Source organism: Rhizobium sp. UFLA01-1127 (genome assembly GCF_059803845.1).
Genome location: NZ_JAUQTZ010000006.1, coordinates 1 through 56250 on the forward strand (window position 1 = coordinate 1; position 56250 = coordinate 56250).

The window sequence follows — 56250 nt, forward strand, 5'->3', positions numbered from 1 at the left end:
TCAGCACGTCGTCGGCGAACGATATCGCTCGACCTCAGCCAGCTCAAAAGTCTGCGGATCCCTTCCAATATTGCAGCGAAGTCAGCGAAGACCTCGGCAAACCGCCCTTGAAAGCCTCATCCCCGGCTCAGTGTCGCCCGCAAAGCAGTCGGGACGAGATCGGTCGCCCTTCATCTCCGGCAGGTTGGCTCTCAATTCCCCATAACGGCGTCAAACAACCCGCGTCTTAGTTCAATCCGGCTTACATGAGGTCGCCCGAAGTCGCCGCACCGCCCATGCGACCTCAAATAACCCTCCAGATTCCCAAATCGGTGGAATTGTGATTCCTGATGGATGCTGGAATGGAGGCCAGCATCCATGACGCGACCCTATTCGAATGATCTTCGTGAGCGCGTTGTTGCTGCGGTGACAGCCGGGCAGAGCTGCCGGATGGTGGCGGAGCGATTTGATATTGCCGTCTCATCCGTAGTGAAGTGGTCACAACGTTATCGGGCGACCGGCAGCGTGTCGCCTGGCAAGATGGGCGGCCATCGCCGACGGGTGCTGGAGCCGCACCGCGCCTTTATCGTCGAGCAGATCGAACAGACATCCCATCTGACACTGCATCGGCTGAAGGATGAGTTGGCCGCCCGCGGCGTGACCGTCTCCCATAATGCCATCTGGCAGTTCATGCGCCGCGAAGGCCTGAGCTTTAAAAAAAACGCTGTTCGCCCTTGAGCAGGGCCGCGCCGACATTGCTCGGCGCAGAGCCCGCTGGAAGGCCTGGCAAAACCGCTTCGATCCGAAGCGGCTCGTCTTTATTGACGAAACCTGGATCCGCACCAACATGGCGCCGCTACGTGGCTGGGGGCCAAGGGGCAAGAGGCTGCGCGGCTTTGCCCCGCACGGTCGCTGGCGCACCCTGACCTTCCTCGGCGCCTTGCGGTGCGATCGGCTGACCGCACCCTGCGTCTTCGATGGCCCGATCAATGGCGAATGCTTCCGCGCCTATGTCTGCCAGCAGTTGATCCCCACCCTGAAGCCCGGCGACATCGTCATCCTCGACAATCTCGGCTCTCACAAAGCCAAGGCCATCCGCGATGCCATCAAGGCAGCCGGCGCCAGACTATGGTTCCTGCCGAAATATTCTCCTGACCTCAATCCGATCGAGCAAGCCTTCGCCAAGATCAAGCATTGGATGCGCCAAGCTCAAAAGCGAACCATCGATGACACCTGGCGCCATCTCGGATACCTCGCCGACGCCATCAAACCAGATGAATGCGCCAACTACTTCGCAAACTCAGGCTACGTTTCCGTCAAAACATGATTTGCTCTAAAGCTTTTCCGCTTCTCTTCGAATCGCGAAAACGCTCCATCCCTTTGTTTTGCGCAATTCCGGACGGAAAACCGCTTCGCACTTTTCCTGGAATTGCCCTAGATCAGCGGCAGAATCGTCTGCTTGCCATCGGCGATTTTGAGAATCGTGAGCGTTCCGCCCATGGAAACCGCCGTATCGATGCCGATGCGGCTCAGACCGAAAATCGGATGGGAACTCGGCGTGTGACCGTGGATCACCAGCAGCGGCAATTGCGGTCCGCCCGACAGAAACGGTTCGCGAATCCACATCAGATCCTCGTCCGTCTGCTCGCTCAACGCAATGCCCGGCTGGATGCCGGCATGGACGAAAAGCGTCGAGCCGAAAATGACGGCTACGGCGAGTGAACGCAACAGATCGATATGCGCTGCCGGCATCGCCTCCAGCACCGTGTCGCGCAGCTTTTCAATGCTGTAGCCGAGGTCGAAAAGCATATGTCTGGCATCGATGCCATAGGAGGCGAGCGTCGGCAGCGCGCCGAATTCCAGCCAATGGATATTGGCATCGGGATCGTCCAGAAAGTGCAGGAAGACATCGTCGTGATTGCCGCAGAGCGCATGGCGGTCGAAACTTTCGGGCGGCGGTGCGCAGAGATGGGTAAGGACGTCGCCGGAGCGCGGGCCGCGATCGACATAATCGCCGAGATACATCAGCAGCTTCCGGCCGGCAAGGCTGCGGGCATCTTCGACGATGCGCCTTTCAGCCTCGACCATCTCGTCGTAGCAGCCGTGGATATCGCTCAGCGCATAGATCGCCGTGTAGTCACGTCCGGTGAGGTCGATACGGTTCCGTTGCTGCTGCATGAAATCGACCGTTCCTGCCGAGTCGTGCCTGAACAGCCGCGGCAGTCCCATTGCTTGACATGGCGTCGGGAAACCCGCCTTCGGCGAGCCCATATGGGACGGTATTCCAAGCATCGATCCGCCGCAAGTCTTACGGGTGCGGGCATTGGTCTGAACCGTTGAAATCGCAGCGAAATTTAGCGCCGTCTTCGGGCGGCGTGCATTGCACCGCCGCCCGAATGATGAGGATGTTCAACCGTGATAGGCGGCTTCCAGGCGGCAATATCGAGCTTGACCATCTGCATCAAGGCCTGCATGACGCGAGCCGCCTTGGCCGGGTCCGGATCGGCGATGTATTTGCTGAGTACGGCTGGCACGACCTGCCAGGAGACGCCGTAGCGGTCCGTTACCCAGCCGCATTCCACCGGCGCTCCGCCATCGGTAAGGCCATCCCAGAGGCGGTCGACCTCCGCTTGATCGACGCAATCCACCTCCAGCGAGATCGCGTGGTTGAACTCGATGCGGTTGCCGCCGTTCAGCGCCATGAAGCGCTGGCCGGCAAGCGTGAACGTCACGACCAGGACCTCGTCGGGCTTGCCGGCGGGCGTGTCGATAATATTCTTCTGCACATGATCGATACGGGAATTCGGGAAGAGCGAAACATAAAAATTTGCTGCTTCCTCCGCTTCTCGCGCAAACCACAGGCATGGGGCGATCTTGGACATTGGTGCTCCTCTTTCAGATGGCTTCTCTTCGCAGCCAGGACATGATGCCGAAAGGCGTGAGCGGCCTTCCGACGACATCATGCTCTACCTCGTTGATTCTGGAGCGGATTCAGATTTCAGGTCGAACAGACCTGAAATCATCCGGCTCCAGGCAACCAGAGAACGTTTGAAAGAGCGAGATTCCGACAATGAGGATTTGAAAAATGCTTTCAAGGCTGTGCAGGCAAGCAGAGTTGTTTGCTCGGCTTGCGATGTTCACGGAAGGCGGCAGTGATGGCGCGCAGGCTGTCCCTGGATTTCGGATCGGACAAAGAGGAATGCAGCACGAGCGACAAGGATGGAAGCGGCGGCAGGCCAAGCATGTCGCCGACATCGATCACATCGCTCGGAGCAAGGCGACGCGGAAACGGCGAAACCGCTAGCCCGGCCGATAGGGCAGCCGCGATCGCCGCCGTCCCGCCGACGAAGACCTCGGTCCACGGAATAGAGGATCGGTCGAGCAGCCGGATTGCCATATCGCGCACGGCGCAGGTCGGAGACAGGGCGGCCAGTGGCAGGGGCTCTCCCGCCCGATGCTCGAAATCCGGTGAGGCAAACCAGCCGAAATGCTCAGGCCCGAGGATCTCCCCATCCCGCCTGTCGTCGTCGCTGCGAATGATAACCGCATCGAGCTTGCCCTCTTCGAAAGCCTCGAGCAGCGGTCGGGAGACGTCCAGCCGCACTTCTATGGTGAGCGCCGGATCAACCGCTTTCAGACGCGCCAGCAAGGTCGGTACTTCAGGCCCCATGACATGGCTGGCAATTCCCAGCCTGAAGCGCCTGCGTGCGACGGAAAGCCCTGCGACGGCACGTTCGTGGGCGGCGAGAAACTCCCGTGCGGAGGGAAGGAATGTTTCGCCCTGGGCCGACAGACGGACATGGCGCGGCGTTCGCTCGATCAGCTTCCCGCCGATGCGCTCCTCCAGCCGTTTCAGCTTCACGCTGACTGTGGCCTGCGTAGTGCCGAGCGCCTCCGCCGCGCGCGTGAAGCTTTGGAAATCGGCAATGGCTACAAAGACCTGAACGGCATCGACATCGAGCGACATCATATGAATCCAAATTTGTTATCACTGATATAGTTAGTCATAGCATTCAAACATGATCAAGTGCCGGATACAGTTTGACGATCGACGGCGCTTCGTGTTGCGGAATGCACGAGCAGCGGCACGGATGCCCTGGGCGGGCCATCGCCGATCGACGAAGATTTCATGTCGAAAGGCGAAATTATGAGAAATATCCGGCACGGAAACACAGCGCTTGCGTTGGCTGCCGTCTGTCTTTCATCGATGATGTTCGGTCTCGAAATCTCCAGCGTCCCGGCAATACTGCCGACGCTGGAGCGGACGTTGCATGCCGACTTCCAGCAGCTTCAATGGACCATGAATGCCTATACGCTGGCGGTTGCGACCGTGCTGATGGCAGCCGGCACGCTCGCCGACCGTTATGGCCGCAAGCGGCTCTTCGTCGCGAGCACGATTGCCTTCGGCGTCAGCTCGCTCGTCTGCGGTATCGCACCGAACATCACGATCCTCATCGCAGGACGCGCGCTGCAAGGTGCGACCGGCGGCGCAATGCTAATCTCCCAGATTGCCGTATTATCTCAGCAATATGGCGATGCCGGCGAGCGTGCAAGGGCTTTTGGCTGGTGGGGGATCGTCTTCGGCTTCGGCCTCGGCTTCGGACCAGTCATCGGGAACGGCATCACCACGTTCATGGGCTGGGAATGGGTGTTTCTCGTGCACGTCCTGATCACGATCCTGACGGTTTTGCTGGCAATTTTCGGCGTACGGGAAACACGAGATCCCAACGCTCGGCATCTCGATATTGCCGGCATCGTTTCGCTATCGGCCGCGGTCTTTTGCCTGGTCTTTTACATTACGCAAGGCTCGCAGCTCGGATTTATCAATGCTGTTTCGCTCATCGTCACTGTTATTGCCGTCGTCAGCTTCACGGTCTTCATCGTCACCGAGCTTTCCAGAAGCCACCCCATGTTCGATTTTACGGTCTTCAGGATCAGGCGCTTCTCGGGCGCGATCTTCGGGTCTATGGGGATGAATTTCAGCTTCTGGCCCTTCATGATCTACATTCCCATCTGGTTTGAAGCAGGTCTTGGCTTGGAGGGGGTGGCCGCCGGTATTGCCTTGCTCGCCTATACGCTGCCGACATTGATCGTGCCGCCGTTTGCCGAACGGCTTCTGCTTCGCCGCGGCCCCGGCCTTGTCATTCCCGCCGGCCTGTTCACGATCGGGTTCGGCTTCCTGGTCATGAAGCTCGGCGCGGCCGCAGGTGAGGCAAGCCTGCCGGTAACATTGCTCGGGGCACTCGCCGCGGGCATCGGCCTTGGAGTGACGAACACCACCGTCACGAACACGACGACGGGCTCCGTTTCGAGCGACCGGGCCGGCATGGCTTCGGGCATCGACATGAGCGCGCGAATGATTTCGCTTGCCATCAACATAGCCGTGATGGGGTTCGTTCTCGTGAGCGGAGTTCTCGCAAACCTGCAGACCGCGCTTCCGGCTTTGCCCGACGCGACTTCGCTGCCTCGATTGGCAGAGCTCATAGCAGCCGGCAACACCAGTGTCGTGGACAAGCCCATAACGAAACTTTCGAGCGAGATCGCGCGCGCGGCGCTTACCCAAGGCTTTGATTGGGTAATGCTCTACGGTGCCCTGAGCGTTTGGGCACTCGCTTTGCTGAGCCTGCTCGCCTTCGGGACGAGGGCGCATGCCAATGCAGTCGGATCGGAATAGCCGGCTGCCGGGTGGCTAGGCCAAACGCCCGCCGCCATCGATATGCAAGACTTCTCCTGTCACGAAGCGATTTGCCATCAGGAAGAGAATTGCCTGGGCGATATCTTCGGGCCTGCCAATATTGCGGCTGGGCAGGGTCGAGGCGGTTTGTTCGAGGACTTGCCGCTTGGCCTCGCCCATCAATCCGTCGAGCAGCGGCGTATCCACCCATCCCGGCGATACCGGCGAGATCGGCAGTGGCAATTTCATCGCCCGCCGGCTGGGAACGATGCGCCGGCTCATGCTGGCTGCTCCCGGCTACGTCGAACGATACGGGCAGCCGCGGGAACCAGCAGAACTTGCGGCACACCCATTCATCCGGGTCGCCGGTTTCGCGGCGGATGAGCGATTGCAACTGATCGGCGCCGACGGCGCGACGGTGGAAGCGCCGATCCGCACCTCATGGCGCGTCAATCACTGGCGGCCGCTCATGGAGGCAGTGCTGGCGGAAAGAGGGATAGGCGCATTGTTCGCTGCTGTCTGTAGTAGGGAGATCGCCGAAGGGAGGCTGGTACTCGTGCTGCCTTCCCATGAATTCAGGCAAGTGGATGTCCATGCGATCTATCCACCGGGATTGCGCCCCGCGGCGAGGACGAAGGCCTTCCTTGCGCTGCTTGCCGAGCGCACCGATCTGCTCTTTGGCGAGACATCGGCGGTTTAAGGCTCTTATCGGCCGGCCGCCAGCCTCTCCGCGAATTCGATCGCTTCGATCAGGCTGCGCTCATTGGCAATGCCCTGGCCGGCGATGTCGAAGGCCGTGCCGTGATCGACCGAGGTGCGCACGATCGGCAGGCCGAGGGTGATGTTGACGCCGGAAAGATCCATCCATTTGCCCGTCGCCGGGTCGATCTCGAAACCCAGCAGCTTGACCGGGATATGCCCCTGATCGTGATACATGGCGATGACGGCGTCATACTGTCCGGCGCGCAGCTTGACGAAGACGGTGTCGCCGGGGACGGGGCCAACGATATCGAGCCCGTCGGACACGGCCTTGGCGATGGTCGGCGCGGAGATATCGATGTCCTGCCGGCCGAAGAGCCCGCCTTCGCCCGCATGCGGATTGAGCGCCGCCACCGCGATCTTCGGACTGGCGATGCCGAGGTTCTTGAGAGCCTTATGCGTGAGGTCGATGACGAGCCGCAGCCGCTCTGGCGTCAGGCGCTTCGGCACATCCTCCAGTGCGACGTGGGTTGTCACATGGCTGACGCGCATATTACCATGGGCGAGCATCATCACCGAGCCGCGTGCGCCGGTGAGCTCCGCCAGCAGTTCGGTATGGCCGGCATAATGGAAGCCGGCCTTGTTCAGCGCTTCCTTGTTGAGTGGCGCGGTGACAATGCCGCCGACCTTGCCCGATAGCGCCAGCTGAACGCCCTTCTCGATCGCCTTGAACGCCATGCGTCCACCGTCTGCAGAAAGCCGGCCCGGCAGGATCGGTTCTCCCTCTGCATCGGCCTGGATGAAGCAGAGGTTCGGCCAGCCGCCCTCCATCTCAGCCGCAGGGATTTCGATGTCGAGGCCGAGCTGCCTTTCGGCGAGACGCAGGGCCGGACCGCTGCCAATAATTGTAAGCTTCAACTTACCTTGATCAAGCCGATCCTTTAGCCGCGCCGCAGCCTTGACGATGATTTCCGGGCCGATGCCGGCGGGATCTCCCATGGTGATCGCCAGATGCCGAATCATGGTTCTTCTCCGCCGGCAATCAACCCGTTTTCACTCAGGAGATCGCGCCACAGCGTCGGGCCGCCGAAGGCGCCTGATTTGGAGATGACGGTCGTTCCTCCCCAAGGACCGCCGACGATCGTCGAGCGGGGCAGGCCGGGCGCTGCCTGGCCGGTGATGCTGAGGGCTGACACATCGAGCGCCGAACAGAGATTGCGCAGGGTCTCGCCGCCGGCGACGATCAAGGTGCCTGGGGCTGGCAGGGCCTTGGCCATGCCGCCGAAGGTCGCCGCGATGCGCCTTGCCGCGTCGTCACGATCAAGCCCCGCCGGCAAATCGAGGCTGACCATGGCGACGCCGCCCTGATGGATCAGGCGATCGACGGCATCGGCATCCGCCCCTTCCGCAAGTTTCAGCCAATAGGGGCCGCAGGCCTGGAGTTGCGCCAGCGTGATCGGCTGATCCGAGCCGAACAGGCCGAGCACCGGTCTTTGCAGGTTGCGCGAGATAGGGACGGCGGATGCGGGCGGTCTTTCACCCGCGCTTTCTTGGGCGCGGGGCAGGTGATGCGTTGCCCGGTCGATATTGCGCGCCAGAGCGTGGGCCAGCCCGCCCGTGCCGCTCCAGAGGACCGGCCCCTTCAGCTGCGACGATACCCACGCGATGATGGCATCCAGATCCTCGTCCGTATGCGCATCGAAAACATGGATGCCATCCGGAACGGGCAGCTTTTCAACACCGTCGACGGAGGTCTGCTCGAGCGTCGTGTTGAAGGCCGCCAATCCCTCGGCGCGCAAATGAGCGACGAGATCCCCGCTGACATCGCGCCATGCGTCCTTGCCGGCATAAAGCACCTGCCGTCCGCCCCGCGTGTGCCGCCCGTGATGCGGAAAGGCCGGCGCCAGAATGCAGTGTCGCCAGTGGCCGAGCCGGAAGCAAGCCGCAAGCTCCACCGCCCAAGGGCCGCGAAACAGGCTATCCACCTTCTTGAAGGCGAGATCGGCACCCTCCAGCAGCGGCGCAATGCCGCCGACGATCGCCTCCGCCTCGGCGGCGGTCTTCTCGCGCGTGCCGCTGTCGATCGCGAGGCAATCCGGCAGGTTCTCCGAAAGCGCGTCGCTGCGCTCAACGTCGATTGGCCCGTAGACGCCGACGAATTCGACGGCGGTATCGAGCGCGCCGGTCAAGTCATCGGCAATGAGGCGGAGGGTGGGCATGAACTCAACGAGCCTTGCGGGTATCGGATATGGAAGCAAGGCCTTACGGCTGCTTGGACAAAGTGCAATTTTCAGCCTTCGATGGGGCTTGTCAACGGTTGCTTTGTCACAGTTTCATTGATCGGCGCCGCGACATTCGGCTTGGTGCCTCAGCAGCCGATAACCGGGCATCGCCAACAAGGAGTTTGCTATACCCTAGCGTCAGCTTCTCCGAGAATCAGGGAAGTCGGCGCTGACAGTAATATCCTTCCAGGCATCGAAATTCGCCTTGAGCGCTTCGAGACGCTTGTAGGCGATATCGAGTGCCGGAGCGCCCAGCAGCAAGCGAAGCGGTGGCAGCTCAGCCTCGACCGCCTTTATGATTGCGGCTGCGGCACGCGCGGGATCGCCTGGCTGGTTGCCGGAAGAGGCCTTCGTGGATTGGCGTCGCTTTCCGGCCGTTTCGGCATAGTCGTCGATCCTGATCGGCGACTCGACCATCGAGCTCCCGGCCCAGTTGGTGCGAAATGCACCCGGCTCGACGATCGTCACCTTCAAGCCAAGTGGAGCAACCTCATGGGACAAGGATTCCGAGATCGCTTCCACGGCAAACTTCGTCGCATGGTAATAGCCCGTCGCGGCGAATGCGACCAGGCCGCCCAACGACGAGATGTTGACGATGTGGCCCTTTCTGCGGGCGCGCATGCCGGGCAATACTTCCTTGGTGACATCGATCAGGCCGAACAGATTCGTTTCAAACTGCTTGCGCACGCCCATCGCCTTCTTCGATGGCTGCGAGATAACCATAGCCTGCATTGTTGACGAGCACGTCGATCCTGCCAAAGGCAGCAATGGAATCGGCTACTGCCGTCTGGATTGTGGACTTGTCGGTGACATCGACGCGGAGCGCCAGGGTACGTCCCTCGTGCTCGGCGACAAGGGCTTGCAGCTCTTCGGGCCGCCTTGCCGTCACAACGGCACGCCAGCCTCGCTCGAGTACGGATTTTGCAAGCTCATATCCCAGGCCCGTGGACGATCCGGTGATAAACCATACGGGTGTGTCGTTCATGTTCAGCTCTCTTGTTTGAATGTTTTGGCGCCCTTCCTATCGAGGGATCGCATGCAGCAAATCTAGGAGCGGTCAGCGCCCAGGCGTTAGGGCAGAAGGACCAGACTTTCATACGATCCTTCCAATTTTGCCTGTTGGCGATATCATGCGCGGGAAATGCCGCCATCATCGAAAGCCGGATTTATGGAACCATCGACGCAGCTCCGAGAGCTGATCAGCCGTCACGCTGCCGCGCAAAAGCAGGCGACCGAGGTGCAAGGGCTGATGCTTTACAGGGTTGATCAGCCGACACTGCCGACGGACGCCGTCTATAGCCCAAGGATTTGCATGGTATTGCAGGGAACGAAGGAGATCCGGCTCGGAGAGCGGGTTTTCAGCGTCGATTCCTCGCAATATTTCATCGCGACAGTCAATCTGCCGGTGTCTGCGCGTATCGAACGGGCTGATCCCGCCACGCCGCACCTGGCCCTGTCCTTCGAGCTAGACAGGGAGGAGATCGCAACGCTTCTTGCGGAAACTCCGCTGAGCCATATGACGGAGCCTCACGATCACGCCGGAATTGCGGTGTCGCAGCAGACGCCGGAAATCGTGAGCGCCGCATTGCGTCTCGTTTCCTGCCTGAACATGCCAGATGACATCGACATGATGTCAAAGCTTGCAAGACTTGAACTCTACTACCGGCTGCTTCGCGGCGAACTCGGATCGATGCTGCGGCAGCTTGCGACGCACGGAACGAATCTGGCGCAGATCGGCCGCGTCACCGACTGGATCAAACACCACTTCGCCGAGGCCATGAGCATCGGCAAGCTGGCTGACATGGCGGGAATGAGCCCCACATCGCTGCATCGGCATTTCAAGGCCGTGACGTTGATGACGCCGTTGCAGTATCGGGCGCTCATCCGGCTGCAGGAAGCGCGTCGCCGGCTGCTTCTCCGCGAGGAGAGCGCACGGGAGATCGGATTTGAGGTCGGCTATGACAGCCAGACGCAGTTCACGCGCGAATACCGCAAATTGTTCGGCAGGCCGCCGGCGGCGGACGCGGCCTTTCTCAGCGGCCGATAAATTTGACTCGTCGGATGATTTGTTCTGGAGAGTGAAGTGCAGCGGGTTTGCCGAGATATGGCCATGTTCCTGTCCTAGCGGCAGGGTCAGATGTTTCGTCGCTTCAAGGAGGGCAGGGTGAGCTACGATTTCCATGTGGGCCAGAAGGTCGTCTGCATCGACGACAAATTCAAGCATGTCAGCATCGACCAGCTGATCCGCAAGGGGACGATCTACACCATCCGCTGGGTCGGCGAATACACGCATTATGTCGACGGCACCTTCATCGGCGTCAAGCTGGAGGAGATCCATCGCGGCAATGACGACGGCCCGGAAGGTTATGGCGCCGCCGACATGCCTTATCGCGCCAGCCGCTTCCGCCCGCTGGTCAAGGACAAGATCGCTTCGCTTAGAAAGCTTTTGGCGCCGGCGCCGGATGCGCCTGTCGAGCCGAAGGTGAGGACAAGGAAAAAGGAAAAGGTCTGATGTCAGGCGGGCGGGATGGCCTCGATCAGTCCTGCCGCGCCCGCGCCAGCCCGTGCTCGATCAGGCGGCTGATAAGCTCCGGATAGGAAATGCCCGAGGCGTCCATGGCCTTGGGATACATGCTGATATTGGTGAAGCCGGGCATGGTGTTGATCTCGTTGATGACCACGCTCTGATCCGGCGCCAAGAAGAAATCGACGCGCGCCAGCCCTTCGCAACCGAGTGCGCGAAAACCCTCCGCCGCCATGCGCTTCATCATCTCTGCCGTCTCGGCCGGAATATCCGCCGGCACGGTGACGACGGCGCCATGCTGATCGAGATATTTCGCCTCGTAGGAATAGAAGCCGTGAGTCGCGGCCGTGGCGATCTCGCCCGGCACGGAAACGAAGAGCGTACCGTCCGGCTGCTCCAGCACCGCATATTCGATCTCGCGGGCGCGCACGAATTCCTCCACCAGCACCTTGCGGTCATGCCGGAAGGCTTCGGCCAGCGCTGTCTCGAAGGCTTCGGCATCCTGCACCTTGCTGACCCCGACCGAGGAGCCTTGGCGTGTGGGCTTGACGAAGACGGGCGAGCCGAGCGCGCTCACGATCTCATCGAAATCAGGCTTGCCGCCGCGTACAAGCGTCACGGAGCGGGCCACCGGCAGGCCGGCCTCGCGCAGCAGGCGCTTTGCCATGTCTTTGTCGATCGCGTTTGCCGAGCCGAGAATGCCGCAGCCGACGAGGGGCAGCCCGACGATCTGGGCAAGGCCCTGAATGGAGCCATCCTCGCCGTTCAGCCCATGCAGCACCGGAAAGAGCACATCGACCGCGGGCAGCTCGCGTGCGCCAGCCCCTTCCAGCGCCAGGAGCCGGCCCTTGCCGCCCGGAACCAGGCAGACTTCCGTGCCCTCATAGGCAATCGGCTCCGGCAGCACGCCGCCCTTTTCCTCCACCAGCAGCCAGCGCCCGCCGCGGCCGATCAGGATCGGCACGATCTCATATCGCCCGCCATCGATCGCCTTGACGACATTGCGGGCCGACATGACGGAAACCTCATGCTCGGTGGACTGACCGCCAAACAGAACGGCGACGCGTAGTTTCGACATTGAGGCTTTTCTCCCGGGCCAGGATGGATGTGATGGGAGAAGGGTTTAAACGGGGGATTGCAGCTAAATTGGGGAGGGGTATGGGCGGGCTTTTGAAATCGGCTTCAAAGTCGGGATGGCATTGAGACTACGATCTAAAACTCTCTTATTACGCTTTATTCCGAGATCTTCGAAGATCGGGATAACTTTGCTTTTGGTTATCTCGACGGAAGATGGTGGGCAGCCCCTCCAGCCGCGCGCCGTCACGATACACCACTTGTCCGGTAATCAAATCAACAAATGACCGCGCCGTGCGGCTATCTCTTCCAGGTTTATACTTGTCCTCAACCGTGTCGGGTCCCAATGCAACCGCCATGCAATTGTTCCCAGCAAGTTTAAGGGTAGAGGTCGGCAGCTCTTGTCGCTGCCGTGTTTGCGGATGGCCGCGCGGCGTGCGGTTAGAGTGTGCGTGTTCGCCCGAATGACCGCAGAAGGAGGTTGATGGAAACGGCTACCTTGTCGATGTCGGGAACGTCTTGCGAATAGCGGCCGGTATAAAGCTTGATGATCATGTTATCACGGGCGGAGCCTTGGAGCTGGAAGTGGAGATGCAGGTAATAGTCTTGCCTGTCGCCGCCACGGGCCATGCTGCGGCCTCGTTGGGTCACTTGCTTCAGTTCCGCCTCAATCGGCGCAAAGCCGTCAAGCCGGAGCGTGACCCATCGGGATTGAAAACGCGTTTCGACCGGGACCGCGACGACCGCCTTGTCCAGGGCTAGACTGACGACACGGCCCGCCACACCGTCCACGCTGGCAGCTTCATTGAGTTTGAAGGCATGGAACAGCCGCCGGGGTTTCTCAAAGCAGATAAGGGATGCGATTACCAGGACGACGATATTGATGCCCGACCAACAGGCCGCAATCGGCGAAAACTGGCCCTGAACATGGCTGGTCTCCGGCACGATATTGACCAACGTGCCCAAGGCGGTGATCGCAATCAGTGCGGCGATCCAGGCGAAACTATAGCCGTCGAACTTGTTCGCTTCGTTACCGGTGCCTTTGGGCGTTACCCGAAACGGTTTGCCGAACGGCCGCACCAGGCTTGAGACGACGGTCGGCAGCATGCGGAAGGTGGCAAAGGTGCCGACCGCGCTCGAAATCACCGGCAAATAACGGGTCGGCGTAATCCACAGCATGAGAAGGAAATAGGCGGCCAACAGCGGCATCTGATAAGAAACGTAGTCGGCTATATTGGTGAAATAAAGCGGCAGCATGCCGAACCAGAGATAAACGATCGGGACGAGCAATATCATGAAGCGGACGAGATATTGCACCAGCCATGACATTGGCAGGAACATGATCCGTTGGAAGAGCGACAATCCGGGGCCGCGCAATGGTCCATTGTGCAGATAAAGGGTTTGAATGCCGCCCTGACACCAACGCTCGCGCTGCACGAAATATCCGGTCAGGTTCTCGGCGGCCAGCCCCATCGACAGGCGCTCATTCAAATAGCGCGTCTTGTAGCCCCTGTTGAGCATCGAAAGCGTGGTCAGCAGGTCTTCCGTAATGGATTCGGTTGGAAAACCGCCAATTGCGTCGACCGCCTTGCGGCGGGCAATCGAACACGAGCCGCAGCAAAAGCTAACATCCCAAACGTCTCTGCTGGGCGCGATCTCGTCAAAAAACAATCGCTGCTCGTCCGGCCAGATATTTTCCAGACCGAGGTTCGACTGCACGGGATCGACATTGAAGAAATGTTGCGGCGTCTGGACGATGCCAATGCTCTCATCCGAAAAGAAGGGCAGCGTTCGGCGCAGAAAATGCCTATAGGGCACGAAATCCGCGTCGAAAATCGCCACGAAATCGCCCGAGCTGACTTTAAGCCCGTTGTTCATGTTGCCTGCCTTGGCATGCGTATTGTCAGGGCGCGTGACGTGGATTGCATTCTTTTCGTCGCAAAAGGCCTTGAGCCAATCCCGGCGCTGATCGTCGAGCACATAGACCTTCAGCTTGCCGGCGGGGTAGTCGAGCGATAGCGCCCCGATGATGGTCCGCTCAAGCACGTCGAGGGGCTCGTTGTAGGTGGGGATGAAAACATCCACCGTCGGCAGTTCTGACTTGTCGCGCGCAAAGAAGATATGGGCCAGCCTGTCTGCTTCGGCACTGCGGTCGACGTACCGGCTCATCAGCACAAGGAAAATCACGACCTCTATGAAAGCCAGCGTTTCGACGATGAACAGAAGCCAGACCCAATAAAAATTGAGGCCGTCGTTGGGATAGGGAAGAACGGTTTGCGTCAGCCGCCAAAGCATATAGCGCAAAGCAATCGCCCCAACGAACGCGCAGGTCACCGTCCGTGTCCAGGTATGTTGACGCGACCAATTGAATGGCCCGAGGAAAAAGAAGGCCAAGACGAGAAAGGTCGGTGTCAGCGCTAGAAGATACTGAACCACAGGTTCTTAACCCATCTCACTAAGCCGATGCGATGCTTTGAGAACCGCACCTGCACGGTGCGCCCCACCTGACAGAAATTGGCAAAATCATCATTCATGAAGGACGGATCGAGACGGACGCGAATGCGGGCGTCGCGCTGTGTTGTTGTCGGCAGAGTGGCGACATAAGAATCCGTCTCGACGGCTGCGGAGCTGCCCTTCAGGGAAACGACCGTACCGGTGAATACATCACTGCGGCCGAGTAGTCGCACCTCCGCGGGAAGTCCTGTGTGAATTTCATCATAGTCAACCTCCGGAACAAGAATGTCGACGTACAGTTCCCGGCAGTCGAGGAGGCGCATCAGCTCATTGTTGAGTACGACGTTGGAGCCATTGACGACGGTCCTGCTCCAAACCACACCATCGAACGGCGCGGTCGCAGTTGCTGTTTCAAGGCTGCTAACGCGTTTGCCTTCTTCGACGAGCTGCCTTTCAACCTCCGTGACCCGCGTTTCATTTTCCGCTATCCGTGAGTTCAAGTCGTTGATATGTATAACAACCTCGTCCTCGCGTTGCCGTGAATAGGGGACGTCGTTTTGACCATCGCCGAAGACGAAAATCCCTTGCCGGACCGCATTCAATCTTTTCTGCAACTGATCGACCGTCAGATTGCTGATCTCGACCTCGCCACCGGTCGCCGCTCCAGCCGCGCGTGCCGCGTCAACCATCTTCTGCGTCAGAATACCTTTTGATTCGAGTTCCATCCGGCGATTCAGATCGACTTGTGCGGCAAGGTCCTGGGCTTGCGATACTTGCACCCGCTTCTGCAGGATATCGACCTCGCGTTCCAGGTTCGAGATCGTGGCTTGTTTGAAGATCTCCAAGCGCTTAGCCAATTCTTGGCGAAGCTGACTGAGTTCGTCTCGTTCCTTCTGCAAAGCCACGACTCGATCGCGAGCCGTGTTGCGATCCGCCTCCAAAGAAGCGAAGATCGCACGGTTCACACGCGAATTGCTGATCTCCGCGAGCGTCTGCCCCTCCTTTACCGGAGCGCCCACCTTGACGGGTTCTCCCGTTATCACTCCATCAATGGGGGCGTTCACCACAGCGAAGCGTGCGTTGACAGCGCCATCAAGACTCGTGAAGCCGGTCAATCCGGGCAGCCAAACGATGATCGCCACCATGAGAAGCAAAAGTCCTACGGTCACACGGGTAACGCGATGATTCAAAATCATGTTAAATCGGAAAATCGCCCCCTCAGCTACCGGCACTGACGAATCGAGGTGCCGATTGATGCAACTAAGTCTTGCGTAAATTAGCGCTTTAAAAATTAGCATGCAAGAGACGGTCGTCAGCCCGACAGCTCTATCGTGTGGATCGGAGTGATTGAACTGAACGAATTCCCAATCGATCGCTGATGCGATCCAATCTTTTACTGGAGCGGAGGTCAGCTCCGACGACTGCAATGCTTTGCAACAACCCTGATGACGGGATTGTTCGAGCCATAGCGTCACTGCCCAAATCTCGCGGGGCTTCAGCCCCTGGCGCGGCCCTTGGCCTTGCACCAACGTTCACTGACACCAAGGGCTAGTCTGGACAGGGAGTTGCGGCCCTTGGCCTTCTGTACCGCTCTGGTGTACCAAAAAAGCGGTTACAAAAGCCATAAAGCTCGATAAATGAACGATTTCTGGGGGATAGGCTGGTGCTGCTAGAGAGATTTGAACTCTCGGCCTCTCCCTTACCAAGGGAGTGCTCTACCCCTGAGCTATAGCAGCATTCCGTGGCGCAGTGTGATGCGCCGTATTGGGCGAGGCGGCTATTGCCATAGGTCGGGGCGGAGTGCAAGCCGCAAATTGCAAGTTCTTTGAAAGATAGCTGGAAAAAATGTGTCGGTCTTTTGACACTCAAGGTTTTCCGCTATGAGGAAGATATGGGTGCGGACAAGACGAAAATCGATGATGAGCGGGCTTTGCAGGGAGGTTCGGCGCCCAGTGGGGTCGGTGACGGGGCCGGCGAGCCCGTGGGAAGCAAACAGGTTACGGAAGCGGATCGGCGCCGCGAGCGCGCGGCGCAGAAGCTGCGCGAGAATCTCTCTCGGCGCAAGCAGCAGGTGCGGGCGCGGCGGGCAGGCCAGGCCGACGAAACCGATGGATTGCCGGCCGCAAAGCCTGTGGATAGCGCGGATGCCGCCGCAAAAAGGGACGAATCGCGATGATTGATGTCGCCCATCATCAAACGAATTGATGCGTTAATCTATTTCGTCTAAAGAGCGCCTTTTACCAAGTGCCCGAAATCAGGCGCGTAAAACTTGGGCGTTCGGAACTTCAGGAAAGGCGGGCCTCGCCCGTATTGCTTATATGGATCGTATCAGGATTGTCGGCGGCAATGAGCTCAACGGTATCATTCCGATCTCCGGCGCCAAGAATGCCGCCCTGCCGCTGATGATCGCCTCGCTTCTGACCAGCGATACCCTGACGCTTGAAAACGTGCCGCATCTGGCCGATGTCGAGCTGCTCATGCGCATTCTCGGCAATCACGGCGTCGATGTCGCCGTCAACGGCCGGCGCGAGCGCCAGGAAGACGGCTATTCCCGCACCATCCATTTCACCTGCCGCACCATCGTCGATACCACAGCACCTTATGAGCTGGTCGCCAAGATGCGCGCGAGCTTCTGGGTCATCGGGCCGCTGCTCGCCCGCGAGGGTCAGGCGCGCGTCTCGCTGCCGGGCGGCTGCGCCATCGGCACGCGGCCGGTCGATCTCTTCATCGAAGGCCTGCAGGCGCTCGGCGCCACAATGGAAATCGACGCCGGCTATATCAACGCCACCGCGCCGAAGGGCGGGCTCATCGGCGCCCGCTATGTCTTCCCCAAGGTTTCCGTCGGCGCGACGCATGTGCTGATGATGGCCGCCACGCTTGCCCGCGGCACCACCGTCATCGGCAATGCCGCTCGCGAGCCCGAGATCGTCGATCTTGCCAACTGCCTGATCGCCATGGGCGCCAAGATTTCCGGCGCCGGTACCAGCACGATCACCATCGAGGGTGTCACCTCCCTCTCCGGCGCGCGCCATCGCGTGCTGCCCGACCGTATCGAGACCGGCACCTATGCCATGGCGGTCGCCATGGCCGGCGGCGATGTCACGCTGGAAAATACCGATGTCGCGCTGCTCGACACCGCGCTCGAGAGCCTGCGCCGTGCCGGCGCTGTGGTTTCGCCGACCAATAACGGCATCCGCGTCATGCGCAATGGCGGCGGCATCCAGCCGGTCGACGTCGTCACGGATCCGTTCCCCGGCTTCCCGACCGACCTGCAGGCGCAGTTCATGGCGCTGATGACCCGTTCTTCGGGCGTCTCGCACATCACCGAGACCATTTTCGAAAACCGCTTCATGCATGTGCAGGAGCTGGCCCGCCTCGGCGCCAAGATTTCGCTTTCCGGCCAGACGGCCCGCATCGAAGGCGTCGAGAAGCTGAAGGGGGCGCCTGTCATGGCGACCGACCTTCGCGCTTCCGTCTCGCTCGTCATTGCCGGCCTTGCCGCAGAAGGCGAGACGGTGGTGTCTCGCATCTATCATCTGGATCGTGGCTTCGAGCGGCTGGAAGACAAGCTGACACGCTGCGGCGCCGTGGTCGAGCGCATCAGTGACTGAGGCCTGCCTCTGTCGCAAAACCGCGACAGAGTTTGCCCGACATGTCCTAATTCCGTCCGATGACGCGGAGAGAGCGGGCAAGCCCGCTTTCTCCAGTTGCGTCTTTTGCGCCCGCATCCTATGTCCACAATGAAGAAACGTCGGCAATGATGTTTTGCCGCGGCGTTTGACCGGCGCAATCGGGGACAAAGGACGAATGAGCGATCTCAAGCTAATGGCACTCGACACCGAGGACCTGGATGTCATCTCCGCTTACATGCAGGATAGCGTCTTCAAGGTCGGCGACATGTCCTTTGCCCCGAAGCAGGAGCAGTTTTCGCTTGCGGCCAATCGCTTTGTCTGGGAGCGGTCCGATCGGCGCCGCAAGCCTTACGAACGCCATCGTTCCGCGCTGGTGTTCAAGCGCGTCAAGGCCGTGCGCTCCAACGGCATCGACCGGCGCAAGCGCGACGAGGTGCTGTCGCTGCTCGCGATCCGCTTCGAACGGAAGGGCGAGGGGCCGGACGGCACGGTCGAGCTTGCCCTTGCCGCCAACGCCACGATCGTGCTCGATGTCGAATGCATCGAGGCCCAGCTCGCGGATATCGGCGGTGCATGGGAAACGACGCACAAGCCTCGTCATCCCGACGCCGGCGAGTAGGCTTATAAGGGTTTTGGATACGGCCGCTGCAGGCGGTCTCGATGGAAGGGAATATCAGTTTGGCTATCTGGCTGGATCAGGCGTCGGAAGGGTTCGAGCAGCAGTTCGCCGCATTCCTGACGACCAAGCGGGAAGTGTCCGAGGATGTGAATACCGTCGTGCGCGGCATCATCGAGGATGTGCGGGCGCGCGGCGATGCCGCCCTTGCGGACTATTCCAAAAAGTTCGACGGCGTCGATTTCGCCACGACACCGATGCGCGTCGGCGAAGCCGAGATCGATGCGGCGATCGAGGCTGTTCCGGCCGAAGTGCTTGGCGCGCTGAAGGTCGCCGCCACCCGCATCGAATCGCATCACCGCCGGCAGCTGCCGAAGGACGACATCTATGAAGACGATCTGGGCGTCGGCCTGGGGTCTCGCTGGACGGCCATCGAGGCCGTCGGCCTCTATGTGCCCGGCGGCACGGCGAGTTATCCGAGTTCGGTGCTGATGAATGCCGTTCCGGCCAAGGTCGCCGGCGTCGAGCGTATCGTCATCGTCGTGCCGGCAACGGGCGGCGCCGTCAATCCGGCCGTGCTTGCGGCGGCGCGCATGGCCGGCGTCGAGGAAATCTACCGCATCGGCGGCGCGCAGGCGATCGCCGCACTCGCCTATGGCACGGCGACGATCGAACCGGTCTACAAGATCACCGGTCCCGGCAATGCCTATGTGGCGGCAGCCAAGCGCCAGGTTTTCGGTACGGTCGGTATCGACATGATCGCCGGTCCATCGGAAGTGCTCGTCATCGCCGACAAGAACAACGATCCGGACTGGATCGCCGCCGATCTTCTTGCGCAGGCCGAGCATGACGAAAGTGCGCAATCGATCTTGATCACCGACGATGCCGAATTCGGCAAGGCGGTGGAAGCCGCGGTCGAGCGGCAGCTGAAGCGGCTCAGCCGCTCGCAGACCGCGGCAACGAGCTGGCGGGATTTCGGGGCCATCATCCTGGTCTCCGATCTGAAGCAGGCGATACCGCTTGCCAACCGCATCGCCGCCGAGCATCTGGAGCTTGCGGTCGACGATCCCGACCCGCTTTTGGCCGGTGTCCGCAATGCGGGCGCGATCTTCGTCGGCCGTCATACGCCGGAGGTGATCGGCGACTATGTCGGCGGCTCGAACCATGTGCTGCCGACGGCGCGCTCGGCGCGTTTCTCCTCCGGCCTTTCCGTGCTCGATTTCGTCAAGCGCACCTCGATCCTGCGGCTTGGGCCGGAGCAGCTTCGCGCCCTCGGGCCGGCGGCGATCGCGCTTGCCAATTCCGAGGGGCTGGACGCACATGCGCGATCGGTCGCGATCCGCCTCAATCTCGAGGGGTAAGGCATGGCCAAGGGCGTCTTCCGGCTGAGCGATGTGGTCCTGGACGACACGATCGGCCGCTCGACGCCCGATGTCGAGCATGAGCGCGCCGTCGCCATTTTCGACCTGATCGAGGAAAACAGCTTCGCGCCCGTCGGACATCCGGGCGGGCCTTATCTGCTCAATCTTTCGCTGGTCGACCAGAAGCTGGTCTTCGACATCCGCATGGAAGATGGCAGCGTTGTCGCCACCCATATCCTGTCGCTGACGCCGTTCCGCCGGATCGTGAAGGATTACTTCATGATCTGCGAGAGCTATTACGAGGCGATCCGCTCCGCCACGCCAAGCCGCATCGAAGCGATCGACATGGGCCGGCGCGGCATCCACAACGAAGGCTCGCAGACGCTGATGGACCGGCTGAACGGCAAGATCACGGTGGATTTCGACACGGCGCGCCGGCTTTTCACGCTCGTCTGCGTGCTCTATTGGCGCGGGTGACCGATATGGGCGAGCCGCAGGCGATCGCGCACAATGGCAGGTCGCCCGGGGGCAAATCCCCCGGCGCCATCCTCTTCATGTGCGGCCTCAATGCCATCCGCTCGCCCATGGCCGAGGCGATGGCGCGCAGCATGCTGCCGCAGGGCACCTATATCGCCTCGGCGGGGGTGCGTGCCGGCGAGCGCAATCCCTTCGTCGATATCGTGCTGGGCGAGATCGGGCTTTCGCTCGGCCGCCGCCAGCCGCAGACCATGGAGGAACTGGAGGATGATTTCTTCGATGTCATCATCACGCTGTCTCCCGAGGCGCATCATGCCGCGCTGGAACTGACGCGGGCGAACGCCGTCGATGTGATCTATTGGCCGACAATAGACCCGTCCGCGACGGACGGAACGCGCGAGCAGGTTCTGGATGCCTATCGCGGGGTGCGGGACTATCTTCTCGGCCTGATCGAGAGCAGGCTGGTGGAACATCGCGGCTCGCTTTAGAACTGCGCATGAAACAAATGCAGAAACCCTTATCAACGAGGTTCACAAAACCGCGGCGATTGTGTAGTTTCCGCGCAAATTTCTGGCGACCCCCGCTTTTTTGGCATGGGCGCCGGCCCAACCGACAGGAAAAGAAGCTTTAATGCCGAAAGAAGAAGTCCTCGAATTTCCCGGTGTCGTCACCGAACTCCTGCCGAACGCGACCTTTCGCGTGAAGCTGGAAAACGAGCACGAGATCATCGCCCACACTGCAGGCCGCATGCGCAAGAACCGCATCCGCGTTCTGGCGGGCGACAAGGTGCTGGTGGAAATGACCCCTTACGACCTGACCAAGGGCCGCATCACCTATCGTTTCAAATAGTCCCGCCGTTCTGGAATCATAGAATCAGAGCATGATGCCGAAAACCGCTGACACTTTTCGGCATCGTGCTCCAGAACCGGTTCTCATTCCCGCATGACAGGTCGAGATCTGATGGCGTTGAAACACAAGCTGATACTGGCCTCCGGATCGCCGCGTCGCGTCGAGCTCCTGCATCAGTCAGGCATAGAGCCGGCGCGCCTCATGCCGATGGATATCGACGAGACGCCGAAGAAGTCGGAGCATCCGCGCTCGCTGGCGCGGCGGCTTTCGGCTGAAAAAGGCGATGCCGCCTTTGCCGCCGTCAAGAGCGATGCCGCCTGGCAAGGGAGCTATATTCTCTCTGCCGATACGGTGGTTGCCGTCGGGCGCCGCATTCTGCCAAAGGCGGAGTTTATCGATGAAGCGGCTGCGGCCTTGCATCTGCTCTCCGGCCGCGGCCATGTCGTCTATACCGGCATTTGCCTGATTACGCCGGATCGCAAGGCCCGTCAGAAGGTCGTCGAAACCAAGGTACGCTTCAAGCGCCTGTCGAGCCGCGACATCGAGATGTATCTCGCCTCCGGCCAGTGGCGCGGCAAAGCCGGTGCTTACGGCATCCAGGGCCTTGCCGGCTCCTTCGTGCAGAAACTTGTGGGATCCTACACCAATGTCGTCGGATTGCCGCTTTATGAAACCATGCTGCTGCTTGCGGGCGAGGGCTTCGACGTCCATGCCGAGTGGCAGGAAGGATAGCGATCATGACGAAGGGTGAGGATATCAAGGTCGGTTCGAAGGTCGAACCGCTGCGAAAGACGCGTCCCTGTCCGGAATGCGGCCGCCCTTCGGTGCGCGAACACTATCCTTTCTGTTCGGATCGCTGCCGCTCCGTCGATCTTTCACGCTGGCTCAACGGCTCCTACGCCATCCCCGTGACCGAGGATGAGACCAAGGCCGACGGCTCCGATCAGGACTGAGCGCCATTTCCCAGGGAGGTTCGACCTTGCGAACTCCTTCATTTTGTTCGCGAATCGGCAAAATTCGATTTCCTGTCAAAAAAGAGTCATTTGCGGCTGGACATGGCCGAACAAGATGCTATAACCCCGCTCGCTTCCGGGGCGAACCAACCGCCCAAGGCCTCTCAAAGGCTTTTCCTTCGACGCGAAGCTCGGATGCCCAGATAGCTCAGTTGGTAGAGCAGCGGATTGAAAATCCGCGTGTCGCTGGTTCGATTCCGGCTCTGGGCACCATCTTTTCTCCCCAATCATGCGGACAATGAAACTCGACGCTGGCTTTGATCGTTTCCTGGCTCAGGTCGGGTTTTTGGATGGATACCCGATTGGGGCATTCCCGATTATGGGAAGCGAAACTTTTTGCGTGCAGTGTTTTGATATCTTCAATCTTGTGGTTGTGTTTCATTAATTCGGTGCATGGTCCCATCAAGATATTGATGACATTCGGAATCAAGCGTACGAATTATTGACAGATCACCTATTGATTCGAAGCGACTGATACCGCACCTTAGATACTAGCGGGATAAGTGATCTCGTTAAGTCCGGCGTTTATTGCAATAGCAAGCTATCGAGGCGCCATGTTAAACAACGATGTGCTATTTAACACGTTCGCCCGTTCTTTCGAAGCACGGCGCGAAGTCGAGATGTCATTCTCCGAATACCTGGAAGGGTGCCGGGATGACTCGCTCATGTACGCGAACGCGGCAGAGCGGCTGCTCGCAGCGATGGGCGAACCCCTGCTGATCGATACGGCCAAAGATACGAGACTTGGGCGTATATTCATGAACCGGACGATCCGGACCTATCCGGCGTTTTCGGGCTTTTTCGGCATGGAAGAGACGATCGAACGCATCGTCGCCTTCTTCCGGCACGCAGCGCAGGGATTGGAGGAGCGCAAGCAGATCCTCTATCTTCTGGGTCCCGTCGGCGGCGGCAAATCCTCGCTTGCCGAGCGGCTGAAGTCGCTGATGGAAGTGCACCCGATCTACGTGCTCAAGGCGGGCAATGAACTGAGCCCTGTCTTTGAAAGTCCGCTCAGCCTTTTCGATCCCGTCACAATGGGAGCGATGATCGAGGAGCGCTACGGTATTCCGCGCCGGCGTTTGACCGGTCTCATGAGTCCCTGGTGCCTGAAGCGGCTCGAGGAGTTCGAGGGCGATATTTCCCGTTTCAAGGTTGTTCGCATCCAGCCGTCCAGGCTGCGGCAAATCGCGGTTGCCAAGACGGAGCCGGGAGATGAGAACAACCAGGATATCTCCTCGCTGGTCGGCAAGGTGGATATCCGCAAGCTCGAGAGCCTGGCGCAGAACGATCCCGACGCGTACAGCTATTCCGGTGCGTTGAACCGCGCCAACCAGGGCATTCTCGAATTCGTCGAAATGTTCAAGGCGCCGATCAAAATGCTGCACCCGTTGCTGACAGCGACGCAGGAAGGCAACTATATCGGCACTGAAAATATCGGTGCGATACCTTTCTCCGGCATCATTCTTGCGCATTCGAACGAGTCCGAATGGCAGAGCTTCAAGTCCAACAAGAACAATGAGGCCTTCATCGACCGTATTTGCGTGGTGAAAGTGCCTTATTGCCTCAGGGTCACCGAGGAGCAGAAGATCTATGAGAAGCTGATCGAGGAATCCGAGCTCAGCGATGCGCCCTGCGCGCCGTCGACATTGGAGACGCTCGCCCGCTTCACGGTTCTGACGCGGCTTTCCAAGCACGAGAACTCGACGGCTTTCTCCAAGCTTCGCGTCTATGACGGCGAGAGCGTGAAGGAGACCGATCCGCGAGCGCGCAGCGTGCAGGAATACCGCGATGCGGCCGGTGTCGACGAAGGCATGGACGGGGCTTCCACCCGCTTTGCCTTCAAGGTGCTGGCGGCGACCTTCAACTACGATACGACGGAAGTCGCTGCCGATCCGGTGCATCTGATGTACATGCTGGAGCAGGCGATCCGCCGCGAACAGCTGCCGCTTGAAACCGAAAAGCTCTATATCGAGTTTATCAAGAGTGAACTGGCGCCGCGCTATGCGGAGTTCATCGGCAACGAGATCCAGAAGGCCTATCTGGAATCCTATGCGGATTACGGCCAGAACCTTTTCGATCGCTATGTCGACTATGCCGACGCCTGGATCGAGGATGTGGACTTCAAGGATCCGGATACCGGCCAGCTTCTTGATCGTGAGCTGCTGAACCAGGAGCTCACCAAGATCGAAAAGCCGGCAGGCATCGCCAATCCGAAGGACTTCCGCAATGAGGTGGTCAAGTTCTGCCTGCGGGCACGCGCAAGCCATGGCGGCAAGAACCCGTCCTGGACCAGCTACGAGAAGATCCGCGAAGTCATCGAAAAGCGGATGTTCTCCCAGGTCGAGGATCTTCTGCCCGTCATCTCGTTTGGGTCCAAGAAGGACGGCGATACGGAAAAGAAACATGGCGAATTCGTCGAGCGTATGGTCACGCGGGGCTATACCGAGCGTCAGGTTCGACGGCTTGTGGAATGGTACATGCGTGTGAAACAGGCTGGATGAGCCACCAAGGAAGAAGGAATGCACATTGTTGACAGACGCCTGAACCCAGGCGGAAAAAGTTTGGAAAATCGTCAACGGTTTTTGCGGAGAGCAAAAGCGCTGGTGCAGAGAGCGGTGTATGAATCCTCTCAAAATCGCGACATTCAAGATATTTTGAAGGGTGGCGAAGTCAGCATTCCCCTGGATGGAACCGAGGAGCCTCGGTTCCATCGTGGCCCGGAAGGGCTGAAGGAACATATTCTTCCCGGCAACAAGGACTTCATCGAAGGCGACATCCTTCCACGGCCGGAAGGCAGCGGCGGCCGCCCGCGCGCCGGCGGGGAGGGCTCCGGCGAGGATGCCTTCCGCTTCATCCTGACGCGAGACGAATTCCTCGATCTCTTTCTCGACGATCTCGAATTGCCCGACCTTGCCAAGCGGCGGCTGATGTCGGCCGACCAGATCAACCCGGTACGATCGGGCTATTCGGTGACGGGATCGCCCGCCAACCTCGCCATCAACCGCACCATGCGGCTCGCGATGATGCGCCGCGTCGCCCTGCATCGTCCGAAACCGGAAACGGTTGAAAAACTCATCGAGGAGGCGGAGCAGTGCACGGACGAAAAGCGCCGGGCACAGCTCGAAGCCGAGATCAAAAGGCTGGAATCGAAGGTCCGGCGCATTCCCTACATCGATCCGATCGACATCCGCTACCGGCGGTTCGAGAACGAGCCGAAACCGGTAGCGCAGGCCGTCATGTTCTGCCTGATGGACGTATCCGGCTCGATGTCCGAACACATGAAGGACCTCGCCAAGCGCTTCTACATGTTGCTCTACATCTTTCTGACCCGGCAATATCGGCGTGTCGAGATCGTCTTCATCCGGCATACGGATGTGGCGGAAGAGGTGGACGAAGAGACCTTTTTCCGCAGCCCTGCGACGGGCGGCACGCAGGTTTCGAGCGCGCTCGAGGCCATGCGGCGGATCGTGCATGATCGCTTCCCGGCCTCGGACTGGAACATTTATGCAGCGCAGGCGTCCGATGGCGACAACGCCTATTCCGACAATGCGACGACGGCAGCACTCATGACGAGCGAGATCTTGCCCGTCTGCCAATATTTTGCCTATCTCGAAGTGGGGGAATCGCGCAGTGTCGCGATCACTTCCGGTTCGGCGATCTGGTCGCTCTACGAGCGGATGCAGGCGGCCTGGCCGGTGCTTTCCATGCGGCGCGTCAGCGACCGCAGCCAGATCTATCCGGTTTTCCACGATCTCTTCCAGCGCCGGACGGCGGAAACAAGGAGCGGGTGATGGCAAAAGAGGCATCGATGGAGCGGCTTTTCGAAGGCGCGGACTGGGATTTCGCCACCATTCAGCGAATTCACGATGCTTGCGAGAAGATCGCCGTCAACGAACTCGGCCTCGATGTCTATCCCAATCAGATCGAGATCATCACCGCCGAGCAGATGCTCGATGTCTATTCCTCGATCGGCATGCCGCTGTTCTACAAGCATTGGTCCTTCGGCAAGCATTTCGCCCATCACGAGGCCTTTTATCGCAAGGGCTTGCGCGGGCTCGCCTACGAGATCGTCATTAACAGTTCCCCCTGCATCTCCTATCTGATGGAAGAGAACAGCGCGACGATGCAGGCGCTCGTCATCGCGCACGCCGCCTTCGGTCACAATCACTTCTTCAAGAACAACTATCTTTTCAAGCTGTGGACGGATGCCGAAGGCATTCTCGATTATCTCAACTTCGCCAAGAGCTATATCGCGCGCTGCGAGGAGCGGTATGGGCACGCCGCCGTCGAGCGCACGCTCGATGCCGCGCATGCGCTGATGTCGCACGGTGTGCATCGCTATGCCGGCAAGAAGACGCCGGACCTGCGCGACGAGGAGAAGCGCGAGCGCGAGCGGCGCGAATATGACGAGAAGATCTTCAACGATCTCTGGCGCACGGTTCCTACCGGGCATGGCAAGAAGACCCACGATCTCGATCTGGAGCGCCGGCGCGCGCTCGCGGGCCTGCCGCAGGAGAATATCCTCTATTTCCTCGAAAAGATGGCGCCGCGCCTGAAGCCCTGGCAGCGCGAGATCATTCGTATCGTGCGGCATGTGGCGCAGTATTTCTATCCGCAGAGCCAGACCAAGGTGATGAACGAGGGCACGGCGACCTATGTGCACTATCGCATCATGACAAGGCTGCATGAGCTCGGCGGTATCGGCGACGGCGATTTTCTGGAGTTCCTGAAGTCGCATACCAATGTAGTTTTCCAGCCGACCTTCAACGATCCCCGCTATTCCGGCCTCAACCCTTATGCGATCGGTTTTGCCATGATGCAGGATATCGAGCGCATCGTGACGAAGCCGGAGGAGGAGGATCGCCAGTGGTTCCCGGAGATCGCCGGCACCGGCGACGCCATGGCGGTGCTGCGCGATCTCTGGGCGAATTATCGCGACGAAAGTTTCGTGGCGCAGTTTCTGAGCCCGCACCTCATGCGCAAGATGCGCATCTTCCAGCTGACCGACGATCCCGAAGAGGAGGAGGGGCTGAGGGTTGCCGCCATTCATGACGAGCGCGGCTACCGGCGTATCCGCCGGGAACTGTCGCGGCAATACGATGTCGGCTGGATCGATCCGCATATCGAACTCGTCGATGTCGATCTTGCCGGTGACAGGCGGCTCCTGCTGAAGCACACGGTGCTGAATGGCGCGATGCTGGACGATATGGATGCCAAGCGCGTGTTGCAGCACCTGGCGGACCTATGGAGCTATGACGTTCTGATGCAGGAGGTCGACCGCTCCGGCGCGGTGCTTCGCGATCATCTCGTCCATCCACGTTCTTCGGCGCTTGCTGCGTAGGTACCGTGATCCCTATGATCGCTTTTTCGGCCGGCGCTGATGGCCGCTCACCTGCACGCCATCCTCAGGCTGCAGTTTGAGGAAGCCGGGTATGCCGAGCAGCGGTATGACCGCCATCAGCAGGAAGGCCAGATGGAATTTCTCCGGTGTCAGCGGCGATCCATCCAGCGTGACCAGACCGAGCAGCATGGCGGCGACGGAAATGCCGAAGCTGACGCTCAGCTGCTGCAGCACGCCGCCAAGACTGGTCGCGCGGCTGAGCTGGGTCGCCGGCGTATCGGAGTATGACAGGGTATTGGAGGTCATGAACTGTCCAGCCCGCGCCAGGCCGAAGATGAAGACGTAGATGATGATGAACCAGTGCGGGGTGCTGGGCGTAATCAGTGCGAAGCCGGCAACGACGGCGGCGCCGAACACGGCGCTCCAGATCAGCATGCGATCGAAGCCATAGAGCTTCAGCAGCCTTGCCGAGACCGGCCGCACGGCGAGGGCGCTCAGGGCGCTGACGAAGGTCAGCGTACCAGAGACGATCGGGCTCAGGCCGAAGCCGACCTGCAGCATCAGGGGCAGCAGGAAGGGCACGCCGTTCAGCCCGACACGGCAGATGCCGCCGGCAAGCGTGCCGATGCGAAACGTCCGCAGCCTGAACAGCGTGAGATCCACGGCCGGCGATTCCGCCGTTCTCGCGTAGCGGATGAAACCTGCCAACAGCAGACCGGCTGCGCCAAGAACGAGGAAAATGGCCCAGGTAGGAATGGTCGGACGGCCGATATTCTCGATGCCATATTGCAGCAGCACGCAGCCGAGGCCGACCATGACGAAGCCGGGAAAATCGAATTTGATCGTCTCGTCGCGCTCTGTATCCTCGATGTAGCGCAGCGCCATCACCATGCCGATCACGCCGAAGGGAAGGTTGACCCAGAATATCCAGCGCCAGGAAAGATATGTCGTCAGGAAGCCGCCGAGCACCGGCCCGATGACAGGCCCCATGACAGCAGGCAAGGTCATATAGGTCATGGCGGTCACGAGCTGGCTGCGCGGAAAGCTGCGAATGAGGATAAGGCGCCCGACCGGCGTCATCATCGCGCCGCCGAAGCCCTGCAGCGCGCGCGTCGCAATCAGCATCGACAAGCTGGTTGCGAGGCCGCAGAAGATCGAGCCGAGCGTGAAGATGAAGAGCGAGAGTGCGAAGATGCGGCGCGCGCCGAACCGGTCGGCGAACCAGCCGCTCACCGGGATGAACATGGCAAGCGTCAGGATATAGGTCGTGACAGCCAGGTTCATGCGTACCGGGGTCGTCTCGAGGCTTTTGGCGATATCGGGAACGGCGGTGATGAGGATGGTCGAATCGAGCTGTTCCATCAGGAAGGCTACGGCGACGACGGCAGGGATGATGTAGCGCAGGCGGGGATTGCGTTCGACCGCGAAAGTGTGGCCCTGCGGGTTGGGATCTGTCGAATCCATGAAATGCAATGGCTTTCCAACGCGCGGCGGGAGGTGCCGGCGTGTTTGACGATTTGCATGAATCCCTTCGGAAACCGCCTCGTGCTCTCGGGAAACATGGTGCTGGCGGTCGGTGATCCGCCGACCTTCGGAATCGTTGCCTATATGAGCACTACCGATGGCGCAGTGCAACAGGAACCGACGCGCATGAATATTTGACACCGTTTGTAAAATCGGGCGTCGATCCTGGATACGCCCTGCTGCACTGTGCCAACGGCAGTTGTGATCGGACGCTTCGCGGTATGGACAGCGGATTCATTTCTTGCCGTCCAACCTTCGCGCCTCAAACATTGTCATCGACCCTCGGTGAGCGACACTTGCAAATCAAAATGCAAACTTCGGACAGCCACGTACCAGAAAGCATAGCCCGCGATGCCGCCGCTTATGGTGAGCATAAGGACATCAAACCTATTGGAGCCACTTTGAAAGGCCCATGAATGAGCTGTCCAGTATCCAGCAATAGCTCCAGCCATCGGATAATAATAGGAGGGTCGCCCGAGCAATTCGCCGACGCCGATCGCCACTAGAGCGGCCTTCCATGTGATCAGAAGAGCCATCGGTACCACAGCGAAGCTAATGGTGACCAATGCCAGCGGCACAGATATTCCCTCAGCGATTGAGTTAAAATGGGAGGCGAATGAAATCAAAGAATACGAAACGATAGCGAAATATTCAGCAACCAGGAGAGCGAAGATATTCATGAAAACCATCTTCTTGAGGTTTGATTTGGCTGCTTTTGGCTCCATCTCTATCTCCGTTTCATCCCATGATGGCGATTAGCCCACCGAGTGCTTTCTTACTGGTTGTATTCGTAACATACACCATGAAAGAGCGGCAAATACGTGCATGCCCCGAGATCTAATTGGTCGAGGAGGGCGAGGGCAATGTCCAGCGCGCCTTGTCGAAGACGATCGCGGTTCGGAGCTGCTCCGGCGACGTTCTCCGCAATTCCAGCTGCAGGTTGAAATTGTTGTTGCTCTGGAACTCCTTGAAAAAAGCAAGCTTGGCGCCGAAGGCTTGCAGCGTCACGTCCTGCAGCTTGCCGATCGCTTCGAGTGCGGCCTGAAAGTCCAGCCAATGGGTCTCGTTCAGCAACAGGACGACAGTGTCGACGAAGGTGCCGGCAATGGCTTTTCCCTCGTCATTGTCGGGCATGATGACCTTGATGCGGATGGCATCGATTTCGCCTGACGGTTTGCCCCTGGCGATGATGAAGAAGGAAGCCGCCTTGGGATCGCCATAGGCACCCTTCTGAACGGCATAGCTGCACTCCGAAGTGCCGGCGCCCAGCTCGCTCTGCCGCCATTCGCCCACGGACAGGCCGAAATTTTGGAGATCGGCGCAAAGCGTCTGGCCCGTTATCCGCCAGCTTCGCACGAAGGCGCTCAGCAGCGCGTCGACAGGCTCGTCCAGCAGATGGGATTTCTTTGCGGCTGGTGGTCTGGCGACAGCCGCCGGTTTCACCCGATCGCGTCTGGGAGTTTCGGCCGGCGCTGCCAGCGCTGCACTCCGAGGCGCCGCCGCCTGTGCGGGCTGCTGTTCCGGCGCGGGCTTCGGCGGCGAAGATGCCGCCTGTTGCTGCGGGGCGGGGAGCAGATCGAGCCGATAGCGGCTATCCAGCGCCCGCAGATTGCGCATGTCGTTGGCTAGGAGCGCGGTTGTCAGGATGATCAAGCCGATGACAACAGCCGCAATCCAGAAGACAGCCCTGCTTTTTTTGCGAGGTGGTGCCACCGACATGATTCAGATCACAGCTACTCCCGAGGAAACTTGCTCTGCTGCAATAACTGTATGTTGCGCAGCCAGTTCATGGCTACAGCATATGCGTTTATGAAGGATTGATCATTCTAATGTTTCTTTGTCAATTCATGACGTTGCTCAAAGCGCATCATGATCTTTCAAACTCGCTTGCTGCGTTTCAGTCCCGAGCCTCCTGATGTCGCCTGCCTATAAAGTCCGCCCGGGATGTGTCAGGCGAAATACGCCTTGAGCGCCCTGACGGTTGCGGCATCCGTGCGGCGGACCGATGGCGTTGAGAAGCCGAGGGCGATGACGCGCTCATCCGTTTCGGAGGTGGTTGCCGAGCAGGACGCGTGGATCTCGCTGATATCAAGCCGCGGCCATAGCTGGCCGACCGTTGCCAGCGTCACGCCGGAGCCGGGCATGATGGAAATCCGGCCGGCGGCAGCGGCAATTGCCCGTTCGAGCATGGTGACGCCCTCTGCCGCGGTCTTTGCACCGCCGGAGGTAAGGACGCGCTCGAAGCCAAGGGATATGGCCATGCCGACGGCTTCCTCGACGTCAGGTACAAGGTCGAAGGCGCGATGCAGGGTCATGCCGAGACCGTCGGCATGAGCAGTCAGGGTGGCAAGCGTGTCGAAATCCAATCTTCCATCCGGCAGGGATGCTCCGAGCACGACGCCCGGCAGCTCGGCGGCGCGGGCCGCGTCGATATCGGATTTCATGACCTCAAGCTCTTCGGCGGAATAGACGAAGCCGCCGGCGCGCGGGCGGATGATGGCATAGGCGGGAACCGGCATCTTCGCTGCGGCCGCCATCAGCCCCGCACTCGGGGTCAGCCCGCCAAGCGGGAGTGCGCTGCACAGTTCTATGCGATCACCGCCGCCCTCGACGGCGGCCTTGAGGCCGGCAATATCCTCGACGCAGACTTCAAGCAGCATGGCTGCGTTCCGCGGCATATTGCAATCCGAGCAGGGCGGCGCCGATGAGGCCAGGTTCCAGCTTGCACACGCTGGGCACGACGAGCGGCCTGCCGAATTTGCGCAGGATGCGGGCGCGTACCGCCTCGTCCAGCCTTGCAAGGAGCTGTTCGACGTTGGAAAGGCCACCGCCGACCGGCACGATGGTCGCGCCCGTTATGTTGATCGTCAGGGCGAGCGGCGAGGCGACCAGATCGACCATGACCTCGATCGTTCGTTCCGCGCGGCTTTCACCTTTGAGCCACTCGTCGATGATCTCTTCGCTGGAAAGTTCCAGGCCGTGAAGCGTCTTGTGCAGCCGTTCGATGCCGCGGGCGCCACCGACGGTATCGACACAGCCCTTTTGGCCGCAGCCGCAGGGATAGGCGGGAATGGCGACGGGTGGATTGCCGGCGAAGGAGGCGATGATAGGGCCATGGCCCCATTCCCCGGCAAAGCCGCCGGCGGCATTGACCAGCCGGCCGTCCGCGACGAGGCCGCCGCCGACGCCCGTACCGAGAATGGCGCCGAAGACGATGCGATGGCCGCGGCCGGCGCCGGACATGGCCTCGGCCATGGCGAAGCAATCGGCGTCGTTGGCAATCAGTACGGGGGAGCCGAGTTCCGCTTCCAGATCGGCGGCAAGGCGCCGGCCGTGAATGCAGGGAATATTGGCGCAGGTGAGCGCCTGCGTATCAGGATCGACGACACCGGCGATGGAGAAGGAGAGGCAATCCGGCTTATCCCCCGCTTCGGCAATCACCTCGCGCAGGACAGCGACGAACTCGGCGAAATCGAGCCTTGGCGTCGGGCGCCGCGCCAGCGGAACGATATCCGTCAAGGTGCGGGCGATCCCGCCTTTGATGGCGCTGCCGCCGATGTCGAAGGAAACGATCATGAATACCGACCTGCTGGAAACATTGCGGCCTTGCTCGCACCCTTTGCCGGTCTTTGCAAGATCAATCCTTGCCGGGGATGGAACGGCGGTCAACCCGATGGCAGGGTAATTCTGGCTTCGAAACCGTCAGTCCTTCCGGTGGCCGGCGACAGAAAGTCGATTTGTCCGCCGATCTGCCCGACGATGCGTTCGACGATCGAGAGCCCGAGGCCGGAGCCCGCGGCTTTGGTCTTGCCGCGCCAGAAGCGCTTCTTGAGGCCGGCGAGTTCATCCTTGGAAAGCACGGTGCCGCCGTTGGTGACGCGAACGACACCGTCTTCGACGCTGACGGTCACCTCGTCGTCGGCCGGACCGTGGATCAGCGCATTTTCGATGAGGTTGCGCATGACGATGGCGAAAGCGTCGATATCGATGTTTCGGACCAGTTTCTTCGTCGTTTCGTTTTCCAGCAGGACGCGTCCGGCTGTGCCGGTGTCGCGATCATAATCGCCTATGACGGTTTCGATGACAGCTATCAGGTCGGCAGGCTTGTCCCCGGCGCCTATGCCGGCTTGCGCGCGGGAGAGCTGCAGCAGCTTTTCCGACAGGCGGCTAAGATTAGAGAGCGATGCCTCGATGCGGCCGGCGCGTTCCGTCAGTTGTCCCTGCGGCAGCTCGGCGATCAGCCGCTGGGTCTGGGCAAGCGCGCCTGCAATCGGAGTGCGCAGCTCGTGGGCGCTGTTGGCGGTGAACTCGCGTTCGGCCTCCAGAGCGAGGCGCAGGCGCTCGAGCAGCAGGTTGACGGAGCGGGCGATCGGCTGCAGCTCGAGCGGCAGCGTTTCGCTTTCGAGCGGCACCATGTTGCCGCCGTCCTTGGTTGCGATCTGCGACCGCAGACGGTCGATGGGCCGCAGGGATCGGCCGACGATGATGCCGATGGCGACGATACTGGCAGGGATGAGGGCAAGCAGCGGCCAGAGCAGGGCAACGCCGCTTTCGCGCGATGCTTCGCGGCGGTTCTTGAAGGCATCGGCGACGTGCAGGAAGATCGTGCCGTCCGCCGAGGATTCCGTGTAGATCCGGTAGCGCGGCGTATTGTGGAAGCCGATCTTCAGCGGCACCTCATAGGCTGTTGCCGGGGCATCGTGGGAATGCAGGATGACCTTGCCGTTTCCGTCGAGCACCTGATAGGTCAGATATTCGCGGTTCAGCCCCTTGTTGAGCTCCTCGAGACTTTGCGGATCGCCCGAAGGGCTACGGTTGGCGAGATCGTCGAGCACCAGGGGCATCAGCCGTTCGGCGGTTTCCTGCAACGCGCCGTCAAAGGTCTCGGCGAGCTCCTTGTTGACCACATGGACGCCGATCCCGACGGCAATCAGCCAGAAGACGACGACGGTGCCAGTAAGCGCGGTGATCAGGCGGCGGGTGATGCTGGAACGGCTGGGTTCCCTGCGCTCGGTCATCGCTCACCCAGGCAATAGCCGACGCCACGGGCCGTTCGGATGCGATCCCTACCGATCTTCTTGCGCAGGCGGCTGACATAGACCTCTACCGTATTGCTCTCGATCTCCGAACCGAAGGCATAGAGCGCTTCCTCAATCTTGTCCTTCGATACGATCGCGCCCGGCCGCACGATCAAAAGATCGAGCACGGCCCATTCGCGGCCGGTCAGAATCACATCCTTGCCCGCCAGCCGGACGCGGCGCTGCGGCTGATCGATTTCGAGATCGGCAAAGCGGAGGGTCGGCTGCGGGCTGCCGGCATAGCGTCGGGCGACCGCAAGGATACGAGCCGTGAGTTCGCCGAGATTGAAAGGCTTGACGAGGTAGTCGTCTGCGCCGCTGTTCAGACCCTCGATGCGGTCGGAAATCTGGTCGCGCGCCGTCAGGATGATCACGGGCGTTTCGTCGGGCTTGCGGCGCAGGCGCTTGAGGAAATCGATGCCGCTACCGTCCGGGAGCTGCAGGTCCAACAGGATGAGGCCATACTGCACGGCGCTGGTGACCTCCTCGGCATCGATCAGATTCTTGACCCAATCGACGGCATGGGGACCGGTCGCAATGTGGTCGCGGACCGCGCTGCCGATCGTATCGTCATCCTCTATCAGAAGAATGCGCACCTGCACCTCTCAACCATTGAACGCGCTTCAGTTAATGCCGACGAACCTATCGGGTCAATAACGGCTGAAATAAGCCGTGCGTGGATGCACAGTTCCTGTCCTGCTCGTCTGCCGAAAACGTTCCCGGCGCCTATGGACAGACGCGAACGCGGTGGTTACTTGTTTGCGCGGAGAACGAAGCGGCCTCAGGATGGCCGTCACACGTCATTGGAGGATGCTCGATCATGCTGAAGGGAATTTCGCCGCTTTTGAACGCGGATGTGCTCTATGCGCTGAAGTCCATGGGACATGGCGACATGCTCGCCGTCGTCGATACGAATTTCCCTGCAGAATCGGTGGCAAGCCAGACCGTCCTGGGCGAGCTGCTGCGCATCGATAACGTGTCGTCTGCCGATGCAGTCGCGGCAATCCTGTCTCTGATGCCGCTCGATACCTTTGTCGATGATGCGGCGGCGCGCATGGAAGTGGTCGGCGCGCCGGATGAGGTGCCGCAGGTGCAGCGTGAAGTCCAGGCCGTGATCGACAAGGCCGAGGGCAAGCATTGGCCGCTGGCGCCGGTCGAGCGCTTTGCCTTCTACGAGCGTGCCAAGGATGCCTTTTGCGTGATTCAGACCGGCGAGCGTCGCTTCTACGGTTGTTTCACCTTGACCAAGGGCGTCATCCCGCCAGAGACTGAGTGATCCGGCCGGCGTATCCGGGCTCCGGACACCGTATCGGGGAACGGGTGCTGTTTCGATGAAGGAATGCGATGGCGAAGAAGCTGGATTCCCAAGGGCGGCTGGATGATGCGGCGCGGGCCGGATGGCTCTATTATGTCGCTGGTCGCACGCAGGATGAGATCGCCGTCGCGATGGGAATATCCCGCCAGTCAGCGCAGAGGCTGGTGTCGCTCGCCGTCGCCGAACGGCTGATCAAGGTCCGGCTGGATCATCCGATCGCGGTCTGCATGGAATATGCGTCGGAGCTCAAGAAAAAGTTCAATCTGCGGCATGTCGATATCGTGCCGAGCGATCCGGACAGCACATCCTCCACCATCGGCATTGCCGAAGCGGGTGCTGCCGAAATCGAGCGCTGGCTGCGTCGCAGCGACCCAATCGTGCTGGCGATCGGCACGGGCCGCACGCTGAAGGCTGCGGTCGATCAGCTGCCAGCCATCGAATGTCTGCAGCACCGTGTGGTGTCGCTGACAGGCAATATCGGCCCGGACGGTTCCGCCGCCTACTACAACGTCATCTTCAGTATGGCCGACGTCATCAAGGCGCGGCATTTTCCGATGCCGCTGCCTGTGCTCGTATCTTCCGCGGAGGAGCGCGAGCTGCTGCATGCGCAGGCGCTGGTGCGCTCGACGCTCGATATCAGCGCGCAGGCCGACGTGACCTTCGTCGGCATCGGCGAGATGGGCGTGGAGGCGCCGCTCTGCCTCGACGGCTTCCTTGAGAGGGACGAGATGCTGGCGCTGATGAAGCGCGGTGCTGCGGGCGAGATCTGCGGCTGGATTTTCGATGGTGGCGGCAAACTCATGCCCGACGATGTCAACGAGCGCGTCGCAAGCGCTCCCTTGCCGTCGCGCGATGCCTCTTCCGTCATCGGAATCGCCAAGGGAAGACGCAAATTCGAGGCAATCAAGGCGGCCGTCATCGGCCGTCAAATCAATGGTTTGATCACTGACGAGGCAGCTGCCGAGTTTTTGCTCAAGGATTGAGCAAAAAATTTAATCCGTAAAAACAAAATGATAGGCTGTCTGCTCGGCAATGCAGCAACGAATTCGCATTGACATTTTGTCACAAGGTGTGAGTAATTGCCCATGAGCAAAGCGAATGCTCATTTTTAGTCTTCTGGGAGGAAGATATGAAATTGAAAACTTTACTGCTGAGCGCCTGCTCGGCGCTGATGTTTGCCGGCCTGGCGTCTGCCGAAACCCTGACGATTGCAACCGTCAACAATGGCGACATGGTCCGCATGCAGAAGCTGACGGACGATTTCAAAGCCAAGAACCCCGGTATCGACCTGCAGTGGGTCACGCTTGAAGAAAACGTATTGCGCCAGAAGGTTACGACCGACATCGCCACCAAGGCAGGCCAGTACGACGTGCTGACCATCGGCACCTATGAAGTGCCGATCTGGAGCAAGCTCGGCTGGCTTGCCTCGCTCGACAAGCTTTCCGCCGACAAGGACTATGACGTGAATGACCTTCTCCCGGCCATTCGCAGCGGTCTGACGACCGACGGCAAGCTCTATGCGGCACCGTTCTACGGCGAAAGCTCGATGGTGATGTACCGCAAGGACCTGTTCGACAAGGCCGGCCTGAAGATGCCGGACGCGCCGACCTGGGACTTCGTTGCCGATGCGGCCCGCAAGATCACCGACAAGGATCATGAAGTCTACGGCATCTGCCTTCGCGGCAAGGCGGGCTGGGGCGAGAACATGGCGTTCCTGACGGCGATGTCGAATTCGTTCGGCGCCCGCTGGTTCGACGAGAAGTGGAAGGCACAGTTCGACCAGCCGGAATGGAAGGACACGCTCGACTTCTACGTCAAGCTGATGAAGGATGCCGGCCCTCCGGGTGCCTCCTCCAACGGCTTTAACGAAAACCTGGCTCTGTTCCAGTCCGGCAAGTGCGGAATGTGGATCGATGCGACGGTCGCAGCGTCCTTCGTCTCCGATCCGAAGGAATCGAAGGTTGCCGACAAGGTCGGCTTCGCTCTGGCTCCGGACAAGGGTCTCGGCAAGCGCGGCAACTGGCTCTGGGCATGGAACCTTGCCATCCCCGCTTCGTCGAAGAAGATGGAAGCCGCGGAGAAGTTCATCTCCTGGGCAACCAGCAAGGAATACACCAACCTGGTCGCGCAGAAGGAAGGCTGGCTGAACGCACCTCCCGGCACCCGCACGTCGCTCTATGCGAATCCGGACTACCAGAAGGCAGCTCCCTTCGCAAAGATGACGCTCGACTCGATCAACTCGGCTGATCCGACCCATCCGACCGTGAAGCCGGTTCCCTATGTCGGCGTCCAGTTCGTCGCCATCCCCGAGTTCCAGGGCATCGGCACGGCTGTCGGCCAGCAGTTCTCGGCTGCCCTTGCCGGCCAGATCTCGGTCGATCAGGCTCTGAAGGCAGCACAGCAGCTGACCGAACGCGAAATGAAGAAGGCCGGCTATCCGAAGTAAGCGCTTTTGAAACTAAGGAAAGCATTGCCTCCTCTCGATCATTGCTTTCCCCTAGGCCGCCGAGCGCCGAATTGCCCTTGGCGGCCCTTTTCGTTTCAGCCGGTCCACGGCCACCTCTTCCTTCTCCAAGATAGGTCGGTACTTGCCATGGCAACGTTGCACACCCGTTCCACCGCACGCGTCATGATGGCGCCTTCGGTCCTGCTTCTCTTTGCGTGGATGATCGTCCCGCTCGTGATGACGATCTATTTCTCGACGCTCAACTACAATCTGCTCAATCCCGGCACGCATGATTTCATCGGCTGGCTCAACTACGAATATTTCATCAGCGATCCGGCCTTTCTGAGCTCGCTGATCGTGACGCTTTTGCTTGTCGGCGGCGCGCTGCTGATCACTGTCATCGGCGGCATCGCGCTGGCGCTCCTTCTTGATCAGCCGATCTTCGGCCAGGGTATCGTGCGCATGCTGGTGCTTGCGCCCTTCTTCGTGATGCCGACGGTCGCCGCCCTCATCTGGAAGCATATGTTCATGAATCCCGTGAACGGGCTTCTGGCACATCTCTTCCGGTTCTTCGGGCTCGATCCGCTGACCTGGCTGGAGACGGTTCCGCTCTTGTCGATCATCATCATCGTTGCTTGGCAATGGCTGCCTTTCGCAACGCTCATCCTGCTGACGGCCCTGCAGTCACTGGACGAGGAGCAGAAGGAGGCCGCCGAGATGGATGGCGCCGGCCCGGTTTCGAAGTTTATCTACATCATCCTGCCGCATCTGGCGCGCGCCATCACCGTCGTGATCCTGATCGAGACGATTTTCATGCTGTCGGCCTTCGCCGAGATCCTCGTCACCACCAATGGCGGACCGGGCACGGCGACGACCAACCTCACTTATCTCGTCTATTCGCAGATCGTTCTGTCGCAGGACGTCGGCGGCGCATCGGCGGGCGGTATCATCGCCGTCATCCTCGCCAATATCGTCGCGATCTTCCTGATGCGCGCAGTCGGCAAGAACCTGGAGGCTTGAGATGGCACGCAAAGTCACCACGCAACGCAAGATCGTCGTATCGATCGCCGCCTGGATCGTGGCAATCCTCATCTTCTTCCCGATCCTGTGGACGATCCTGACGAGCTTCAAGACAGAGGGCGATGCGATCGCCTCGCCGCCGCAGTTCCTCTTCTTCCACTGGACGCTGCAGAATTATTTCGAGGTGCAGTCGCGCTCGGACTATTTCCTCCACTTCGGCAACTCGGTCATCATCGCCTTCGGTTCGACCATTCTCGGTCTGCTCGTTGCGGTGCCCGCCGCCTGGGCCATGGCATTTTCGCCGACCAAGCGGACCAAGGACGTGCTGATGTGGATGCTGTCGACGAAGATGATGCCGCCGGTCGGCGCCTTCATCCCGATCTACCTGCTGTTCCAGAGCTTCGGCCTCCTGAACAACCAGTTCGCCAGCCGGGTGGGCATGGTCATCGTACTGATGCTCATCAACCTGCCAATCATCGTCTGGATGCTCTACACCTACTTCAAGGAAATCCCCGGCGAGATCCTCGAAGCAGCCCGTATGGACGGTGCGACGCTGGCAAAGGAGATCATCTACGTCCTGACGCCGATGGCGATCCCCGGCCTTGCCTCGACGATGCTGCTCAATATCATTCTCGCCTGGAACGAAGCCTTCTGGACGCTCAACCTTTCGGCGGTAGACGCCGCACCGCTGAGCACCTTCATCGCCTCCTATTCCAGCCCGGAGGGCCTGTTCTATGCCAAGCTCTCGGCGGCATCGACCATGGCGATCGCTCCGATCCTGGTCCTCGGCTGGTTCAGCCAAAAACAACTCGTTCGCGGCCTGACCTTCGGCGCGGTTAAGTAAGGAAGAGAAACATGGGTAGCATTGTTCTCAAACAGGTTTCCAAGGTCTTCGGCGAAGCCAAGGTCATCCCTTCCATCGACCTCGAGATCGACAATGGCGAGTTCGTCGTGTTCGTCGGCCCGTCCGGCTGCGGCAAGTCCACGCTGCTGCGTCTGATCGCCGGCCTCGAAGACGTCTCCGGCGGCCAGATCATGATCGACGGCAAGGACGGCACCAATCTGAAGCCGTCCGAACGCGGCCTTGCCATGGTCTTCCAGTCCTATGCGCTCTATCCGCATATGAGCGTTCGCAAGAACATCGCCTTTCCGCTCAAGATGGCGAACATGCCGCAGGCGGAGATCGACAAGAAGGTCGCGGATGCCGCGCGCGTTCTGAACCTCACCGATTATCTGGAGCGCAAGCCGCGCCAGCTTTCCGGCGGCCAGCGCCAGCGCGTCGCCATCGGACGCGCCATCGTGCGCCAGCCGGCGGCTTTCCTCTTCGACGAGCCCCTGTCGAACCTCGATGCCGCGCTGCGCGTCAACATGCGCCTCGAGATCAGCGAACTGCATCAGCAGCTCAAGACGACGATGATCTATGTGACGCACGATCAGGTCGAGGCCATGACCATGGCCGACAAGATCGTCGTGCTCAACCGCGGCAATATCGAACAGGTCGGCTCGCCGCTGGAGCTCTATCGCAACCCGCGTAACCTCTTCGTCGCCGGCTTCATCGGCTCGCCGAAGATGAATTTCGTCAAGGGCGCCTATGCACAGACCCTCAGCGCCGACACGATCGGCGTGCGGCCCGAGCATGTGCTGCTGTCGACCACCGCCGGCGACTGGCAGGGCAAGGTGCTCGTCGCCGAGCATCTCGGTTCCGACACCTTCCTGCATATCGACGTCGAGGGAATCGGCACGGTGACGGCACGCGGTTCAGGCGATTTCCCGGCCCGGGCCGGCGATACCGTCTACCTGACGCCGGACAAGACGCATATTCACCGGTTCAACGCCGAAGGGCTGGCGATCTCAGCCTAAGGCGCCAAAGGCCGTACGCGATCACCGCGCACGGCCAATTGCATTTCCGCCGGTCCGCATCCATCGATCGCAGCGGACAGGCAAGCGTACCAGCCGGCGCGGCCCCCAGCCGCCCGGAGCCAGCGACCTTTCAGAAGGACCAGAGACATGACGTGCAAATTATCGCTCGCAACTCTCCAGCAGGCGGCGGCTAAGGCGGCCATTCCCGCCTATGACCGGAAGTCGCTTTCGGCTGGTATCGTGCATTTCGGTGTCGGCAATTTCCATCGCGCCCATCAGGCTGTCTATCTCGACGATCTCTTCAATGCCGGTGAGGCGCATGATTGGGCAATCATCGGCGCCGGCGTGCTGCCGTCCGATGCAGCCATGCGGGAGAAGCTGGCCGCCCAGGACTTCCTGACGACCGTTGTCGAGCAGGACAACAACCGCACGGCTGCGCGTGTCACCGCGCCCATGATCGACATCCTGCCGGTCGGCGACGCCAGGGCGATCATTGCCAAGCTAGCTGACCCGACAATCCGCATCGTCTCGATGACGATTACCGAGGGCGGCTACTTCATCGACGCTTCGGGTAAGTTTAATCCCGCTCATCCGGCGATCGTTGCCGACGGGCAGAATCCGAATGCGCCGAAGACCGTGTTCGGCCTGATCGTGGCCGGCCTCAAGGCGCGCCGCGCCGCCGGCCTGCAGCCTTTCACCGTCATGTCTTGCGACAACATCCCCCATAATGGCGGCGTCACCAAAGCCGCCGTTGTCGGTACGGCAAAGCTTTCCGATCCGGCCTTTGCCGATTGGATTGCCGCGAACGTCGCCTTTCCGAATGGCATGGTCGACCGCATCACGCCGGCAACGGGTGCGCGCGAAATCGACTTGCTCAAAGAAGCTTTAGATATCGAAGACAACTGGCCCGTCTATTGCGAAGAGTTCAAGCAGTGGGTGCTGGAGGACAATTTCCCCGCCGGCCGGCCCGCGCTGGAAAAAGTCGGCGTGACCTTCGTGCCAGACGTGACGCCCTATGAACACATGAAGATCCGCATTCTCAACGGCGGCCATGCGGCGATTGCCTATCCGGCGGCGCTGATGGATATCCATTTCGTGCACGAAGCCATGGAGAAGCCGCTGATCCGCGCTTTCCTCGCCAAGCTCGAAAACGATGAGATCATTCCCGTCATCCCGCCGGTGCCGAACACGGTTCTGGCCGATTACTTCAAGCTGATCGAGCGGCGTTTCTCCAATCCGAAGATCGCCGACACCATTCCGCGCCTGGCGCAGGACGGCTCCAACCGTCAGCCGAAATTCATCCTGCCGTCCACGGCCGACCGTCTCCGCCGTGGCGAGGATATCGTCGGCCTCGCGCTCGTTTCGGCGCTCTGGTGCCGCTACTTCGCCGGCAAGAGCGACAGCGGCAAGGACATCGTCTTCAACGATGCCAGCGCCGATCGGCTGCACGAAGCGGCCATCAAGGCGAAGGATGATCCGAATGCCTTCCTGGTATTCGACGATATCTTCGGTGATGTCGCCAAATCCGATCTCTTCCGCAAGCGCTTCGCGCATGCACTGAAAACGCTGTGGGAAAAGGGTACCCGCGTCACCCTGCAGCTATATTTGGACAACAAACTCGCGGAATAATTTTCAAACGGCCGGACTTCTCCTGTTCCGGCCGTTTTCCATTGCCGCCCCCGGCAATCGGGCAGGCGGCACAACAACAGAATTCAGGTTGGATCCGGGATGACAGGTGCGGGAACAGGGCTCGTAATCTTCGACTGCGACGGCGTGCTCGTGGACAGCGAACCGCTGTCGGTCAGCGTCCTCATCCAGGCGATGCACGATGTCGGCGTCGAGATGAGCGAGGAGGATGTCTACAGCCGTTTTCTCGGCAAGAGCCTGGCGACGCTTGTCGATACGATGCAGACCGAATTCGACGTCTTCATCGATCAGGCATTTCTCGATCGCATCCGCAACGATCTCTATGAGCGCTTCAAGCATGAATTGAAGCCGATCGACGGCATTGCCGCGACGCTGGATGCGCTTTCGCTGCCGCGCTGCGTCGCCTCGTCGAGTCAGCTGGAGCGTATCCGCCTTTCGCTTGGCGTGGCAGGCCTTCTGGACAGGCTGGAGCCGAATATCTTCAGCGCCAGCATGGTCAAGCGCGGCAAGCCTGCGCCGGATCTTTTCCTTTACGCGGCTGAAAAAATGGGCATTCCGCCAAAGGATTGCATCGTCGTGGAAGATAGTCCGGCAGGGATTACGGCTGCGCGCGCGGCCGGCATGACGGTCTTTGCCTTCACCGGCGGTTCGCATGCGCATTCGCCGAGTTATCGAGCTGAGCTGGAGCAGCTTTCACCGGAAGTCGTGTTTGACGCGATGCCGGAATTGATACAACTTGTCCGCAACAAGAGATAAGTGGTCGGGACCTCCTTTGCATGCGTGATCACGTGGTTGCGGTCGATATCGGCACAGGCAGCGCGCGCGCCGGTGTCTTCACGGCGAGCGGCTCACTGCTGGGCAAAAGCGAACATCCGATCCTGATGAACCGCCCGCGTGAAAACCACGCCGAGCATGATTCCGAAGATATCTGGGCGGCCGTCTGCGCCGCCGTTCGCAAGGCTGTGAAAGCGTCGGGCACCGGTGCCTCCTTCATCGGTGCCATCGGTTTCGATGCGACCTGCTCGCTGGTCGTGCGCGATCGCGATGGTCGTCAGCTCACCGTTTCCACAGGCGGCGAGAAGAGGTTCGACACCATCGTCTGGCTCGATCATCGGGCGCTCGCCGAAGCGGACTATTGCACCGCGACGAAGCATGAAGTTCTGTCCTATTCCGGCGAATTCATGTCGCCGGAAATGGAAATGCCGAAGCTGATGTGGCTGAAGGAAAACCTGCCGGAAAGCTGGGCCGAGGCCGGCTATTTCTTCGATCTCGCCGATTTCATGACCTGGAAGGCGACGGGTTCGCTTGCCCGGTCTCGCTCGACGCTGGTCGCGAAATGGAACTACCTTGCTCATCGCCAGCCGGGCTGGCAGGCGGATTTTCTCAATGTGATCGGCCTCGGCGACCTGAGGGAGCGCGGCGGTCTGCCCGACGGGAGCGTGCCGGTCGGAAAGAGCATCGGGACGCTGACGGCCGAGGCGGCGGAAGCTCTCGGGCTCGACCGCGCCTGCCATGTCGGTGCGGGCATGATCGACGCTTATGCCGGGGCGCTTGGTGCGCTAGCCGGCCATGCGGGCGATGCCGCCGCATTGGAGCATCAGCTGGCGCTGATTGCCGGAACCTCGAGCTGTGTCGTATCCTTCGCGCGCGAGCGCAAGCGCAGCACCGGCATGTGGGGGCCTTATTACGAAGCCGTCCTGCCGGGCATGTGGCTGGCAGAGGCGGGGCAATCGGCAACCGGCGCGCTACTCGACCATATCGTCAGCATGCATGCGGCCGGCGGCCCTCCGACGGCAGCGTTGCATGACCGCATCGTCCAGCGGATCGCCGAGCTCAGGCTTGGCGAGGGTGATGTCCTTGGTGGCCGCATTCATGTGCTGCCCGATTTTCACGGCAATCGCTCGCCGCTTGCCGATCCGCATGCGCTGGGTGTGATCAGCGGCATGACGCTGGACGCGTCCTTCGATGGCCTTTGCCGGCTCTACTGGCGTACCAGCGTCGGCATCGCGCTCGGCATCCGCCATATCCTGGAGCGGATGCGCGATTACGGCTATATGCCCGACACGCTGCACGTCGCCGGCGGCCATGTGAAGAATTCGGTGCTCATGGAGCTCTATTCCGACGTGACCGGCTGCAAGGTCGTCATTCCGAAGATGAACGAGACGGTGCTTCTCGGCACGGCGGTTGCCGCTTCCGTCGCCTGTGGGCTCCACGACAGCCTGGGAGCTGCCGGCGCCGCCATGTATCCGGGCGGATATGAACGGCTGCCGAATGCCGAAAAGAAAGGGCTCTACGATCGCGACTACCGGCGGTTCCTCGCCATGTACCGGCATCGCGCAGAACTCGATGCCATGGAATAGGCCATCTGAAACGCGTCGCGATCTTTCGGATTCGCTTTTCGCGCTTTGCGCATGTCGTTGGCGCAAAACCGCTGTGCACTTTTACGCGAGATGCCCTACCGAAGCGGGGCGTGCGCGAACATGCCCTGAAGCTCTTCGATGCGACGAGTTCTGATCTCCGCCGCTTCCCCGGCAGCCTGAATGACGCCTGACGCCAGATATTCCAGCAGCGACATCAGCGCCGCGAGATTTTCGCGGCTGTTGGCTCGCTGCGGCGGCAGAGACAGCGTGATGTTGGCAAATTCGTGCGCCCATTCGGTAAATTGACCGGTTACCAGCAATACTTTGCATCCAGCCCGGCGCGCGGAGCGCGCCAGCAAACGCGAGGAGACGAAGCTCGGCGAATCGATAATCACGAGCAGGCCGTCTTCGGATGGCTCACCGAACAGCTCGATATAGCTGCCATTGACGCCGTCGAGGAACAGGACCTGATCACGCGCAAAAGTCAGTCGGTCGCGGAAATGGCGTCCGATACCCGCAAGGCCGGGCTGGGCTGCTATAAAGACATGGCTGGACGAAAGGATCGCCGCCACCGCCTCCCGCCACTGCGATTGACCGGCTAGGTTGTAGATATGCTGCAGCATTTCAACCTGTTCGGCAATCTGCGTTGCAAGCGGCTGGCCTTCGCTCGCGTCTTTCTGAAGCCGCTCAAGAATGTTGGGCAGGTGCGACGTAACCGGGGATACGTTCTCTTTAAGATGAACCTTGATCCCATCCAGGCCATGATAGCCAAGGGAGCGCAGGAAACGCCCTACGGTCATCGGGCTCAGTTCCAGCCTGTCGGCAACGGAAGAAGCCGTTTCGAATGGCAGTTCATTCAGGTGTTCGGAGAAATACTTAGCAATTCTTCGTTCGGCTGGTGTGCCGATCTTGATATATTGTCTAAGTTTCTGGCTAAGGTCTTCCAAATCATATGCCTCACTGACGGTCTTTTTGATGTTCAGCCCGCACCAATTGCTGAGGCAACCGGGGGTGCAAATCTCATGTGGCCGTCGATCTTGTTTTTGTTGTTATTGTTACCGTGCGCGCAGAATATATTATTCTAGACTATATTACAATAATCCAAATTTTTAATTGAGTTTATTCATATGCCTTACGCGAGATATTGATATCGATGCAACCGTTTCCTAGGTGTTCCATTGCCACCGAAAGAGGTCGACCGAATGATTGTCCTTGCTGCACGCCTTTCCTTTGCCAATCTCTTTGCGCCGGAGACACGCAAGGTTTTCTGGAAGGTTCTGGGCCTGACATTGCTGGCGCTTGTCGCGCTTTGGTTCGCGTTGCGCGGCGTGTTCAATTCCTTCGTCCTGCCCTGGCTGCAAAGCTTCATGCCGGCCTCACCGGACTGGACGGGCTGGCTTACGCTTTTTCTTGCCATTTTCGCGGGTATTGCGCTGGCTTTGGCAATGGCTTTGCTCATCTCGCCGGTGACAGCGCTGATTGCAGGCCTCTTTCTCGACGATGTTGCTAAGGTTGTAGAAAAACGCGATTATCCCGGCGATGCGCCTGGGACCGCCATGCCAATCGCCGCGGCCATGAGAAGTTCACTGCGGTTTCTCGGTGTCGTCATCGTCGGCAATATCGTGGCGCTGGTCCTGCTGTTCATTCCGGGCGTTAATCTCGTCGCCTTCTTTCTGGTGAACGGCTATCTGCTCGGACGGGAATTCTTCGAATTCGCCGCCATGCGTTTTCGCTCGCCGGACGACGCACGGCAGTTCCGCGTCAAGCACGCCCTCACGGTCTTTCTGGCCGGCCTCGTGATCGCCGCTTTCCTCGCCATCCCGCTTCTCAATCTGCTGACGCCGCTGTTTGCCGCTGGGCTGATGGTGCATCTGCACAAGCTGATCTCGCACAGGGAAACAAGCCTGCGGGCAACAAGACGGGCTTAGCCTGTCGCTTCCGCCCCGACGGTCTGGGGCGGCAGTTCGACCAGAGGGGCTGGAACGTCGCAGGTCTTTTCCGGCGAGCGACAGAGGTCGGCAATGACGCAGCGCTCGCATTCCGGCTTGCGCGCCTTGCAGACATAGCGGCCATGCAGGATCAGCCAGTGGTGGGCATGGTAGAGATACTGATCGGGAATGATCTTCATCAGCCGCTGTTCGACCTCATCAGGCGTCTTGCCGGGGGCGAGCAGCAGCCGATTGGCGATGCGGAAGATATGCGTGTCGACGGCCATCGTCGCCTGGCCGAAAGCCATGGAAAGCACCACGTTCGCGGTCTTTCGGCCGACGCCGGGCAGGGTCACCAGTTCCTCGCGGGTGCGCGGCACCTCGCTGCCGAAATCGGTGATCAGCCTTTCCGACAAGGCCACCACGTTCTTCGCCTTGTTGCGGTAAAGGCCGATCGTCTTGATATATTCGCGGATGCGCGCCTCGCCGAGATCGAGCATTTTCTGTGGCGTGTCGGCGACGGCGAAGAGGGCGCGGGTCGCCTTGTTGACGCCGGCATCGGTCGCCTGGGCAGACAGCGCCACCGCGACGACGAGCGTGAAGGGGTTGACGTGCTCCAGTTCGCCCTTCGGTTCTGGCCGCTGGACGGAGAAGCGGCGGAAGATCTCTTCCAGGTCCGCCTTGGAATAGAGGCTCTTTCCCGCCGGCTTGCGGCCTGCGGCCGCATTTGACTTTTTCGCGGTTCGGGCGCTGGATTTGATCTTGGGATTTGCCATGAACGACCTATACTCAAGTCCTATGACGGAACGCAACGCCGATAAGGCTGCAGACGGCAACAGGCCGGTTTTTGCCGCCGAATTGTTTCCCCATCGCTCGCTCGGACGAAAGGGGTACAAGATCATGCTGGCCTTGGCCGGCAGTTTTTGCCTCTTCTACAGCATCATTTTCGTCACGCGCGGCGCCTGGCCGATCGGCATCTTCTTAGGCGCCGATTTCTTCCTGCTCTACGGCGCCTTCCGGCTGAATTATCGTTCGGGGCGCGTGCGCGAAGAGGTGACGGTATCGCGCACCAATGTGTCCGTCCGCAAGTTCTCGCCGACGGGCCGTATGGTGGAACATGATTTCAATCCGTTCTGGACGCGGTTCCTCGTTCGCCGCCACCGCGAGATCGGTGTCGTCTCCATGCATGTCCGCGACAGAAGCCACGACACCGATGTCGGTTCCTTCCTCAATCCGGAGGATCGCGAGAGCTTCGCCAAGGCCTTCAAACGTGCGTTGGCGACCGTCACGCAGAGGATTTGAGCGGGCGGATCGACATGGGCCAATCACATTTTCGCAGAGAGACCACTTGCGCAAGAAACGGGTGGTTTTAGCCCTCTTGCCGTGGTTTTCTCCTTTCCAAGGAGAAAGATCATGAATGCGATTGCACAGCTGAAGAAAGACATCACCCCGGAAGGTCAGGATTACGAGACGGTGCGTGAAGTCATCGAACTCATCACCGAGGAATATCGCGACCAGCCGTCGCTGGAGATGCTGGCCGAAAGGCTCGGCCAATCGCCGACCCAGCTGCAGAAGACGTTTACACGCTGGGCCGGGCTGTCGCCCAAGGCCTTCCTGCAGGCGGTCACGCTCGATCATGCCAAGCGTCTGCTGCGCAAGGAGGATCTGCCGTTGCTGGAGACCTCGTTGGAGGTCGGCCTTTCCGGTCCGAGCCGGCTGCACGACCTTTTCGTAACGCATGAGGCAATGTCGCCCGGCGAATGGAAGGCAAGGGGCAGCGGTCTGGTGATGCGCTACGCGTTTCACATCTCCCCCTTCGGCCTCGCCCTGATCATGGTCACCGATCGTGGTCTTGCTGGCCTCGCCTTCAGTGATCCCGGCAATGAGGAAGCCTGCCTGGCTGACATGACCTGCCGCTGGCCGAATGCGCAATTCATCGAGGATCCGCATGCGACGGCACCTTATGCGGCGCGCATCTTCGAGCGTTCGAACTGGTCGAGCGACCAGCCGTTGCGGGTTGTGCTGATCGGCTCGGATTTCCAGCTTCGCGTCTGGGAAAGCCTGTTGAAGATCCCGATGGGCCGGGCGGTGACCTATTCCGACATCGCCAGGGATATCGGACAGCCGACGGCAATGCGGGCCGTGGGGGCGGCCGTCGGACGCAATCCAATCTCTTTTGTTGTGCCCTGCCACCGGGCGCTCGGCAAGAACGGCCAACTCACGGGTTATCACTGGGGGCTGACGCGCAAGCGCGCGATGCTCGGATGGGAAGCGGGGGATGCTTGAGGGGGTATTGCGATAGGATTTGAGTCTCTGGAGAGTGCACCCCCTCTGTCACCAAGTGACAGAGGGGGTGCGAACTTTCGACGCGCTCGGAGCTGACGGCCGAAGCGCTCTCAAGCCGCCTTCGCGATCGCCATCTGCAGCAGCGCCTTCGCAGCACTTTCATCCGTGATCAGCGTGTTGCAGCCGATGCGCTTGATGGTGGCGCTGATTGCCTGGGCGCGGTGGGCGCCGCCGGAGGAGATGACGATGTGCTTTGCCTTTTTCAGCGTTTCGAGATCGACGGACATTACGCGCTTGTTGATGGGGTGATCGACGGAGTTGCCCTCGGCATCGAGAAAGTTGAACATGGTGTCGCAGACGCAGCCCATTTCGATCAGTTCTTCCAGCTCCCGCTTCGAGATGAAACCCTCCGACAGCGAGGTCGATTGCGGGCCGATATCGCCGCAGCTGACAATCGCAAGATCGAGGTTTTCCGCCAGCCGGTAGATGGCTTCCAGCCCGCATTTCTCGATGAGATTGCGCTTGGTCTCGACGGAGTCGACGAGAAGCGGTGCAAGGAACATATAGCATTCCGCGCCCAGCTGGCTTGCCAGGCGCCAGGTGTAGTCGATCGGGTTGGTCTGGTGGACGGCGACGATGCCGCCGAGCAGGGAGACCACCTTGCAATTGTCGCGGCGGGTTGGGCGGAAGCTTGCAAGCGACGCCGTCATCGTACGGCCCCAGCCGACGCCGATGGTGGAATTGTCGTGGATGGCTTCCGTCAGGAACTGGCCGAGCGCCAGGCCGACGCTCTTTGCCTGAGCGTTCACATTGCCGCCGGCCGGCTCGGGAACGACGATCGCCTCGTCGAGGCCAAATGTACGTTCGAGCTTGATCGCAAGCTCCACGCAATCGTCGATGCCTTCCGTGATCCAGATCTGCACTTCGGCGCGGCGCATGGCCTCGTCGAGCAGGCGGATGACCGTGGTGCGGCTGATGCCGAGCTGCTCGGCAACGTCCTTCTGCGTCAGGCCCTGGTTATAATAGAGCCATGCGGCGCGAAGCCTCAGAGACGAGGTCTCCGAATAGGCGGTATGGGTTCCGCGTCTCAGTTTGACCACAGGTCCTCCGACAAGATTGCCGCTTGCGCCGTTCAACGTCATGATCCGCCATGGATGCGAGAGGGCACCGTGGCGGACGACGGGAGCAAGCGAGATCGGCTCTTCTGCTGCCGATATTCTATGACATGAAACTTATGTCAATCGAATTGCACAAATGTCCTTGACTTTTCCGTGCGAGATTGCTGATAGTCGGTGGTGAGGAATTCGGTCTTGTCCAATCGAGGAGGACAATGTGCAGATGCTGTTCCGAGCAAGTGCCAGGCCGGTCAGGGGGCCATATAGGGCGCCCCGTGCCGGTAAAAAGCCAGTTTTCGGAACGTCGTCTCCTCGTCGCTCGGCCGTTCACCGGAAATGGAACTTTCGCGCTTTTTATCCCGTTACCGAAACATAGGAGAAGGAAGGCTGCACACTTGACGCCTTCAAGTCCCGTCCGACGAAAAGACCGGCTCTGCTGCCCGATATCTCCATCCAAACGAGCCTCATTCAACAAGGATACCTGTTATGACTTCCAAGCTTGATCAACTCCGTGCCATGACGACGGTCGTGGCCGATACCGGCGATATCGAGGCAGTCGCTCGCCTGAAGCCGGTGGATTGCACCACCAACCCGACCATCGTGCTGAAGGCGCTCGGCACGCCGATGTTCGCCGATGCGATCAAGGAAGCCGTTGGCTGGGGCAAGAAGCAGGGCGGCACGTCGGAAGCGATCGCCGCAGCCGTCGGCGACCGTCTGGCGATCTCCGTCGGTGCCGCTCTTTCCGGCCTCGTCCCCGGCCGTGTTTCGACCGAGGTCGATGCCGACCTCTCGTTCGACACCGAAGCTTCGATCGCCAAGGCGCGCGCCATCATTGCCGCCTACAAGGAGCGCGGCATCGAGCGTGACCGCATCCTGATCAAGCTCGCTTCCACCTGGGAAGGCATCCGTGCGGCCGAAGTGCTGCAGAAGGAAGGCATCGACTGCAATCTGACGCTGCTCTTCAGCAAGGCTCAGGCCATCGCCTGCGCCGACGCCAAGGTGTTTCTGATCTCGCCCTTCGTCGGCCGCATCCTCGACTGGTACAAGAAGTCGAGCGGCAAGGACTACACGGCTGAGGAAGATCCGGGCGTCATCTCGGTGCGCGACATCTACCACTACTACAAGTCCAACGACATCAAGACCATCGTCATGGGCGCTTCCTTCCGCAACACCGGCGAAATTGAGGCGCTGGCCGGATGCGACCGTCTGACGATCAGCCCGAACCTGCTCGACGAGCTTTCCAAGGACGAAGGCAAGCTGGAGCGCAAGCTCTCGCCGGAAGACAAGGGCGCCGCCGGCAAGATCGCCGTGGACGAGAAGACCTTCCGCTGGATGATGAACGAAGATGCGATGGCAACCGAGAAGCTCTCCGAAGGCATCCGCGCCTTCGCCAAGGACCTCGGCACGCTGCGCGCCATGGTCGGCAAGGAACTGCAGCTCGCTGCTGCTTGAAGGTGACCGGCCTTCTCTCCATTAAGGGGAGCTATGATTTGAGAGGGGCGCCGCAGGGATGCGGCGCCTTTTTTGTTTGAGGCCGGACTTCGCGTGCGCCGCAGTTAGACGGCGGCGGGGCGGGGTATGGCCTTGATAAAAATGCGTCCGGTCTCAGAGAGACCAAAGACGCTTTGCATTAAGGTGATAAAGCCGATCGCGTTCGTCGGAACTGACACCGTGCATCAGGGCATGGGTGGCGGCGACCCAGGTGGAGAGATTGCCGCCAAACGTGCAGACCGGCCAATCGCTGCCCCATATGACGCGATCCCAGCCGAAGCTCGCGATGCAATGTTCGACGAACGGGCGCAGCGTTTGCGGCGACCAGTTTTCCGGATCCGCATAGGCGACGACGCCGGAAATCTTCGCGATGACATTCGGGCGTTTCGCAACGTCCTTGATGCCGGATGCCCAGCTTTCGCTCAATCCATCCTTCACCGCCGGCACGCCGCAATGGTCGAGGATGAAGCGGATGTTGGGATTGAGGTCGATCAGCGCGATCGCCTTGGAGATCTGATGCGGCAGGACGCAGAGATCGAAGGTGAGGCGGGTATCGGCGAGCCGTTTCAGGTTTTCGCGGAAGAGGACACCCTCCGAGATATCATCCGGTACGACATGCAGCACGCGGCGGAAGCCCTTGACGAAGGGGTCGGCAAGTGCGCGTTCGAGATAGGCAGGGAAGTGCGTGCTTTCTGGGCGGCAGGCGGCGATGGCGCCGCGCAGCAGGCTGCCGGGTTCGCGGCTCAGGCCTTTGATGTAGTCGGTTTCCCGCTCGATATCGTCTTCGGCGACATCGACCTCCATATGAAGCGCGTCGGTGATCCCCAGGCGTTTGGCTTCCCGTGCGTAGTCTTGGTAAAGGCTGTCGCGATCGAGGGCGCCGGCGTCGGCCAGCCAGGGATAGGCGAGGCGTTTCCGGTCGACGATATGCAAATGGCTGTCGAAAAGCATGGTTTTCCTCCCATACCTGCTTGCTCAATATATGCTCACATAAGAATAGTTTATTCAAATGGAAATTATAGCTCGGCTTTTTCGACCGTGCCGGCCACGGTCTCCGAGATCCGCTTTGCCGCCTCCCGCACATATTCCACCACCTGCTCACGCGTCGGCGCCTTTGCGTTCACGGGCTCGATATAGGGACAGGTCAGCGCCGCAAGCGCATTGCCGTCCATCGCCAGCACCGGGGCGGAAATATTGTGCACGCCGCTCGTCTGCAGGCTGCTCATGGTCTCGAAGCCCTTCTCACGGATCGCCAGCAGCTTTTCCTCGAGATCGGCCGGCGGTTCTTCGGTGTCCTGCTCCTGACGTCTCTGCTCGTTGATCATCATCTGGCGCTGCTTTGCATCCCGGAATGCCAGGAGAATGTGCCCCGAGCCGGTGTTATAGAGATTGAGCTGGGCGCCGACGCGGATCGAGATGCCCCAATAGGTCGGCGAATCCTGCTGGGCGATGACAACGACGGAGCCGCGATCGTATATCGCCAGATGACAGGCCTGTTCGGCGCGGTTGGAGAATTCGCGCATTAGCGGCGTTGCGAAGGAGACAAGGCGGCGCACCGGCGCATGATAATGCGCAAGCCCGAAGAGCTTCAGCGTCAGATAAAAGCGGTCGCCATCCTGCCGCTGCACATAGCCGCGCCGCACGAGGCGATCGAGCATGCGGTAGAATTCGTTGGGGCTCTTGTTGAGCGCCTTGGCGATTTCCGCCTGCGTCAGGCCGCCGTCGATCGTCGCCAGCAATTCGAGAATGTCGAGTCCCTTATCCAAGGCAGGCGCGCGGTAGCGATCACTGTCGTCTTCTATGCTCATGTAACAAGCCCTCACGCGATGATGTGCGATCATCATTCATATATGAATGATGATAATTTACAAGCTAATGATCACGGCTTGACGACCAATGAATAAAATGTTTGCTTATAAATCATCGATCTTCAAGAGTCTTTAAGAAAAACCGGACGAAAGGTCCGAGCTTGGAAGGAGGAAAGTTCGATGAGGCGATGCATCCGAATGATTAGCGATGGACTGCCAAGTGGCGAACAACATACAGTCCTCCTCAACGAGCTGAGCGGCCGCTTGGCGCAGTCCTTCGAAGCATAGAGAGCGGCTATGCCAACTAATTGTTATTGCAGGATCTTGTTCAAGTTGCTGGCGATGCGCCCGAGATGAATAGGATCGTAGTCCCGAGGAAAGGATAAGGGTTATGGGTCACGGGTTGGAAGGCAGGAAAGTCGTCATTACGGCGGCGGGACAGGGCATCGGCCGGGCATCGGCGGAGCGCTTCATCTCGCTTGGCGCACATGTTTACGCCACCGACATCAACGAGCAGACGCTCTCGACGCTGGATGGCGCCACCAAGCATGTGCTGAACGTGCTCGATAGCGCCGCCGTCAAGGCCTACGCCGAAGAGATCGGTCCAATCGACGTGCTCTTCAACTGCGCCGGCTTCGTCCACGCCGGCACTATCCTCGACTGCGAGGAGAAGGATTGGGATTTCTCTTTCAACCTCAATGCCAAGGCGATGTACACCACCTGCCGCGCCTTCCTTCCCGGCATGCTGGAAAAGGGCAAGGGCTCGATCGTCAATATGTCCTCGGTTGCTTCCAGCGTGAAGGGCGTGCCCAACCGCTTCGCCTATTGCGCCTCCAAGGCTGCCGTCATCGGCCTCACCAAGTCGATCGCCGCCGATTTCGTTTCCAAGGGTATCCGCGCCAACGCCATTTGCCCAGGCACCGTCGACAGCCCTTCCCTGCATGAGCGGCTGCGGGCAACCGGCGACTACGACAAAGCGATGAAGGATTTCATCGCGCGCCAGCCGATGGGCCGCATCGCGACCGCCGAGGAGATCGCCGCACTGGTGACTTACCTTGCCGGCGACGAGGCGGGCTTCACGACCGGCCAGATCCACGTCATCGACGGCGGCTGGACAGGCTGAGGGTTCATTTTCCGATCGGAGGCCCCGTATTGCGGGGCCTCCTTTTATTTGCCACTCTCATCGGCGAATCGTTGTTTTGAAAGACGATTTGCAATCGGGAGAGCGGCATGGATGCGCAAGGACATTTGCATCATTCCAGATGGCGTGTGCTGTGGCGCAAGCACCATGTCATCGCGTTTTCCGTGCTTGCCGGTCTCGCCGTTTTCCTGCTTCTGACCTCTCGCGAGTTGAACGCCGGCAACCTGCTGATCGCTTGGGACGCCACGGCTATCGTCTTCATCGTCTACAGTCTTTATCGCATGCTGACGGCCGATCCGCAGCGCATCCGCAAGCGCTCCGCGGATCTCGATTTTTCAGATGGTTTCCTGCTGTTCCTCTCGATTGCCGCAGCGCTCGCAAGCATCGGCGGCATCGCGCTCGATCTGCTCGGGGTCAAGGACGCCTCCCCGGAAGTCGCCTTTTTCCGCGTGATGATGGCGATCGTGACGATCCTGATATCCTGGGCGTTCCTGCACATTCTGTTCACCATCCACTATGCGCACCGCTTCTACAGCAGCCCGGGCAAGGGACAGGGGCTGAAATTCGCCGAACCGGTGGAAGAACCGATCTATTGGGATTTCCTGTATTTCTCCTTCACCATCGGCGTCGCGGCGCAGACCGCCGATATCGGTATTTCCACCGTTTCCATGCGTAAGCTGGCGCTGCTGCATTCCATCCTGTCGTTCCTGTTCAATACGACGATCCTCGCGCTCGCCATAAACGTTGGGGCGAGCTTGATCTAGCCCGCCCCTTCGACAGTCGTGGCTTATACCGTCACATGACGGCATTGCCTGCCATGACGGCCAGGATCAGGAACACCAGGAAGATGATCAGGAAGATGGCGAAGAGAACGCGCGCGATGGTTGCGGTTGCCGCCGATACCCCTGAAAAGCCGAAAAAGCCGCTGATCAGCGAAATCACAAAGAAAATGAGAGCCCATTTCAGCATTAGCAATCTCCTCTGCGTTGTACTTCTTAAAGACGCGGGAGGAGGGTGATTTGTTCCGAGGGTGGCTTTGATTGATGTGTTGTCGATTTACGTGGAGTTTGCGGAGAGTGCGGATACCTCCTCGGTCCCTTTCGGGACATCTCCCCCACATGGGGGGAGATTGGTAACTCGCTGCAACCTATAGCATCTAAATCAATATCGTATTTGTTGAAGCTAAGGCTGTTATTTTTGCAGAGCGGGCGGCAAGCTCCCAACGATCTCCCCTCATGTGGGGGAGATGTCACGAA

Annotated in this window: 56 protein-coding genes, 2 tRNA genes and 1 pseudogene; 34 read left to right on the top strand and 25 right to left on the bottom strand. The window is 60.1% G+C overall.

All coding sequences use genetic code 11. The features are described from left to right. Positions 1–357: 357 nt before the first annotated feature. Positions 358–1306, top strand: a protein-coding gene (locus Q4Q11_RS02515) for an IS630 family transposase (protein WP_112512905.1) whose coding sequence is annotated in 2 segments (ribosomal slippage) — positions 358–693 and positions 695–1306 — 948 coding nt in all. Because the reading frame shifts where the segments join, the coding sequence is not laid out codon by codon here. Positions 1307–1413: 107 nt separating this feature from the next. Here Q4Q11_RS02515 and Q4Q11_RS02520 read toward each other — a convergent pair. From Q4Q11_RS02520 to Q4Q11_RS02530, 3 genes are all read right to left on the bottom strand, one after another. Further along, positions 1414–2157: a metallophosphoesterase family protein gene (locus Q4Q11_RS02520; RefSeq protein ID WP_498568503.1), complete on the bottom strand. Its 744-nt coding sequence runs from the start codon at positions 2155–2157 to the stop codon at positions 1414–1416. A gap of 176 nt (positions 2158–2333) precedes the next feature. Beyond that, positions 2334–2861 carry a VOC family protein gene (locus tag Q4Q11_RS02525; protein WP_498568504.1) on the bottom strand — a complete coding sequence of 176 codons (528 nt, stop codon included), beginning with the start codon at positions 2859–2861 and terminating at the stop codon, positions 2334–2336. A 209-nt stretch (positions 2862–3070) separates the two neighbouring features. After that, positions 3071–3949 carry a LysR family transcriptional regulator gene (locus Q4Q11_RS02530; protein ID WP_112502626.1) on the bottom strand — a complete coding sequence of 293 codons (879 nt, stop codon included), beginning with the start codon at positions 3947–3949 and terminating at the stop codon, positions 3071–3073. Between the two features lie 177 nt (positions 3950–4126). Here Q4Q11_RS02530 and Q4Q11_RS02535 point away from each other — a divergent pair, with 177 nt between their 5' ends. Beyond that, positions 4127–5653: an MFS transporter gene (locus Q4Q11_RS02535; protein WP_498568505.1), complete on the top strand. Its 1527-nt coding sequence runs from the start codon at positions 4127–4129 to the stop codon at positions 5651–5653. 15 nt (positions 5654–5668) lie between these two features. Here the strand turns inward: Q4Q11_RS02535 and Q4Q11_RS02540 are convergent, their stop codons facing one another. After that, complete coding sequence (locus Q4Q11_RS02540) at positions 5669–5833, bottom strand: SDR family oxidoreductase (protein WP_498568506.1); 165 nt, start codon at positions 5831–5833, stop codon at positions 5669–5671. Here Q4Q11_RS02540 and Q4Q11_RS02545 point away from each other — a divergent pair. Further along, positions 5820–6353, top strand: coding sequence for a LysR substrate-binding domain-containing protein (locus tag Q4Q11_RS02545; RefSeq protein ID WP_498568507.1), 534 nt, complete (start codon positions 5820–5822; stop codon positions 6351–6353). The two genes, Q4Q11_RS02540 and Q4Q11_RS02545, sit on opposite strands and share 14 nt — an antisense overlap. Before the next feature lie 5 nt (positions 6354–6358). Here Q4Q11_RS02545 and pdxA read toward each other — a convergent pair whose 3' ends face one another. From pdxA to Q4Q11_RS02560, 3 genes and pseudogenes are all read right to left on the bottom strand, one after another. Beyond that, positions 6359–7375 carry a 4-hydroxythreonine-4-phosphate dehydrogenase PdxA gene (gene pdxA / locus Q4Q11_RS02550; RefSeq protein ID WP_498568508.1) on the bottom strand — a complete coding sequence of 339 codons (1017 nt, stop codon included), beginning with the start codon at positions 7373–7375 and terminating at the stop codon, positions 6359–6361. Continuing rightward, positions 7372–8571, bottom strand: coding sequence for a four-carbon acid sugar kinase family protein (locus tag Q4Q11_RS02555; RefSeq protein WP_498568509.1), 1200 nt, complete (start codon positions 8569–8571; stop codon positions 7372–7374). Before Q4Q11_RS02555 ends, pdxA begins: the two co-directional genes overlap by 4 nt. 201 nt (positions 8572–8772) lie before the next feature. Continuing rightward, positions 8773–9619, bottom strand: a pseudogene (locus tag Q4Q11_RS02560) (oxidoreductase). Between the two features lie 183 nt (positions 9620–9802). Here Q4Q11_RS02560 and Q4Q11_RS02565 point away from each other — a divergent pair. Both Q4Q11_RS02565 and Q4Q11_RS02570 read left to right on the top strand, forming a co-directional pair. Then, a complete protein-coding gene (locus Q4Q11_RS02565; protein ID WP_498568510.1) occupies positions 9803–10681 on the top strand; it encodes an AraC family transcriptional regulator in 879 nt (292 codons plus the stop codon). Between the two features lie 117 nt (positions 10682–10798). After that, positions 10799–11146 (top strand): CAP-Gly domain-containing protein, encoded by a 348-nt coding sequence (locus Q4Q11_RS02570; RefSeq protein WP_113216557.1) that lies wholly within the window; start codon positions 10799–10801, stop codon positions 11144–11146. 25 nt (positions 11147–11171) lie between these two features. Here Q4Q11_RS02570 and Q4Q11_RS02575 read toward each other — a convergent pair whose 3' ends face one another. The 5 genes from Q4Q11_RS02575 to Q4Q11_RS02595 all read right to left on the bottom strand — a co-directional run bounded on the left by Q4Q11_RS02575 (position 11172) and on the right by Q4Q11_RS02595 (position 16422). Then, positions 11172–12236, bottom strand: coding sequence for a D-alanine--D-alanine ligase family protein (locus Q4Q11_RS02575; protein WP_498568511.1), 1065 nt, complete (start codon positions 12234–12236; stop codon positions 11172–11174). Between the two features lie 148 nt (positions 12237–12384). Then, the gene (locus Q4Q11_RS02580; RefSeq protein ID WP_498568512.1) at positions 12385–12591 is read right to left on the bottom strand and encodes a hypothetical protein; all 207 of its coding nucleotides are present in this window, start codon (positions 12589–12591) and stop codon (positions 12385–12387) included. A gap of 82 nt (positions 12592–12673) precedes the next feature. Continuing rightward, positions 12674–14668, bottom strand: a complete 1995-nt coding sequence (locus tag Q4Q11_RS02585) for a glycosyltransferase family 2 protein (protein ID WP_498568513.1) — start codon at positions 14666–14668, stop codon at positions 12674–12676. Continuing rightward, positions 14650–15882 (bottom strand): HlyD family secretion protein, encoded by a 1233-nt coding sequence (locus Q4Q11_RS02590; protein WP_498568551.1) that lies wholly within the window; start codon positions 15880–15882, stop codon positions 14650–14652. The genes Q4Q11_RS02585 and Q4Q11_RS02590 overlap by 19 nt, the downstream gene beginning before the upstream one ends. 465 nt (positions 15883–16347) lie before the next feature. Continuing rightward, positions 16348–16422, bottom strand: a tRNA-Thr gene (locus Q4Q11_RS02595). Between the two features lie 155 nt (positions 16423–16577). Here Q4Q11_RS02595 and Q4Q11_RS02600 point away from each other — a divergent pair. The 13 genes from Q4Q11_RS02600 (at position 16578) to Q4Q11_RS02660 (ending at position 27975) form a co-directional block, all read left to right on the top strand. Further along, the gene (locus tag Q4Q11_RS02600; RefSeq protein WP_498568514.1) at positions 16578–16862 is read left to right on the top strand and encodes a hypothetical protein; all 285 of its coding nucleotides are present in this window, start codon (positions 16578–16580) and stop codon (positions 16860–16862) included. A 142-nt stretch (positions 16863–17004) separates the two neighbouring features. Next, on the top strand, positions 17005–18297 hold the full coding sequence (gene murA, locus Q4Q11_RS02605) for a UDP-N-acetylglucosamine 1-carboxyvinyltransferase (RefSeq protein WP_113216519.1): 1293 nt from the start codon (positions 17005–17007) through the stop codon (positions 18295–18297). Between the two features lie 196 nt (positions 18298–18493). Next, a complete protein-coding gene (locus Q4Q11_RS02610) occupies positions 18494–18937 on the top strand; it encodes a DUF2948 family protein (protein WP_498568515.1) in 444 nt (147 codons plus the stop codon). A 59-nt stretch (positions 18938–18996) separates the two neighbouring features. Next, positions 18997–20295, top strand: coding sequence for a histidinol dehydrogenase (hisD, locus tag Q4Q11_RS02615; RefSeq protein ID WP_498568552.1), 1299 nt, complete (start codon positions 18997–18999; stop codon positions 20293–20295). 3 nt (positions 20296–20298) lie between these two features. Then, on the top strand, positions 20299–20772 hold the full coding sequence (locus Q4Q11_RS02620; RefSeq protein WP_112502691.1) for a UPF0262 family protein: 474 nt from the start codon (positions 20299–20301) through the stop codon (positions 20770–20772). 5 nt (positions 20773–20777) lie between these two features. Beyond that, a complete protein-coding gene (locus tag Q4Q11_RS02625; protein ID WP_113216517.1) occupies positions 20778–21260 on the top strand; it encodes an arsenate-mycothiol transferase ArsC in 483 nt (160 codons plus the stop codon). A gap of 142 nt (positions 21261–21402) precedes the next feature. Then, positions 21403–21621, top strand: a complete 219-nt coding sequence (gene infA, locus Q4Q11_RS02630; protein ID WP_004117876.1) for a translation initiation factor IF-1 — start codon at positions 21403–21405, stop codon at positions 21619–21621. A gap of 111 nt (positions 21622–21732) precedes the next feature. After that, on the top strand, positions 21733–22353 hold the full coding sequence (locus tag Q4Q11_RS02635) for a Maf-like protein (protein ID WP_498568516.1): 621 nt from the start codon (positions 21733–21735) through the stop codon (positions 22351–22353). Between the two features lie 5 nt (positions 22354–22358). Next, positions 22359–22574, top strand: a complete 216-nt coding sequence (gene yacG, locus Q4Q11_RS02640; RefSeq protein WP_112502697.1) for a DNA gyrase inhibitor YacG — start codon at positions 22359–22361, stop codon at positions 22572–22574. 197 nt (positions 22575–22771) lie between these two features. Then, positions 22772–22847, top strand: a tRNA-Phe gene (locus tag Q4Q11_RS02645). 341 nt (positions 22848–23188) lie between these two features. Beyond that, positions 23189–25135 (top strand): PrkA family serine protein kinase, encoded by a 1947-nt coding sequence (locus tag Q4Q11_RS02650; RefSeq protein WP_112502699.1) that lies wholly within the window; start codon positions 23189–23191, stop codon positions 25133–25135. Between the two features lie 18 nt (positions 25136–25153). Then, entirely contained in the window at positions 25154–26425 is a 1272-nt protein-coding gene (locus Q4Q11_RS02655) for a YeaH/YhbH family protein (RefSeq protein ID WP_113216515.1), read from the top strand. Next, positions 26425–27975, top strand: a complete 1551-nt coding sequence (locus Q4Q11_RS02660) for a SpoVR family protein (protein ID WP_498568517.1) — start codon at positions 26425–26427, stop codon at positions 27973–27975. The genes Q4Q11_RS02655 and Q4Q11_RS02660 overlap by 1 nt, the downstream gene beginning before the upstream one ends. A gap of 12 nt (positions 27976–27987) precedes the next feature. On the opposite strand, the gene Q4Q11_RS02665 is transcribed toward Q4Q11_RS02660, so the two are convergent. Next, a complete protein-coding gene (locus tag Q4Q11_RS02665; RefSeq protein ID WP_498568518.1) occupies positions 27988–29439 on the bottom strand; it encodes a DHA2 family efflux MFS transporter permease subunit in 1452 nt (483 codons plus the stop codon). Positions 29440–29442: 3 nt separating this feature from the next. Between Q4Q11_RS02665 and Q4Q11_RS02670 the strand changes: the two genes are divergently transcribed. Beyond that, entirely contained in the window at positions 29443–29637 is a 195-nt protein-coding gene (locus Q4Q11_RS02670) for a hypothetical protein (protein WP_498568519.1), read from the top strand. A gap of 134 nt (positions 29638–29771) precedes the next feature. On the opposite strand, the gene Q4Q11_RS02675 is transcribed toward Q4Q11_RS02670, so the two are convergent. The 6 genes from Q4Q11_RS02675 to Q4Q11_RS02700 form a co-directional block, all read right to left on the bottom strand. Further along, entirely contained in the window at positions 29772–30224 is a 453-nt protein-coding gene (locus Q4Q11_RS02675; protein WP_498568520.1) for a hypothetical protein, read from the bottom strand. Between the two features lie 112 nt (positions 30225–30336). Then, positions 30337–31218, bottom strand: a complete 882-nt coding sequence (locus Q4Q11_RS02680; RefSeq protein WP_498568521.1) for a DUF6030 family protein — start codon at positions 31216–31218, stop codon at positions 30337–30339. Positions 31219–31448: 230 nt separating this feature from the next. Next, a complete protein-coding gene (locus Q4Q11_RS02685) occupies positions 31449–32159 on the bottom strand; it encodes a copper homeostasis protein CutC (RefSeq protein ID WP_498568522.1) in 711 nt (236 codons plus the stop codon). Beyond that, positions 32149–33075, bottom strand: a complete 927-nt coding sequence (locus Q4Q11_RS02690) for an ROK family protein (RefSeq protein WP_498568523.1) — start codon at positions 33073–33075, stop codon at positions 32149–32151. Before Q4Q11_RS02690 ends, Q4Q11_RS02685 begins: the two co-directional genes overlap by 11 nt. Before the next feature lie 89 nt (positions 33076–33164). Then, positions 33165–34517 (bottom strand): ATP-binding protein, encoded by a 1353-nt coding sequence (locus tag Q4Q11_RS02695; protein ID WP_498568524.1) that lies wholly within the window; start codon positions 34515–34517, stop codon positions 33165–33167. Continuing rightward, complete coding sequence (locus tag Q4Q11_RS02700; protein ID WP_112502719.1) at positions 34514–35173, bottom strand: response regulator transcription factor; 660 nt, start codon at positions 35171–35173, stop codon at positions 34514–34516. The genes Q4Q11_RS02695 and Q4Q11_RS02700 overlap by 4 nt, the downstream gene beginning before the upstream one ends. Before the next feature lie 224 nt (positions 35174–35397). Between Q4Q11_RS02700 and Q4Q11_RS02705 the strand changes: the two genes are divergently transcribed. The 9 genes from Q4Q11_RS02705 to Q4Q11_RS02745 all read left to right on the top strand — a co-directional run bounded on the left by Q4Q11_RS02705 (position 35398) and on the right by Q4Q11_RS02745 (position 45225). Beyond that, positions 35398–35853 carry an RbsD/FucU family protein gene (locus Q4Q11_RS02705; RefSeq protein ID WP_112502722.1) on the top strand — a complete coding sequence of 152 codons (456 nt, stop codon included), beginning with the start codon at positions 35398–35400 and terminating at the stop codon, positions 35851–35853. 68 nt (positions 35854–35921) lie between these two features. Continuing rightward, positions 35922–36875, top strand: coding sequence for a sugar-binding transcriptional regulator (locus Q4Q11_RS02710; protein ID WP_498568525.1), 954 nt, complete (start codon positions 35922–35924; stop codon positions 36873–36875). Between the two features lie 146 nt (positions 36876–37021). Beyond that, on the top strand, positions 37022–38338 hold the full coding sequence (locus tag Q4Q11_RS02715) for an ABC transporter substrate-binding protein (protein ID WP_112502727.1): 1317 nt from the start codon (positions 37022–37024) through the stop codon (positions 38336–38338). Between the two features lie 147 nt (positions 38339–38485). After that, entirely contained in the window at positions 38486–39358 is an 873-nt protein-coding gene (locus tag Q4Q11_RS02720; protein WP_112502729.1) for a carbohydrate ABC transporter permease, read from the top strand. Between the two features lies 1 nt (position 39359). Then, positions 39360–40202: a carbohydrate ABC transporter permease gene (locus tag Q4Q11_RS02725; RefSeq protein ID WP_112502732.1), complete on the top strand. Its 843-nt coding sequence runs from the start codon at positions 39360–39362 to the stop codon at positions 40200–40202. 11 nt (positions 40203–40213) lie between these two features. Then, complete coding sequence (locus Q4Q11_RS02730) at positions 40214–41218, top strand: ABC transporter ATP-binding protein (protein WP_112502734.1); 1005 nt, start codon at positions 40214–40216, stop codon at positions 41216–41218. Positions 41219–41365: 147 nt separating this feature from the next. Next, positions 41366–42847 (top strand): mannitol dehydrogenase family protein, encoded by a 1482-nt coding sequence (locus Q4Q11_RS02735; RefSeq protein WP_498568526.1) that lies wholly within the window; start codon positions 41366–41368, stop codon positions 42845–42847. Positions 42848–42946: 99 nt separating this feature from the next. Beyond that, a complete protein-coding gene (locus Q4Q11_RS02740) occupies positions 42947–43621 on the top strand; it encodes an HAD family hydrolase (RefSeq protein ID WP_113216506.1) in 675 nt (224 codons plus the stop codon). Positions 43622–43641: 20 nt separating this feature from the next. Beyond that, the gene (locus Q4Q11_RS02745) at positions 43642–45225 is read left to right on the top strand and encodes an FGGY-family carbohydrate kinase (RefSeq protein WP_113216505.1); all 1584 of its coding nucleotides are present in this window, start codon (positions 43642–43644) and stop codon (positions 45223–45225) included. Positions 45226–45320: 95 nt separating this feature from the next. Here Q4Q11_RS02745 and Q4Q11_RS02750 read toward each other — a convergent pair whose 3' ends face one another. Next, complete coding sequence (locus Q4Q11_RS02750; RefSeq protein WP_112502745.1) at positions 45321–46172, bottom strand: MurR/RpiR family transcriptional regulator; 852 nt, start codon at positions 46170–46172, stop codon at positions 45321–45323. Between the two features lie 255 nt (positions 46173–46427). On the opposite strand from Q4Q11_RS02750, the gene Q4Q11_RS02755 reads away from it, so the two are divergent. Further along, positions 46428–47153, top strand: coding sequence for a sulfate transporter family protein (locus Q4Q11_RS02755; protein WP_498568527.1), 726 nt, complete (start codon positions 46428–46430; stop codon positions 47151–47153). On the opposite strand, the gene nth is transcribed toward Q4Q11_RS02755, so the two are convergent. Further along, the gene (nth, locus tag Q4Q11_RS02760) at positions 47150–47929 is read right to left on the bottom strand and encodes an endonuclease III (protein WP_498568528.1); all 780 of its coding nucleotides are present in this window, start codon (positions 47927–47929) and stop codon (positions 47150–47152) included. The two genes, Q4Q11_RS02755 and nth, sit on opposite strands and share 4 nt — an antisense overlap. A 22-nt stretch (positions 47930–47951) precedes the next feature. On the opposite strand from nth, the gene Q4Q11_RS02765 reads away from it, so the two are divergent. Together Q4Q11_RS02765 and Q4Q11_RS02770 are read left to right on the top strand one after the other, a co-directional pair. Beyond that, positions 47952–48455: a DUF2244 domain-containing protein gene (locus Q4Q11_RS02765; protein ID WP_113216552.1), complete on the top strand. Its 504-nt coding sequence runs from the start codon at positions 47952–47954 to the stop codon at positions 48453–48455. Positions 48456–48566: 111 nt separating this feature from the next. Next, positions 48567–49439, top strand: a complete 873-nt coding sequence (locus tag Q4Q11_RS02770; RefSeq protein WP_498568529.1) for a methylated-DNA--[protein]-cysteine S-methyltransferase — start codon at positions 48567–48569, stop codon at positions 49437–49439. A gap of 110 nt (positions 49440–49549) precedes the next feature. On the opposite strand, the gene Q4Q11_RS02775 is transcribed toward Q4Q11_RS02770, so the two are convergent. After that, the gene (locus tag Q4Q11_RS02775) at positions 49550–50539 is read right to left on the bottom strand and encodes a sugar-binding transcriptional regulator (protein WP_498568530.1); all 990 of its coding nucleotides are present in this window, start codon (positions 50537–50539) and stop codon (positions 49550–49552) included. Between the two features lie 501 nt (positions 50540–51040). Between Q4Q11_RS02775 and tal the strand changes: the two genes are divergently transcribed. Next, the gene (gene tal, locus Q4Q11_RS02780) at positions 51041–52006 is read left to right on the top strand and encodes a transaldolase (RefSeq protein ID WP_498568531.1); all 966 of its coding nucleotides are present in this window, start codon (positions 51041–51043) and stop codon (positions 52004–52006) included. Positions 52007–52159: 153 nt separating this feature from the next. Here tal and Q4Q11_RS02785 read toward each other — a convergent pair whose 3' ends face one another. Together Q4Q11_RS02785 and Q4Q11_RS02790 are read right to left on the bottom strand one after the other, a co-directional pair. Further along, positions 52160–52996 (bottom strand): amidohydrolase family protein, encoded by an 837-nt coding sequence (locus Q4Q11_RS02785; RefSeq protein ID WP_498568532.1) that lies wholly within the window; start codon positions 52994–52996, stop codon positions 52160–52162. Positions 52997–53061: 65 nt separating this feature from the next. After that, on the bottom strand, positions 53062–53853 hold the full coding sequence (locus tag Q4Q11_RS02790; RefSeq protein ID WP_498568533.1) for an IclR family transcriptional regulator: 792 nt from the start codon (positions 53851–53853) through the stop codon (positions 53062–53064). Between the two features lie 391 nt (positions 53854–54244). On the opposite strand from Q4Q11_RS02790, the gene Q4Q11_RS02795 reads away from it, so the two are divergent. Together Q4Q11_RS02795 and Q4Q11_RS02800 are read left to right on the top strand one after the other, a co-directional pair. Next, positions 54245–54976 carry an SDR family oxidoreductase gene (locus tag Q4Q11_RS02795; RefSeq protein WP_498568534.1) on the top strand — a complete coding sequence of 244 codons (732 nt, stop codon included), beginning with the start codon at positions 54245–54247 and terminating at the stop codon, positions 54974–54976. A gap of 107 nt (positions 54977–55083) precedes the next feature. Beyond that, positions 55084–55758, top strand: coding sequence for a DUF1345 domain-containing protein (locus tag Q4Q11_RS02800; protein ID WP_112502767.1), 675 nt, complete (start codon positions 55084–55086; stop codon positions 55756–55758). Positions 55759–55789: 31 nt separating this feature from the next. On the opposite strand, the gene Q4Q11_RS02805 is transcribed toward Q4Q11_RS02800, so the two are convergent. Further along, positions 55790–55963, bottom strand: coding sequence for a DUF1328 domain-containing protein (locus Q4Q11_RS02805; protein ID WP_075851721.1), 174 nt, complete (start codon positions 55961–55963; stop codon positions 55790–55792). Positions 55964–56250: the final 287 nt, after the last annotated feature.

Coding starts and splice junctions, on each gene's coding strand:
- Q4Q11_RS02540 (WP_498568506.1), bottom strand. CDS start 5,833: ATGGGCGAGGCCAAGCGGCAAGTCCTCGAACAAACCGCCTCGACCCTG.
- Q4Q11_RS02685 (WP_498568522.1), bottom strand. CDS start 32,159: ATGCTGCTTGAAGTCTGCGTCGAGGATATTGCCGGCCTCAAGGCCGCC.
- Q4Q11_RS02660 (WP_498568517.1), top strand. CDS start 26,425: ATGGCAAAAGAGGCATCGATGGAGCGGCTTTTCGAAGGCGCGGACTGG.
- Q4Q11_RS02720 (WP_112502729.1), top strand. CDS start 38,486: ATGGCAACGTTGCACACCCGTTCCACCGCACGCGTCATGATGGCGCCT.
- Q4Q11_RS02765 (WP_113216552.1), top strand. CDS start 47,952: ATGACGGAACGCAACGCCGATAAGGCTGCAGACGGCAACAGGCCGGTT.
- Q4Q11_RS02805 (WP_075851721.1), bottom strand. CDS start 55,963: ATGCTGAAATGGGCTCTCATTTTCTTTGTGATTTCGCTGATCAGCGGC.
- Q4Q11_RS02790 (WP_498568533.1), bottom strand. CDS start 53,853: ATGAGCATAGAAGACGACAGTGATCGCTACCGCGCGCCTGCCTTGGAT.
- Q4Q11_RS02710 (WP_498568525.1), top strand. CDS start 35,922: ATGGCGAAGAAGCTGGATTCCCAAGGGCGGCTGGATGATGCGGCGCGG.
- pdxA (WP_498568508.1), bottom strand. CDS start 7,375: ATGATTCGGCATCTGGCGATCACCATGGGAGATCCCGCCGGCATCGGC.
- Q4Q11_RS02755 (WP_498568527.1), top strand. CDS start 46,428: ATGATTGTCCTTGCTGCACGCCTTTCCTTTGCCAATCTCTTTGCGCCG.
- Q4Q11_RS02785 (WP_498568532.1), bottom strand. CDS start 52,996: ATGCTTTTCGACAGCCATTTGCATATCGTCGACCGGAAACGCCTCGCC.
- Q4Q11_RS02725 (WP_112502732.1), top strand. CDS start 39,360: ATGGCACGCAAAGTCACCACGCAACGCAAGATCGTCGTATCGATCGCC.
- Q4Q11_RS02590 (WP_498568551.1), bottom strand. CDS start 15,882: ATGATTTTGAATCATCGCGTTACCCGTGTGACCGTAGGACTTTTGCTT.
- Q4Q11_RS02715 (WP_112502727.1), top strand. CDS start 37,022: ATGAAATTGAAAACTTTACTGCTGAGCGCCTGCTCGGCGCTGATGTTT.
- yacG (WP_112502697.1), top strand. CDS start 22,359: ATGACGAAGGGTGAGGATATCAAGGTCGGTTCGAAGGTCGAACCGCTG.
- Q4Q11_RS02650 (WP_112502699.1), top strand. CDS start 23,189: ATGTTAAACAACGATGTGCTATTTAACACGTTCGCCCGTTCTTTCGAA.
- Q4Q11_RS02610 (WP_498568515.1), top strand. CDS start 18,494: ATGAGCGATCTCAAGCTAATGGCACTCGACACCGAGGACCTGGATGTC.
- Q4Q11_RS02530 (WP_112502626.1), bottom strand. CDS start 3,949: ATGATGTCGCTCGATGTCGATGCCGTTCAGGTCTTTGTAGCCATTGCC.
- Q4Q11_RS02575 (WP_498568511.1), bottom strand. CDS start 12,236: ATGTCGAAACTACGCGTCGCCGTTCTGTTTGGCGGTCAGTCCACCGAG.
- Q4Q11_RS02520 (WP_498568503.1), bottom strand. CDS start 2,157: ATGCAGCAGCAACGGAACCGTATCGACCTCACCGGACGTGACTACACG.
- Q4Q11_RS02695 (WP_498568524.1), bottom strand. CDS start 34,517: ATGACCGAGCGCAGGGAACCCAGCCGTTCCAGCATCACCCGCCGCCTG.
- Q4Q11_RS02525 (WP_498568504.1), bottom strand. CDS start 2,861: ATGTCCAAGATCGCCCCATGCCTGTGGTTTGCGCGAGAAGCGGAGGAA.
- Q4Q11_RS02675 (WP_498568520.1), bottom strand. CDS start 30,224: ATGGAGCCAAAAGCAGCCAAATCAAACCTCAAGAAGATGGTTTTCATG.
- Q4Q11_RS02600 (WP_498568514.1), top strand. CDS start 16,578: ATGGGTGCGGACAAGACGAAAATCGATGATGAGCGGGCTTTGCAGGGA.
- nth (WP_498568528.1), bottom strand. CDS start 47,929: ATGGCAAATCCCAAGATCAAATCCAGCGCCCGAACCGCGAAAAAGTCA.
- Q4Q11_RS02670 (WP_498568519.1), top strand. CDS start 29,443: ATGCAATGGCTTTCCAACGCGCGGCGGGAGGTGCCGGCGTGTTTGACG.
- Q4Q11_RS02535 (WP_498568505.1), top strand. CDS start 4,127: ATGAGAAATATCCGGCACGGAAACACAGCGCTTGCGTTGGCTGCCGTC.
- Q4Q11_RS02555 (WP_498568509.1), bottom strand. CDS start 8,571: ATGCCCACCCTCCGCCTCATTGCCGATGACTTGACCGGCGCGCTCGAT.
- Q4Q11_RS02620 (WP_112502691.1), top strand. CDS start 20,299: ATGGCCAAGGGCGTCTTCCGGCTGAGCGATGTGGTCCTGGACGACACG.
- Q4Q11_RS02665 (WP_498568518.1), bottom strand. CDS start 29,439: ATGGATTCGACAGATCCCAACCCGCAGGGCCACACTTTCGCGGTCGAA.
- Q4Q11_RS02770 (WP_498568529.1), top strand. CDS start 48,567: ATGAATGCGATTGCACAGCTGAAGAAAGACATCACCCCGGAAGGTCAG.
- Q4Q11_RS02690 (WP_498568523.1), bottom strand. CDS start 33,075: ATGATCGTTTCCTTCGACATCGGCGGCAGCGCCATCAAAGGCGGGATC.
- Q4Q11_RS02565 (WP_498568510.1), top strand. CDS start 9,803: ATGGAACCATCGACGCAGCTCCGAGAGCTGATCAGCCGTCACGCTGCC.
- tal (WP_498568531.1), top strand. CDS start 51,041: ATGACTTCCAAGCTTGATCAACTCCGTGCCATGACGACGGTCGTGGCC.
- Q4Q11_RS02625 (WP_113216517.1), top strand. CDS start 20,778: ATGGGCGAGCCGCAGGCGATCGCGCACAATGGCAGGTCGCCCGGGGGC.
- Q4Q11_RS02795 (WP_498568534.1), top strand. CDS start 54,245: ATGGGTCACGGGTTGGAAGGCAGGAAAGTCGTCATTACGGCGGCGGGA.
- Q4Q11_RS02740 (WP_113216506.1), top strand. CDS start 42,947: ATGACAGGTGCGGGAACAGGGCTCGTAATCTTCGACTGCGACGGCGTG.
- Q4Q11_RS02800 (WP_112502767.1), top strand. CDS start 55,084: ATGGATGCGCAAGGACATTTGCATCATTCCAGATGGCGTGTGCTGTGG.
- Q4Q11_RS02680 (WP_498568521.1), bottom strand. CDS start 31,218: ATGTCGGTGGCACCACCTCGCAAAAAAAGCAGGGCTGTCTTCTGGATT.
- Q4Q11_RS02745 (WP_113216505.1), top strand. CDS start 43,642: ATGCGTGATCACGTGGTTGCGGTCGATATCGGCACAGGCAGCGCGCGC.
- Q4Q11_RS02655 (WP_113216515.1), top strand. CDS start 25,154: ATGCACATTGTTGACAGACGCCTGAACCCAGGCGGAAAAAGTTTGGAA.
- murA (WP_113216519.1), top strand. CDS start 17,005: ATGGATCGTATCAGGATTGTCGGCGGCAATGAGCTCAACGGTATCATT.
- Q4Q11_RS02735 (WP_498568526.1), top strand. CDS start 41,366: ATGACGTGCAAATTATCGCTCGCAACTCTCCAGCAGGCGGCGGCTAAG.
- infA (WP_004117876.1), top strand. CDS start 21,403: ATGCCGAAAGAAGAAGTCCTCGAATTTCCCGGTGTCGTCACCGAACTC.
- Q4Q11_RS02705 (WP_112502722.1), top strand. CDS start 35,398: ATGCTGAAGGGAATTTCGCCGCTTTTGAACGCGGATGTGCTCTATGCG.
- Q4Q11_RS02580 (WP_498568512.1), bottom strand. CDS start 12,591: ATGGCGGTTGCATTGGGACCCGACACGGTTGAGGACAAGTATAAACCT.
- Q4Q11_RS02635 (WP_498568516.1), top strand. CDS start 21,733: ATGGCGTTGAAACACAAGCTGATACTGGCCTCCGGATCGCCGCGTCGC.
- Q4Q11_RS02730 (WP_112502734.1), top strand. CDS start 40,214: ATGGGTAGCATTGTTCTCAAACAGGTTTCCAAGGTCTTCGGCGAAGCC.